Raw genomic sequence first — 43898 nt, 5'->3', positions numbered from 1 at the left:
TGCGACTAGGCTCCTTCGTCGCCAAGTCTCGCTGCCTCTCCCATCAAGGGAGAGGCATGGCAGCACGCCAGAGGACAAGCGCTAGCCGGGTGTCCTCTCGAACTTCACCGCATCGTCGGCAAAGCGTACCCAGGGCTGGGCGCTCACCGTCCAGAAATGCAGCTTCGGCTCGAGCCCGCTGACATCGTCGAGCGTCCCCGCCTTGACGAAATGCAGCCCCTGCTGGCTAGGCAGATCGGACAGGATCGGCGATCCGCAATGGCCGCAGAAGCGCCGCCACACCGGATTGCCGCTTTGGCCGCGGTCCTCATAGGTTTTCAGTTCGCCGGTGATGCTGATCTGCTCGTCGCGGACGCCGATCAGCACCGACATCGCGGTCCCTGCCTGTTTCTGGCAATTGCGGCAATGGCACACCGCCGCCATCAGCGGCTCGCCCTCGATCACGTAGCGTACCGCACCGCACAGGCACCCGCCGGTTTTTGTCATGTTCATCCCCCCCGCTCCTTGCATGGCCGTTTGCCATGTCCGTTGACATTGTTGCCCGATATCTCGGCGCTGCGGAACATGTTATCCTCGATCTCCGGGCAGTCATCGACTCATGCCTGCCCTTTGCAGGGGGTAAACAGATGACATCGAGAGGATCACGCAGCGCGGCAGTTCTGGCTCTGGCCGCTATGGTGCTCGCACCCATGCCCGCGCGGGCAGCCCCGCCAGAGGACGTTGCCGATCTGGTCGGCGCACGCGGCGCCGGGGGCGAAACCCAGCTCGAACAGCGCGGCTATACCTTTGTCGACGTGACCAAGGGCGACGAGCGCGCCTATGCCAACTGGTGGAATGGGGCGCGCAAGCGATGCATCACCGTCGTCACCCATGACGGGCGTTACGAACGGATCGACAAGGCCTCGCCCAGCGACTGCAAGCAGAAATCGGGGGACAATGGCACTGCTGTCGCGGTCGCTGTCGGCGCGGCGGCGCTGATCGGCGCGCTCGCGCTCGCGCACAAGTCGCACCATCACGACAGCGGCGAACATGGCGGCAACGCGCAGCAGGAAGCCGCCTATGATCGCGGGTATCGCGATGGTCTCTACAACTATCCGTACCACAATTACGACCGATCGGACCATTACAGCCAGGGCTATCAGGTCGGCGTGCAGCAGCGCGAATATGATGGCAGCTATCGTCCCGGCCAAGGCGGCGGCGGTGGATATCGCGAGGACGTCTACGTTCAGGATCTGATCGGCCAGGCGCGCAGCTATTCGGAGAGCGAGCTGCCCCGGCGCGGCTTCACGCTGATCGAGACCTATACCACCAATGGCGACGGCCGGTTCACCACCTATTGGCGCCAGGTGTCGAAACAGTGCATCTCGGTCAACACGCGCAACGCCAGGGTCTATGACATTACCAGCCTGCGCAACAAGCAATGCCGTAACTGATCGCGGTCATGCTGCGGCAGCGACCGCTTCGAATTCCTGCCGTAGCAGCCTTGTGCTGTCCTCCAGCATCAGGCTCTCCACCATCGCGGCGACCATCGGCGCGCGCGATTGCACGCTGACGGTGGCGGTGCACAGCGCGCCGCCCTGATCGCCGGGCGCCAGCACCAGCAGGCATCGGCCTTCTGCCGACAGCCCCCTGGGCTTGGCATCGCGCACCGCGCTCCAGCGGCCATCGGCGGCGCGCGTCCAGACATCGCGCTGGGTGAGATCGAGCCATGAGCCGATGACTGCGCGGATCATCGCGGGGGCATCGACCGGCACCTGGCGGGTGATCGCGACATGGATTTCATCGGACGAGCGATTCTCCACCGTGACCGCGATCTCGCGCGATCCCTGCGCCTGCATCATCGCGGTCAGGAAGTCCGCGTCGGTCCAGCGCGCGACCACCGCCTCGACAGGTGCGGCAAAGACATGATTTTCCTCGCGTTTCAGCATGTCCGACCCTCTTTCCGCGATGATTGCGCTTCTGCCCCGATACACTAGGCTGGCGGGTGATGTTGACAAGCTATCTTGCCACGGTGCTGCTGATCGAACTGACGCCGGGGCCCAACATGGCCTATCTCGCGGCGCTGACGCTGGGCCATGGACGGCGCGCCGGGCTGGCGGCGGTCGCGGGGGTGGCGCTGGGGCTGGCGCTGATCGGCGTCGCCGCTGCGACGGGTTTTGCTGCGCTGGTGGCGGCGAGCCCTGTGCTGTGGAATGCGTTGCGCTGGGCGGGCACCGTCTATCTGTTCTATCTCGCCTGGGAGACCTGGCGCGACGAGACCGAAACGTCGCCCGCCGGCATTGCCGGGGGACCGTCCGGCCAGCACCGCTTCTTCCTGCGCGGGCTGTTGACCAACGTCCTCAATCCCAAGGCGGCGCTGTTCTATGTCGCGATCCTGCCGCGCTTCCTGCCCGAGAAGAACGCGAGCCTGCACGATGGCCTGGTGCTCACGGGCATCAGCGTCACCGTGGCGACAGCGGTGCACCTCGCCATCGTGCTGCTCGCCGCGACGCTGCACCCGCTGCTGAGTCAGCCGGCGCGGTTGCGCGGGACGCGCCGGGTGCTCGCGATCGGGCTGGCGGGTATCGCCTTGTGGTTCCTGCGGACCAGCGCGCTGCCTGCCGGCTGAAGGGAACCATCGCAGCCAGCCTCCGTAATCCTTCCAGATATTTACGGAGGCGAACCATGATCCGACACGGCGAAGAAGTCGAGATGTCTAGCGAAGAGGCAAGCGCAGGGCAGAAGCGCCATATCGTCCGCTATGTGCTGATGATCTCGCTGGCGCTGATCGTCATTGCCTTTGCGATCATCGTGTTCACCGGATCGGCCAATGCCCCCGACAATCCCGCGCCCGATCCGCAGGAATCGGTCTCCGATCCGGTCGAGGCACCCGAGGGCCAGGCGCCGCTGCCCAACCCTAATCCTTAAGCCGCCACGGCAGACGAACGCGCGAGCGCCGCTTCGGTCTCGTCCATCAAGGTGGCGATGATCTCGGCGGCGCTTTCCTCGCGCGTGACCATGCCGACCGACTGACCGGCCATCAGCGATCCGTTCTCGACATCGCCGTCGATCACCGCGCGGCGCAGCGCGCCTGCCCAGAAATGCTCGATCTGCAACTGTGCCTCGGCCATATCGATGCCGCCGGCGTCGAGCAGCGCGGCGACCTCGCGCTGCTTGGCGGTGAATTCCTCGGTGCCCTTGTTCTTGAGCGCGCGCACCGGGATTACTGGCAGGCGCGGGTCGACCTGGACGCTGGCCACCGCATCGCGGGCGTTGCCGCGCAGGAACGCCTTCTTGAACGCCGGGTGGGCGATCGATTCATGCGCGCAGACGAAACGCGTGCCGAGCTGCACGCCCGCCGCGCCCATTTCGAGATAGGCCGCGATCGCGCTGCCGCGGCCGATGCCGCCCGCAACGAAGACCGGAACCTCGTGCGCGACTTCAGGCAGGATTTCCTGCGCGAGCACGCTGGTCGCCACCGGGCCGATATGGCCGCCTGCCTCCATCCCCTCGATCACCAGCGCATCGACGCCCGATCGGATGAACTTCTTCGCCAGCGTCAGCGCGGGCGCGAAGCACACGACCTTGGCCCCCATCTCCTTGATCGCCTCAATGCTGCCCTTGGGCGGCAACCCGCCCGCCAGCACGACATGGCCCACGTGATGCTTCGCGCAGACCGCGATGAGCTCCATCAGCTGCGGGTGCATGGTGATGAGGTTGACGCCGAACGGCCTGGTCGCGAGCGCCCTGGTCGCGGCGATCTCGGCATCGAGCAGTTCGGGCGTCATTGCCCCGCAGGCGATCACGCCGAAGCCGCCCGCATTCGAGATGGCGGAGACGAGATTGCGCTCCGACACCCAGCTCATCGCTCCGCAAAGGATCGCGGTCTTGCTGCCCAGAAAGGCGGTGCCGCGCGCCATAGCAGCAGAGGTGAGCGGGTGGTTCATGCTCACGCCTCTACCGCGTCCAGCCCGTACGCCGTGTGCAGCACACGCACCGCGAGTTCGGTATAGTCCTCCTCGATCAGCACGCTGACCTTGATCTCGCTGGTCGAGATCGCCTGGATGTTAACGCCGCGATCGGCGAGCGCCTTGAACATGGTCGAGGCGACGCCTGCATGGCTCTTCATGCCCACGCCGACCACCGAAATCTTGGCGACATTGGTATCGGGGATGATGCGGTTGAAGCCGATGGTCTCCTTCGCGGCTTCGAGCAGGTCGAGCGAGCGCGCGAGGTCGGCGGCGGGAACGGTGAAGGTCACGTCGGTCTCGCCCTTGTCGCGGCCGACATTCTGGATGATCATGTCGACATTGATCGCGGCTTCGGCGAGCGGGCCGAAGATGTTCGCCACCGCGCCCGGCTTGTCGGGCACGCGGGTCAGCGTGATCTTCGCCTCGTTCTTGTCGTGCGCGATGCCGGTAATCAGCTGGCGTTCCATGTCCATTCCTTCCAGTTCTTCGTCGCTGACGATCATCGTTCCGGGGATCGTGTCCGCCGCGGGGGCATCGTCGTCGATGAACGAGGAGAGCACCTGCACGCGCACGCCTTCCTTCATCGCCAGACCGACCGATCGGGTCTGCAGCACCTTGGCCCCGACGCTCGCCAGTTCGAGCATTTCCTCGTACGTCACGTTGGTGAGCTTGCGCGCCTTGGCGACGATGCGCGGGTCGGTGGTGTAGACGCCGTCGACATCGGTATAGATGTCGCAGCGGTCGGCCTTGACCGCGGCTGCCACTGCCACCGCCGAGGTGTCCGATCCGCCGCGGCCCAAGGTGGTGACGCGGCCATCCTCGCTCATGCCCTGGAAACCGGGGATGACGGCGATCACGCCCTTCTGCATCTCGGCGATCAGCGCCTCGGCATCGATCTCCTCGATGCGCGCCTTGGCGTGCGCCTCGACCGTGCGGATCGGCAGCTGCCAGCCCAGCCAGCTGCGCGCATTGGCGCCCAGCGCCTGCAGCGCGATGGCGAGCAGCCCGCTGGTCACCTGCTCGCCGCTGGCGACGACCACGTCATATTCCGCCGGATCGTAGAGCGGGTTCGCCTCGCGGCAGAAATTGACGAGCCGGTCGGTCTCGCCCGCCATCGCGGAGACGACCACCGCGACCTCGTGCCCGGCATCCTGCTGGCGCTTGACGATGCGCGCGACCCTGCGGATGCGCTCAGTCCCGGCCATCGATGTGCCGCCGAATTTCATGACGATCCGTGCCATTGCCCGTTCGTGCTTTCCCTTATGCGAAGTTCGCCCCTATAACCGGGCGCTGCCATAGAGAGGCCCCATCATGAACGCAAGCACCGGAACCGTCGAAACGCGTAGCGGCACGATCGACCCCAAAGAGGCCGCGCATTTCGGCAGGCTCGCAGCCGAATGGTGGGATCCCCGCGGCGAATCGGCGATGCTGCACAAGCTCAACCCCGTGCGCCTGACCTATATCCGCGCGGCGATCGACCGGCATTGGCCCGAGGCAGGCGCGGCGCGCAAGCCGCTGGCGGGGCGTAGCGCGATCGATGTCGGCTGCGGCGCTGGGCTGCTGGCAGAACCGCTGGCGCGGCTCGGCGCGCGCGTCACCGGGCTCGATGCGGCGGCGGAAAATGTCGCGGCGGCAGGGGCGCATGCGCAAGCCATGGGTCTCGCGATCGACTATCGCAATGTCGATGTCGAGACGCTGGCGGGCGAGACGTTCGATCTGGTCACCTCGATGGAGGTGATCGAGCATGTCACCGATCCCGCCGCGTTCGTCGCCGCGCTCGAACGCGCGCTCGCGCCGGGCGGACTGATGTTACTCTCCACCCCCAACCGCACGCCGATCTCGCGGCTGATGCTGGTCGAGGCGGCGGAGCGGCTGGGCCAGGTACCGCGCGGCACGCACGACTGGCACAAATTCCTGACCCCGGACGAGCTCACCAACCTGCTGAACGATGCGGGCCTCACCGTGATCGACACGCGCGGAATCGCCTGGGACCCGCTCAAGGGCCTGCACCTCAGCGACACTCTGGCGCTCAATTACCTGATGACGGTGGTGCGGGGTTAGGCGGCTCTGACGCTCTGATAGGCAGGGCGATAGCGCGGCTCGGGAACGGGAAGCCCATCGGCCTCCAGGCTTTCGACAAAGGCTTCGATGGCCATGGCAATTTCTGCCGCCGCCTTTTCGGGCGTCGCGCCATGCGCGCTGCAATGTTTCAGATCGGGAACATCCGCGATCCAGCTTTCGTCCTCAGCCGACCAGAACAGGTTGATATGGTAATGCGGCGTCATGCCTTGTCATCCAACTGGAGCCCGTGGGCCTCGATAATAACCAGAAATTGCCGCACCTGATAGGGCTTGGCCGATTTGCCATCGGGCTGGGCATTGATCCGGTCCCCAATGCGCTGGTGCTTGTAGATATGGTGACTGCCTCTGACGCGATCCAGCACGAAACCATAAGCCATGAGCAGCCTCTCGAATTCGGCGAAGCTGAGCGCGCTGCCGCGCAGCAATTTCTCCTGCAGCTTGCCGATACGCGTCATGCAGCCCCCGCCTATTCGTCAAACCCGCCTTCCATATAGTCCTCGCGGGCGAGATCGCTGAACTTGGTATATTCGCTTTCGAAGCGCAGCTGGACATTGCCGGTCGAACCATGGCGCTGCTTGGCGACGACGACGGTCGCCTTGCCCTGAACCTTCAGATGGCGCTCCTCCCAGATGCGGTATTTCTCGACCTCTTCGGGGGTGCTGTTGTCGTCGGGCACGGTCGGCTGGAGCGCCTGATTGTAATATTCGTCGCGATAGATGAAGAGCACGATATCCGCGTCCTGCTCGATCGAGCCGGATTCACGAAGGTCGGAGAGCTGCGGCCGCTTGTCCTCGCGGCTCTCGACCGCACGGCTGAGCTGCGACAGCGCCATCACCGGCACCTGCAGCTCCTTGGCGAGCGTCTTGAGGCCGCGGCTGATCTCCGAAATCTCGTTGACGCGGCCCTCGTTGCGCCCCGTGCCCTGGAGCAGCTGGAGATAGTCGACCACGATGAAGCCGATATCGTGCTTGCGCTTCAACCGGCGCGCGCGGGCGCGCAGCGCGGCGATGGTCAGGCCCGGCGTATCGTCGATGAACAGCGGCAGATCCTCGAGCTCCTGCGAGGCGGCGACCAGCCGCTGGAACTCGTTGCGCGCGATCTGCCCCATGCGCAGCTTTTCCGAGCTGATCCGCGATTGTTCGGCCAGGATACGCGTGGCGAGCTGGTCCGCCGACATTTCGAGGCTGAAGAACGCAGTCTTCGCGCCGACATTCTTGTCGTCCGCCACCCCCGCCGCCTTGTCGAGCCGCCAGCGCGCGGCGGCGTTGAACGCGATATTGGTCGCGAGCGAGGTCTTGCCCATGCCGGGGCGTCCAGCGAGGATGAGCAGGTCCGACGGGTGCAGACCGCCGATCTTGGCGTTGAGATCGGTCAGGCCCGTGGTGACGCCCGAGACATGGCCGCCGCTGTTCAGCGCCTTCTCGACCATCGACAGTGCGGTGCGCGTCGCGACGTTGAACTGCACCGCGCCGCTGGTATCGCCCTCGCCCTGCGCGACATTGTAGAGCGCGGCTTCGGCAAGCTCGATCTGGCCCAGCGGATCGACCGCCTCGCTGGTATCCATCGCCTTTTCGACCAGCGAGCGCCCGACCTGGATCAGCTCGCGCAGCAGCGCGAGATTGTAGATCTGCTCGGCAAAGTCGCGCGCGCCGATCAGCCCGCCGGCATCGCCGGTCAGCCGCGCGAGATAGCGCATGCCGCCCAGTTCGCCGAGGCCCGGATCATTCTCGAAGAACGGCTTGAGCGTCACCGGGGTGACAGTCACGTTCTTGTCGATCAGCTTCATGATCTGCGTGTAGAGCCGCTGGTGGACGCTCTCGAAGAAATGCTCCGCCTTGAGCCGCGCGCCGACCTCTTCCGCAATGCGGTTGTCGATCAGCAGCGCGCCGAGGAATGCGGCCTCGGCCTCGATATTGCGCGGCAGCCGCGCTTCGGCGGTCTCGCGCGCACTCGGCGCGGCAATCTGGGGCGGCAGCGCCGGCGGCGGTGCGGCTTGGAGCAGGATATCTTCGGGCATCCGACCATAATCGCCGCAGCCGCTGTGGCGCGCAAGCCGCCTGTGCCAATAATCGTGTGGACAAGGCCGGGGACAGCAGGCCGCCCGGGTTTTTCCGCTTGCCCCGATGCACGGCATAGGGAAAGACGGAACGATCATGTCCAACCCGCGCATCATCCATGTCGAGCTCGACGAGCAGACGATTCTGTGGCGCAATGCGGATATCGAGCAGGAACGGCGCATCGCCATTTTCGACCTGATCGAGGACAATTATTTCAAGCCGTTAAAGGCCTATCCCGACGGCTATGCCGGCCCCTTCCGGCTGCATCTGGCGGTGTTCGAAGGCCGGCTGGCGATCACCATCTCGCGCGAGGATGGCAGCCATCTGGAAACGCTGGTGCTGGCGCTGGGCCGCTTCCGCCGCCCGATCCGCGAATATTTCGCGATCTGCGACAGCTATTACCAGGCGATCCGCAAGGCGACGGCACAGGAGATCGAGACGATCGACATGGCGCGGCGCGGGGTCCACAACGATGCGGCCGAGCTGCTGGTCGAGCGGTTGCAGGATAAGATCGAGATCGATTTTCCCACCGCGCGCCGCCTGTTCACGCTGATCTGCGTGCTGCATATCAAGGGCTGAGCAGAGCGACATGCGCCCATCGACCCTGAAACGCTGGACCATCGGCCTTGTCCTGCTCGCGCTGCTGCTGGCGGTGCTCGGCGGGCTGATCTGGGGCGGAATCACCGGCTGGGCGCCCTCGCGCAAGGATTATCCGGTGCAGGGCCTCTATGTCAGCTCAGCCGATGGCGACCTGGCCTGGCCGACACTGGCGACCATGGGTGCGGACTTTGCCTATGTGCGCGCCAGTGCAGGCGGGGCCCTGCGCGATCCGCGCTTTGCCGCGAACATCAAGGGCGCGCGGGCAGCGGGCATGCGCTATGGCGCGGTGCACGAGTTCAGCCTGTGCGCGAACGAAGCCGCCCAGGCGCAGCAGTTCATCACCACCGTGCCGCGCGACCCCGACATGCTGCCGCCGGTGGTCAGCCTGGAGCTGGACGAAAAGTGCAAGACGCGGCCCGACCGCGCGATGCTGCTCGGCGAGCTCAACACCTTCCTCAACCAGATCGAGAATCACAGCGGCAAGCCCGCGCTGCTGCGGATCGGCCGCGATTTCGAGGATGCCTATCAGGTGAGCGAAGGGCTGGCGCGCACGGTCTGGCTGATCGGCGATTTCGTGCCGCCCGATTATGCCGCCAAGCGCTGGGTCATGTGGCAGTCGAGCAGCTTCTACCGGATCAATGGCGCGCCCGACGGCGTGCGCTGGAATGTGGTGCGGCCATGAGTGACGATGCGAGCAGAGCCGAATTGCTGGAGGCGGCCCGCGAGGCGGCGCTGACCGCCTATGCTCCCTATTCGGGCTTTCATGTCGGCGCCGCCTTCCGCTTTGCCGATGGCACGATCGTGACCGGCAGCAATTTCGAGAATGCGAGCTATGGCCTCGCCATCTGCGCCGAGACCAGCGCGGCCATCGCCGCCAATCTGCAAGGCCGCCGCGCAGGGCTGGTCGAGGTCGCGATCATGGGCGGACCGCTGGCGCCCGATGGCCAGCTCGCCCCCGGTCCGCATCCCGTCACCCCCTGCGGTCGCTGCCGCCAGGTGATGAACGAGCTGGCGCAACTGGGCGGCACCGATCCGATCGTCTATTCGGGCCATGCCTCCGGCGCGATCGAGCACCGGCTTTCGGTGCTCTTGCCAGCGGCGTTCGGCCCGGCCAATCTGGAATAGAACCACACCACCACCGCTCAGCCAGCGTGGGCGCGGGGCCTTCGACAGGCTCAGGCTGAGCGGGCCAGGAGAATAGCCGAATGTCCATCCTTTCCGACAAATGGATCCGCTCCCAGGCGCAGGAAAACGGCATGATCGAGCCGTTCGTGGAAGCGCAGCGGCGCGATGGCTGCATTTCCTACGGCCTGTCCTCCTATGGCTATGACGCGCGGGTGGCCGACGAGTTCAAGATCTTCACCAACGTCAATTCCTCGGTGGTCGATCCCAAGGCGTTCGATCCCGACAGCTTTGTCGATCGCAAGACCGATGTCTGCATCATCCCGCCCAACTCGTTCGCGCTGGCACGCACGGTCGAATATTTCCGCGTGCCGCGCGACGTGCTGGTGATCTGCCTCGGCAAATCGACCTATGCGCGCTGCGGCATCATCGTGAATGTCACCCCGCTCGAGCCGGGCTGGGAAGGCCATGTCACGCTCGAATTCAGCAACACCACGCCGCTGCCCGCCAAGATCTACGCCAATGAGGGCGCGTGCCAGTTCCTGTTCCTCAAGGGCAACGAGCCGTGCGAGACGAGCTATGCCGACCGTGCGGGCAAATACATGGGCCAGCGCGGCGTGACATTGCCCCGGCTTTGACCGATACCCCGCAATTATAACATCACATCAGGAGAGAGCCTCATGTCCGCACGGGATTCGCGCGAGTTCGATGTCATCGTCTATGGTGCCAGCGGCTTTACCGGGCGTCTGGTCGCCGAATATCTGCAGAACAGCTACGGCCAGGGCGGCGATGCGCCCAAATGGGCGGTCGCGGCGCGCTCTGCCGACAAGATGGCCGCTGTGCTCGCCGAGATGGGCCTGCCCGCCGACACCCCGATCGTCGTTGCCAATGCCGACGAGCCCGAGACCATCGACGCCATGGCGAAGCGGACCAAGGTCGTGCTGACCACGGTCGGCCCGTACCAGCTCTATGGCGAGCCGCTGGTCGCCGCCTGCGCGGCCCATGGCACCGATTATGTTGACCTGTGCGGCGAACCGGCCTGGATGCGCCAGATGATCGACAAGTACGACACGGCCGCGAAGGAAAGCGGCGCACGCATCGTGTTCTCGACCGGCTTCGATTCGATCCCGTTCGATCTGGGCGTGCTGATGCTGCAGAAGGAATGCGTCGCCCGCTTCGGCAAGCCCGCGCCGCGCATCAAGGGCCGCGTGCGGGCGATGCAGGGCACCTTCTCGGGCGGCACCGCCGCCTCGCTCAAGGCGACCATGGCCGCGGTCGGGCGCAATCCCGAACTGCTCGGCTATCTCACCAACCCGTTCAGCCTGGCGGGCGGGTTCGAAGGCCCGGCCCAGCCCAAGGGCAACAAGCCCGAGCATGACGAGAAGCTCGGCAGCTGGGCCGCGCCGTTCATCATGGCGCCGATCAACACCAAGAACGTCCACCGCACCAACGCGCTGCTCGGCCACCCCTATGGCCAGGATTTCGTCTATGACGAGATGATGCTGACCGGCCCCGGCGAGAAGGGCGAGGCGATCGCCAAGCATATTGCCAGCACCGACATGATGGGCGGCGAAGGCGGCCCCAAGCCCGGCGAAGGCCCCAGCAAGGAAGAGCGCGAGAACGGCTTTTACGACATCTTGTTCGTCGCCGAGATGCCCGATGGCCAGGTGCAGCTCTATGGCGTCAAGGGCGACAAGGACCCCGGCTATGGCTCGACATCCAAGATGATCGCCGAAAGCGCGCTCAGCCTGATCGAGGACGTGCCCGAGGGTCCCGGCGGCATCACCACCCCCGGCGCGGTGCTGGGCGAGCATCTGGTCAAGCGGCTGGTCGCAAAGGCAGGGCTGAGCTTCGCGGCGGAGTGACCCTGCTGCCCCCGCAGTCCCGCCAGCGGAGCGATGTTGCGCGGTTGCGACACACCAAGGGAATTGCTGCGCTTGCGAACACACGCCCATTGCACTTTGTGCGAATTGGCGCATATAGCAGCCGCACGGGGCAACGCACGATCACGACAAGAGAAGAAGCGGAAGCATCATGCTGAAGGCCTTGCTGCGCAGAAAGCCCAAACCGGCAGCGCCCATCGATACCGCCACCCTGCCCGATGGCCAGCGCGTCTATGCGATCGGTGATATTCATGGTCGGCGCGACCTGCTCGACCAGCTGCTCGACAAGATCGTGATGGATGACCGCATGCGCGGGCCAGCCGATACGCATATCGTGTTCCTCGGCGACCTGATGGATCGCGGCCCGGACAGCGCGGGGGTGATCGATCGCGCGATCGAACTGTCCGAAACACTGGGCGACAACGTCCATTTCCTGATGGGCAATCACGAGGAGGTCTATCTTTCCGCCGCCGATGGCGACGAGAAGCTGGTGCGCTTCTTCTGCAAGATCGGCGGGCGCGAGACGATCCTGAGCTATGACATCAGCCCGCAGGAATATAACGAGCTGAGCATGGAAGAGCTGACCGAGCGGCTCACCACGCTGCTGCCCAGGCGGCACCTCGATTTCGTGCGCGGATTCAAGGACCGGATCGTGATGGGCGACTATGCCTTTGTCCATGCCGGCATCCGCCCCGGCAAGTCGATTGAGGAGCAGCGCCCGAAGGATCTGCGCTGGATCCGCGAGGATTTCATCATGGATGACACCCCGCACGACAAGCTGATCGTGCACGGCCACACCATCACCGACGATGTCGAGGAATGCTCCAACCGCATCGGCATCGATACCGGGGCCTATATGAGCGGCACGCTGACCGCTTTGTGCCTCGAAGGCCGCGAGCGCTGGTATCTCAAGACCGGCGGCTGACGCGCACCCAAAGCCTTGCACTGGCAGGGGAATTGCGCCAGCTTCAGCGCATGCTCAAAATCGCAACCCTGGTCGCCGCGCTTTCCCTTTCCGTCACCCCCGCGCTTGCCGCGCCCGAGGCCGATGCCGCGCGGCTGCGCGCGGATGTCGAGAAGCTGGTGAGCTTCGGCACGCGCCACACCCTGTCCTCGCCCGACCATCCCACACGCGGCATCGGCGCGGCCCGGCGCTGGGCCGCGGCGGAATTCGCGAAGATCGGCAAGGCGTGCGGCGGCTGCATCACGGTCGAGCAGATCGACCGGCGCTTTACCGGTCCGCGCGCGCCCAATGGCGTGAATGTCGTCAACGTGCTGGGGGTGCAGGCGGGCACGGGCAATCCCGATGACGTGATCATCATCTCCGCGCATATCGACAGTCGCGTCTCCGATGTCGCCGATTTCACCAGCGACGCGCCGGGCGCCAACGACGACGGCTCGGGCGTCGCGCTGGTGCTCGAGGCCGCAAGAACCCTGAGCAAGGAAAAGTTCGCGCCGACGATCATCTATGCGGTGCTCTCGGGCGAGGAACAGGGGCTGTGGGGCGGCCGGCTGATCGCCGAAACGGCACGCGCACGGGGCTGGCAGGTGCGCGCATTGCTCAACAACGATATCGTCGGCAACACCGAGGGCCAGGACGGTCGGCGCGTGACCGACCGGGTGCGCGTGTTCAGCGAGGGTATCCGGGCATCGGAATCGCTGACCGAGGCGATGGCGCGGCGCGGCAGCGGGGCCGAGGATGACGGCCCCTCGCGCGCCATCATGCGCGCCGCGCAGCGCGTCGGCAAGGCGCGCAGCGATCTGGGGCTCGAGGTGTTCGGCGTGCGTCGGCCGGACCGCTTCTCGCGCGGCGGCGACCATCTGCCTGCGCTCGAACTGGGCTATCCCGCGATCCGCTTCACCGTAGGGGTCGAGAATTACGACCACCAGCACCAGGACATTCGCGAGGAAAATGGCCGCAAGTTCGGCGACACCGTCGACGAGATGGATTTCCCCTATCTCGCCCGCGTCACCGCGCTCAACATCGCGGTCATTCGCGAACTCGCCAGCGCTCCGCCAGCGCCTGCCAGCGCGGTGCTGGGCGGGGCGCTGAGCAGCGACACCCAGGTCAGCTGGCCCGAGGTGCCGGGGGCTGCGCGCTACAAGGTCTATTGGCGCAGGGCCGATGCGCGCGACTGGGAACAGTCGCAGGAAACCACCGACACCAAGCTGACGCTGCCCGGCATAATCGTCGACGATCATTTCGCCGGCGGCCGGCGTGGCAGCAATTGCCGAAAATGGTGCCGAAAGCGCGGTGACCTTTGCGGGGCTACCCCCCCGCCAATAAGAATGCTATGTCCAAGACACAGCTTTCTGGTTAGGGACGAGCCATGAACGACTGTTCTTCCTGCATCGTGCGCAATCGCGCGATCTGTTCAAGCCTGACACCCGACGAGCTGTCGCTCCTGGGCAAGATGGGGCGCCGCCAGAAGGTCAAGGCCGGGCACACGCTGCTCTGGGAAGGCGATGACGCGCCCGTGGTCGCCAATGTTCTCGAAGGCGTGCTCAAGCTGGTCGTCGCCGCCTCGGACGGGCGCGAGCAGATTGTCGGGATCGTGTTTCCGTCCGACTTCATCGGCCGCCCGTTCGGCAAGGAAAGCCCGTATAGCGTCACCGCGATGACCGATGCCGAGGTGTGCATCTTCAACCGCAACGCCTTCGACGATTTCGCCAGCGAGCATCCCGACCTGCAGCAGAAGCTGCTCCGCCGCACGCTCGACGAACTCGACCGCGCGCGCCACTGGATGATGCTGCTCGGCCGCAAGTCGGCGACCGAAAAGGTCGCCTCGTTCCTGCTCGAAATGTCCGATCGCCTGTCGGGCCAGGGCTGCAACGCCGATGGATCGCTCAATGGATTCGAGCTTCCCTTCGGGCGTCAGCAGATTGCCGACATTCTGGGCCTGACCATCGAGACCACCAGCCGCCAGCTCACCCGGATGAAGAGCGACGGGCTGCTCGCCCTGCCATCGCGACGCGAGATCGTGATCCGAAACCGCGCCGCGATGGAAGAGATGGCGGGCTGATCCACCCGCCCCCCCGCGTCAGAAGCGGAAGCCGATTCCGGCGCTGATCACCCAGGGATCGAGCTCGTGCCGGGTGCGCAGCACCTCGACGCCATTGGCGCGCCAGCTTGCGAGCGGCCGCAGGAAATAGCGCTTCACGTCCGCCGAGACGAACAGCCCCTTGTCGTTGACCGGGATGTCGATGCCGGCCTGCAGCGCTGCGCCGACGGTATCGTTGATCTTCTGGCTGGTGGCGCCGAGCGCCCGTGTCGTCGCGCCCGGCTTTTCGTTGATGAAGATGAAATAGCTGGGGCCCGCGCCGATATAGGGACGGATGCCCCCCGGCTTGCCGAAATGATATTTCAGCGTGACCGTGGCGGGAACGATCTTGGCGTTCGAGACCAGCCCGGCCCCGGCGAGCGCGCCGCGCCCGTCGACATCATGCTCGGTCACCCCGGCAATGGTTTCGACCGACAGCGAATCGGCGAGGAAATATTCGATCGCGACCGTCGGCACGAAATTGTCGTTCGCCTTGGTCTGGGTTCCGGCGGGCAGGCCGATGCGGTCGACCTTGACGTCCTTGATCTTGCCATCGGGCGCGACCAGCGTGCCCAGAACCTTGAAATGCACTTCGCCCGCCTGTGCCATCGCCTGGCCGGGAAGAGCCAGCGCAGCTGCCGTGAGAGCCAGCGGGATAATCTTGGTGTTCATGTTGATCACTCCTCCTTGAGTGACCGCTTCCCTGCACCCGCACTCGGTTCGTCGCATTGATGCGGCGCAAAAATTTCTTTGACCCGGATCAATGTCTTGGCCCGCCACTCGGGGCAAACCCCTGCGGAGGAAGCGCGGATTCTGGTGTGAAGCCGCGTGCACGGGGACAAGCGTTATGGATGGTTTGGTTTTGAAGGCCGGGGGCTGGCTGGGCCTCGCCCTGCTGGCACTGGCAATGGCGGTAATGGCCGTCGACACGCCCTATGCGGTGCACATGACGATCATGATGATCGCCGCTCTGCTGGCACTCTGGTTCACCATGAGCCGCGCCGATTATGGCGCGATCGCGCGGGGGATCCTGAAGTCTCCCGCCGACCAGGGGCAGTATGATGACGATCCGGTGCGCTGGGGCGTCATCGCGACCCTGTTCTGGGGCACGGCGGGGCTCGCCGCCGGACTGTTCATCGCACTGCAGCTCGCCTTCCCGGTGCTCAACTTCAACCTCGAGTTCACGACCTTCGGGCGCCTGCGGCCGCTGCACACCTCGGCGGTGATCTTCGCGTTCGGGGGCAATGCGCTGATCGCGACCAGCTTCTACGTCGTGCAGCGCACCTGCCGCGCGCGCCTGGCCTTCCCCAGCCTCGCCCGCTTCGTCTTCTGGGGCTATCAGCTGTTCATCGTGCTCGCCGCCACGGGCTACCTCATGGGCGTGACCGAGGCGAAGGAATATGCCGAGCCCGAATGGTATGTCGATCTGTGGCTGACCATCGTCTGGCTCGCCTATCTGGCGGTGTTCGTCGGCACGATCGTCAAGCGGCGCGAACCGCATATCTATGTCGCCAACTGGTTCTATCTAAGCTTCATCATCACCATCGCGATGCTGCACGTGGTGAACAACCTGTCGCTGCCCGCCACCATCTTCGGTTCGAAGAGCTATGCCGCGTTCGCGGGCGTGCAGGATGCGCTGACCCAGTGGTGGTACGGCCATAACGCCGTCGGCTTCTTCCTGACCGCCGGCTTCCTGGCGATGATGTATTACTTCGTGCCCAAGCAGGCCGAGCGCCCGGTCTACAGCTATCGGCTGTCGATCATCCACTTCTGGTCGCTGATCTTCCTCTATATCTGGGCGGGTCCGCACCACCTCCACTATACCGCGCTGCCCGACTGGGCGCAGACCCTGGGCATGGTCTTCTCGATCATGCTGTGGATGCCGAGCTGGGGCGGCATGATCAACGGCCTGATGACGCTCAACGGCGCATGGGACAAGATCCGCACCGATCCCATCATCCGCATGATGGTCATGGCGCTCGCCTTCTACGGCATGAGCACCTTCGAAGGCCCGATGATGTCGATCAAGTCGGTCAACAGCCTGTCGCATTATACCGACTGGACCATCGGCCACGTGCATAGCGGCGCGCTCGGCTGGAACGGCATGATCACCTTTGCCTGCATGTACTATCTGGTTCCGCGGCTCTGGGGTCGCCAGCGGCTCTATTCGCTGCGGATGGTCAACTGGCACTTCTGGCTCGCGAGCGCCGGCATCGTCTTCTACGCCGCGTCGATGTGGGTCGCGGGCATCATGCAGGGCCTGATGTGGCGCGAATACGGCGCCGACGGATATCTGGTCTACAGCTTCGTCGAAACCGTCGCCGCGATGCACCCGATGTACCTGATGCGCGCCTTTGGCGGCCTGCTCTACCTCAGCGGCTTCATCATCATGATCGTCAACGTCTGGGCGACGCTGGCCGGCAAGGTCCGCGACGAGAAGCCGATGACCGAAACGCCGCACAATCCCGCCGCCGACCGTCCGCTGGTCGCTGTGCCCGCCGAATAAGGAGCCAAGATCATGGCCGAACCCATTGCCGAACCGCGCTTCAGCCACAAGAAGCTGGAACGCAACATCACCCTGCTGGGTCTGAGCGCGCTTGCCGCCGTCGTCGTCGGCGGGATCGTGGAGATCGCCCCGCTCTTCTGGATCGACAACACGATCGAGAAGGTCGAGGGGATGCGCCCCTATACCCCGCTCGAGCTCTCAGGGCGCAACATCTACATGCGCGAGGGCTGCTATACCTGCCACAGCCAGATGATCCGCCCGTTCCGCGACGAGGTCGAGCGCTATGGCCATTACAGCCTGGCGGCCGAGAGCATGTACGATCACCCGTTCCAATGGGGGTCGAAGCGCACCGGGCCCGACCTGGCGCGCGTCGGCAAGCGCTATTCGGACGAATGGCACCGCGCGCATCTCGCCGATCCGCGCAGCGTGGTGCCTGAATCGATCATGCCGCCTTATGCCTTCCTGGCCGAGCGCGATCTCGACGCGGGCGACATGAGCGACGATCTGACCGCCTTGTCGCGCGTCGGCGTGCCGTACAGCAAGGCCGCGATCGCCGCCGCCAATGCCGACCTGAAGGCGCAGGCCGACCCCAATGCCGAGGGCGCCGCCGAACTGCAGGCGCGCTATCCCAAGGCGCAGGTGCGCGATTTCGACGGCGATCCTTCGCGGATCACCGAAATGGATGCGCTGATCGCCTATCTGCAGATGCTGGGCACGCTGGTCGATGTCGAAAAGGCCGCGCCGCAGGATCAGGGCGATGCGCCCGTCGCCGCCAAGGTCGCCGCTGCCGCTCCGAAGGGAGCCAATCCATGACCTATGACGATCTGCGCCACTTCGCCGACAGCTGGGGCCTGCTCGCCATGACCGTGCTGTTCGTCGGCCTGATCGCCTGGCCCTTCCGCAAGGGCGCGCGCCAGCACCATCACGACGCCGCCAACATGATCTTCAGGGAAGACGACAATGTCTGACAAGAGCCGCATCGACGAACCCACCGGCACCGCCACCGTCGGCCATGAATGGGACGGGATCGAGGAGCTGAACACCCCGCTGCCGCGCTGGTGGCTGTGGACCTTCTACGCGACCATCGCCTGGGCGGCGGTCTATGTCGTGCTGTTCCCGGCCTGGCCGATGGTCAACAGCGCCACGCGCGGCGTGCTCGAATGGTCGAGCCGGGGCGATCTCGAGGCCGAGCTGGCGGCGCAGGACGCCCGGCGCGCGCCGTTCGCCAAGGCGATCGCCGCCACGCCGATCACCGACCTGCCGCGCAAGCACGAGCTGATGGAAGCCGCGATCCAGGGCGGCAGCGCCGCGTTCAAGGTGCATTGCGTGCAATGCCATGGCGCGGGCGGCGCGGGCGTGGTCGGCGCCTATCCCAGCCTCACCGATGACGACTGGCTCTGGGGCGGCGACCTCGCCGCGATCGAGACGACGCTGACCCATGGCATCCGCAACCCCGATCATGACGAAACGCGGCTCAACATGATGCCCGCCTTCGGCAAGGACGGCATTCTCGATGCCGCCGCGATCAACGATCTGGTCAGCCATGTCCGCGTCATCAGCCGCCAGGAAAAGCCCAGCGCCTCCTCGGCGCGCGGCGCGGCCTTGTTCGAGGCCAATTGCGTCGCCTGTCATGGTCCCGCGGGTCAGGGCATCCGCGAACTGGGCGGCCCCAAGCTGACCGACGCCGTCTGGCTCTATGGTGGCAGTCGCGAGGCGATCGCCAGGACCATCTATGCGCCGCGCAATGGCGTGATGCCGCGCTGGAACGACAAGCTCGACGCGGTGACCATCAAGATGCTCAGCGCTTATGTCCATTCTTTGGGCGGCGGAGAGGACGCTCCCGCTCCTGTCCTCACCGCTCAGCCCAAAGGGGAGGCCGATAATGGCTAACCCCGACGCCCTTGCGGGTGCCGAAGGCCCGCTCTACGTCGCACGCAAGGGCGTCTATCCCAAAAAGGTGGACGGCACGTTCCGTCGCCTGAAATGGGTGATCATGGCCGTGACCCTGGCCATCTATTACGGCACGCCGTGGATCCGCTGGGATCGCGGCCCCTATGCCCCCGACCAGGCGGTGCTGGTCGATCTGGCCAACCGGCGCTTCTACATGTTCCAGATCGAGATCTGGCCGCACGAATTCTATTATGTCGCGGGCCTGCTGATCATGGCCGGCATCGGGCTGTTCCTGGTGACCAGCGCGGTGGGCCGGGCCTGGTGCGGCTATGCCTGCCCGCAGACGGTGTGGACCGACCTGTTCCAGCATGTCGACCGGCTGATCGACGGCGACCGCAACGCGCAGATCCGCCTCGCCAACGGCCCCTGGACCGCCGAAAAAATCGGTAAGCGCGCGCTCAAATACGGCCTGTATCTCGCCATCGCCTTCTGGACCGGCGGTGCGTGGATCATGTATTTCGCCGATGCGCCCACGCTCACCCGCGAATTCTGGACCGGCGAGGCCGCCTCGGTCGCCTATGCCACCGTCGGCGTGCTCACCGCGACGACCTTCGTGCTCGGCGGCTTCATGCGCGAACAGGTGTGCATCTACATGTGCCCCTGGCCGCGCATCCAGACCGCGATGATGGATGAAAAGTCGCTGCTGGTGACCTACAAGGACTGGCGCGGCGAACCACGCGGCAGCCTCAAGACCGCACTCGCGCATCCCGGCAGCGTCGGCGACTGCGTCGACTGCAACCAGTGCGTCGCGGTCTGCCCGACCGGCATCGACATCCGCACAGGGCCGCAGATCGGCTGCATCACCTGCGCCTTGTGCATCGATGCCTGCGACAAGGTGATGGCGCAGGTCGGTCGCCCGCGCGGGCTGATCGACTATTGCGCGCTCGACGATGTCGCGGTGGAGCGCGCGGGCGGCACCGCTCAGCCGGTGTTGAAGACGCTGCTGCGCCCGCGGCTGATGATCTATTTCGGCATCTGGTGCGCGATCGGCCTTGCGATGCTGTTCACGCTTGGCCAGCGCACCCGGCTCGACCTGGCCGTGCAGCACGAGCGCAGCCCGCTCTATGTCCAGCTGTCCGACGGCATGATCCGCAACAACTACACGCTCAAGCTGCGCAACATGGAAGCGCGGCCGCGCAAGGTGGCGATCACCGTCAGCGGCCTGCCCGGCGCGCAGCTCTGGACCGAGACCGGATCGCGCGAAAAGGCCAGCCAGCGGGTCGAGATGACCATCTCGCCCGACAGCGTCACCCGCGTCCGCCTGTTCGTCGCTGCGCCTGCGCAAGGCCCGGCGCGGCAGGACTTCACGATCGCGACTCAAGGCCGGGACGGCGACCCGCGCGGCGATAGCGACACCATCCAGTTCGACCGTCCGGAGGCCCAGTAATGACCACGCGCACCGCCCCTCGCCCGTTCACTGGCTGGCACATGACCGGGATCCTGGTCGGCTTTTTCGTGATCGTGATGACGGTCAACTTCGCCATGGCCCGGTTCGCGCTGTCGAGCTTCGGCGGCACGGTGGTCGACAACAGTTATGTCGCCAGCCAGCATTATAACGAGCTGCTCGCCAAGGCCGAGGCGCAGGACCGGCTCGGCTGGCAGCCCTCGGTCTGGCTCGACCGCACCCGCCATGTTCGCGTGACGCTGGCGCATCAGGACGCGAAGCTGCCGATCGAAAGCGCCAAGGCGATGATCCACCACCCGCTCGGCCGTCTGCCGTCGCAGGCGCTGGTGATGGTCGGCGACGGCCAGGGCGGGATGATCTCGACCAGGATGCTGCCCCAGGGTCGCTGGCGGATCGAGCTGGCCGTGACGCATGGCGGCGACGAGGCACGCTATCGGAGGGACCTCAAGTGAACGTGATGACCCGTCTCGCGCCCGAAACGGCGCTGATCGAACGCGACTTTGCCGTGCCCGATATCCGCTGCGCGGGCTGCATTTCCAAGCTCGAACAGGGGCTGGTGCGCGATGCCCGGATCCGGAGCGCGCGCGTCAACTTCACCGAGAAGCGCGTGCACCTGGCGCACACCGCCGATGCCGAGATGCCCGACCTGCTCGGCGCGTTTACCTCGCTCGGCTTCGAGGCGCATCCGATCGGCGAGGGGCCGAAGGACGTCGATGGCGAAGCGGCGACGAGCAAGGAACTGGTGCGCGCGGTCGCGGTCAGCGGCTTCGCGATGATGAACATCATGCTGCTGTCGGTTTCGGTCTGGTCGGGCGCGACCGGGGTGACGCGCGACCTGTTCCACTGGCTCTCGGCGCTGATCGCCTTGCCGACCATCGCCTATGCCGGGCGGCCCTTCTTCCGCTCGGCCTGGCGCGCGCTGAAACATGGCCACACCAATATGGACGTGCCGATCAGCATCGGCGTGACGCTCGCCACCGCGCTCAGCCTGTACGAGACCGCGACGCATGGCGCGCATGCCTATTTCGACAGCGCGGTGATGCTGCTGTTCTTCCTGCTGTGCGGGCGCTGGCTCGACAGCGTGATGCGCGACCGCGCGCGCGGCGGCGTCACCGCGCTGCTGCGTAACATGGGCACCGGCGCGATGGTCGTCGGCGCCGATGGCAGCAGCCACTGGACCGATGCGACCGCGCTGCAGCCCGGCATGGTAATGCTGGTCGCCGCAGGCGAGCGGCTCGCTGCCGATGGCGTGATCGTGCAGGGCAGTACCCGGATCGACCTGTCGCTGCTCACCGGCGAAAGCGCACCGCAGGATGCGGCGCTCGACGATCTGGTGCATGCAGGCACGCTCAACATCGAAGCCCCGGTGCGCGTGCGCGTCACCGCGGCGGGCACCGATACCGCGATCGCCGATATCGCGCGGCTGATGGGCGAGGCCTCACAGGGCAAGTCGCGCTATGTCCGCATCGCCGACCGCGCCGCGCGGCTCTATGCCCCGGCGGTGCACGGCTTGGCGATCACCGCCTTTGCCGGGTGGATGGTCGCGGGCGCAGGCTGGCACGAGGCGCTGCTGATCGCGGTCGCGGTGCTGATCATCACCTGCCCCTGCGCGCTCGGCCTCGCCGTGCCCGCGGCGCAGATCGTGGCAGCAGGCGCGCTGATGAAGCGCGGGGTGCTGATCAAGGACGGTTCGGCGCTCGAGCGCATGGCGGAGATCGACCGCGCGCTGATCGACAAGACCGGAACGCTCACGCTCGGCCGCCCGGTCGCGAGCAACCTGGGCGAAATCGCCGCAAACTATCGCCCCGTGCTGCTGGCGCTGGCACAGATGAGCCGTCATCCGCTCAGCGCGGCGCTCACCCGCGACCTCACCGCGCAGGGCGTGCACGCCGCCGCGATCGACGAGGTTCAGGAAACGCCGGGCTTCGGGGTCGCCGCGCTGTGGCAGGGGCGGCCGGTCACGCTCGGCAGGCCGCAAGGGGCCGATGCGGGCAGCGAACTTGCCAGCGAACTCAGCATCGATGGCCAGTCGGTGGCGCTGGTGCGCTTCGCCGACGCGCTCCGCCCCGATGCGGTTCAGGCGATCGCTGCACTCAGGGCGGAGGGCGTCGATTCGATGATCCTGTCGGGCGATCGCACCGCCGCGGTCGCACCGGTCGCGCGCACGCTGGGCCTCACCGCGATGACCGGGCTCAGCCCGCAGGACAAGCTCGCCGCCATCGCGCGGAGCAGCGGCGCAGGCCACAAGGTGCTGATGATCGGCGACGGCCTCAACGATGGCCCCGCGCTCGCCGCCGGCCACGCCTCGATGGCGCCCGGATCGGCCAGCGATGTCGGCAAGAACGCCTCGGACTGCATCTTCATGGGCGACCGGCTGATGCCCGTGGTCGATACCATCCGCATGGCCCGCCGCACCCAGGCCATCGTCCGGCAGAATTTCGCGCTGGCGATCGGATACAATGTCATCGCGGTTCCGCTCGCCTTTGCCGGGCTGGTCACGCCGCTGGTTGCCGCGATCGCCATGTCGGGATCGTCGCTGATCGTCGTGGGTAACGCGCTGCGTCTCAAGGGAGCCCTGAAATGAACGGCCTATTGCTGCTGATCCCGATCGCGCTGTCGCTCGGCCTGTTGGGTCTCGGCGCCTTCTTCTGGTCGATCAAGGGGGGACAGTTCGACGATCTCGATGGCGCCGCATTGCGCATCCTGGTCGAGGACGAGAGTGACGCGCGGAGCCTGCTGCCATGACCGGGCTGCGTCGGCGGGGCGGGCTGCCCCTGTTCTGCGCGATCATGGTGGCGCTGGCGATGGTCAACGCGCCGCTCGCACGGGCGCAAGGCCGGGTGCTGACGATGGAAAACTGCAATGGCGGGACCACCATCGTCGTGATCCCGGACAAGGACGACGGGCTGCCGAAAAGGGACAGCGACAGCGACTGCGCCAAGGCACCGCCGCACCAACCTCCGCAAGAAGCCCGGACCGCATTGCTAAGCGGCACCGGCGCAAACGGGGACGGCCGCAAACCGACCGTCCCCGCGCTGGATTCCGATCAGGCCAGGGTGCCGCTGCCCATCGCGCCGCTCTGCGCTCCCGTGGAATTGTAGCCGCCTGCCCCGAACAGGATATCGCGGACGTGCATCGGTGAGACGCCTGCGGAGTCCGCATCGACCGAGACGAAGATGCCGCCCTGCGTCATCCGCTCCTCATAGAAACGCGCCTCGTCCTCGTCGACGCCATGGCTGGTGAGCACGCCGAGCAGACCGCCTGCGGCAGCCCCGACGACCGTCCCGGTGATCGCCGCGCCGCCGATGGCCGCCTCGGCAATGGCACCGGCGGCAACGAACGGACCGACGCCGGGAATAGCGAGAGCAGCAATACCAAACAGCGCGCCCAGGCCTGCGCCTGCAGCGGCGGTGCCCAGAACGTCACGCGTCGTTTCTTCGCCCGCGCCATCGGTCGCAAGCGGCTTGCCACTGTCTGATCGCGCCACGATCGAGATGGAGCTATCCGGCACGCCCGCCGCGCGGAGTTGTTCAACCGCCTGCCCGGCCTGGCGTTCATCGTCGAAAATTGCGGATACAAAACTGTTATGCATGGGGTTTCTCCTGTGACACCCGGCCCGACAGGAAGCATACGACGCGATGCAGTGGTCCGTTCCCCCTCGCCATGCGCCTCGGAGCGCGCCAGGCTTACCCTCGATTCGGGGCCATTTTCCGGTAATCGGCGGTTTTGTGCCATTCTGACGCACCTGGCCTGCAAATTTTACAACTGCAGAGATAGCCGCCCGCAAGTTAACCCAAATCTGAAGATGTTAACCATTTCGCTTTGCCGCGAACGTCTGCGAGCTATGATTTGAAACCGCCTGCCTCGGGCGGGGATCCAAAGACAATGTTCTGAAAAAACGTCCTTTTGTCCGGCGCTGGTGACCTTTCCCGCACCCGGGCCATCCTCAACCACGCGTCCGGTACATCGCCGTACCGCAAGCGATTGCTACCGTTTTACCCCCCCTGAAATGGGGGAAACAGGTGGCAGCGCTGTGACAACACCTGCGCGCGTTAACCTTTGCTTGAAGGGCCTGGCTCTACCGGGTGTCACCCCAGAATGGGGGAATAGGGCGCATTAGAATCTCCGTTCGCAATCGTTTGTCACGGTGCGCGGAAGAGGAACAGTTGGAGCACAGGACCATGGACCTTAAGAGAGCGACATTGACCGGATCCGGCGTGATTTTCACCACCGTAGCGGCCGCCGCGCTCTATGTCGGCATGACGATGAGCACGATCAGCGTTGGCGGCCCCGTGGTCGCCGACAACCAGCAGGCGTCCGATCTGGTCGCCGACATCCTGCCTCCCCCGGTCTATATCCTCGAATCCTATCTCACGGCGCGCCTCGCCATGGTCGAACCGCGCGAGATGCGGCGCCATGCCGAGCGGCTCGAGAAGTTGCAGGGCGAATATGAGACCCGCCAGGCGCACTGGCGCCAATCGACCCTGCCCGATCCGCTCAAGGCCCAGCTGAACAAGGTCGATACTCCCGCGAAACAGTTCTTTTCCGAGGTCGAGGATCGGTTCCTGCCCAGCCTGAAGCGCGGCGACATGGCAGCGGCATCGGCGAGTATCGAAATTCTGGGCCGGGCCTATGCCGCGCATCGTCGCGAGATCGACGCGCTGGTCGAGCAGACGTCGGCCTATCAGACCGAAACGCGCGAGGCCGGCGAGGCGCAGGCCAGCTTTGCCCATTGGAGCATGGCGCTGGCCGGGCTGATCCTGGCGCTGGTGCTCGCAGGCGCGAATGTGCTGCTGTCGCGCTACGCCATCACCCCGCTCAAGTCGGTCGCCGACGCGATGCGCCGCATGGCTGGCGGCGATCTCGACGCACGCGCCGAGGTGGACAAGCCGGTCGAGGAAATCGGCGACATGATCGCCGCGATCGAGGTGTTCCGCGAGGCCTCCCGATCACGCCTCGCCGCCGAGCAGAAACAGGCATTCATCGTGCGCGAACTGACCGGCGGGCTCGACGCGCTCGCTGCCAAGCAACTGACCCATCGCATCGATGCGCGCTTCCCCGATGAGTATGAAGCGCTGCGAACCAGCTTCAACCAGACCATGGCCGAATTGAGCGAGGTGCTGAGCCACACCGTCGCCTCGGCCGGCCATGTGCTCAACGGCGCGTCCGAAATCCGTTCGGCGTCGAACGATCTGGCCCAGCGCACCGAGCAACAGGCCGCCAATCTGGAGGAAAGCGCCGCCGCGATGCGCGAAGTGACCGAACTGGTCCACCAGACCGCGCGCAACGCCACCGATGTGGGGCGCGAGATTTCCGAAGCGCATGCCAGTGCTGCCGATGGCGGCAAAGTGGTCGCGCGTGCGGTCACCGCGATGGACAGCATCCAGAAATCGGCGAGCCAGATCACAAGCATCATCGACGTGATCGACGGGATCGCCTTCCAGACCAATCTGCTTGCGCTCAATGCCGGGGTCGAGGCGGCACGCGCGGGGGAAGCGGGCAAGGGCTTTGCCGTGGTCGCCAACGAGGTGCGCGCGCTCGCCCAGCGCTCCGCCGACGCCGCGCGCGATATCAAGCAACTCATCACCGCCTCGCACCAGTCGGTGGCCGAGGGCGTGGCGCTGGTCGACGAAACCGGTTCCGTCCTCCTCCAGATCGGCGAACGCGTCGCCGCGATCAATGCGCGCATCGCCGAGATCGCCGAGTCGGCGCAGGGACAGGCGGTGCGGCTGCAGCAGGTTAATCTGGCGGTCGGCGACATGGACAAGATGACCCAGCAGAATGCCGCAATGGTCGAGGAATCGAACGCCGCCGCGCGCAGCCTGGCCGACGAAGCCAACGAGCTCGCCACGCTGGTCGAAGCCTTCGAGACCGGGCAGCGCCGAGCATCGGCCCCTGCGACCCGCCAGCGACCTGCCGTAAGGATGCCGGTTCTCGCGGGCAATCTCGCGCTCCAGCTGGACGAGGGTGAATGGTCGCAATTCTGATCCTGCCAGAGCAATGCTAGCCAGCGCCTATCCGTCGATGCTCGACACTATTCATTGTTACTCAAGCATAATTTGGCATTAACCTTAAATTCAGTGCTTTGCGCGAACCTGTTGCTCATTCGCTATTCCAGACGGCCTTGTGAGAAGGTCGAAGCCCATTTCGCGTTGCCCGATGGATCGGGAACCGGGGCATCTGGCTGGCGCGGGGGGCAAGACAGATGCAGATCGGCAAGGCCACGCTGGCAGGCACCGGCGTCATATTCGCAACCGTCGCGGCCACCGCGCTGTTCGTGGGGGCGGCGATGGCCACGATCAGCGTGGGCGGGCCGATCGCCGACGACAACCAGCAGGCCTCGGATCTCGTCGCCGATATCCTGCCCCCGCCGGTCTATATCCTCGAATCCTATCTCGAGGCGCGGCTCGCGCTGGCCGAGCCCGCGCGGATCGATCATCATGCCGCGCGGCTGAACAAGCTGCACGACGAGTTCGACGCACGGCAGAAGCACTGGGCCGCCTCCACGCTGCCCGATGACCTGAAGGCGCAGGTGCGCAAGGTCGATGCCCCCGCGCGCCGCTTCTATGCCGAGCTCGAGCAGCGCTTCCTGCCCAGCCTCAAGCGCGGCGACGAGGCGGAAGCCCGGCAGAGCGCCGCAAGGCTCGCTGCGGCCTATGCCGATCACCGGCGCCAGATCGACCGGCTGGTCGAGCAGACCGCCGCCTATCAGGCCGAAACCCGGCAAACCGGCGACGGCTATGTCAGCATGGCCTTCGTCGCCATGGCCGTGGCGGGGCTCATCCTGCTGCTGGTGCTGGCGGGGGCCAACCTGCTGCTGCGCCGGCATCTCGTCGACCCGCTGAAGGCGGTGTCCGGGGTGATGTGGCGCATGGCCGAGGGCGATCTCAAGGCCGAAGCCAGGCTCGACAAGCCGATGGACGAGATCGCCGACATGATGCGCGCGATCGAGGTCTTCCGCAAATCCTCGCAGGCCTGCCTCGCCGCCGATGTCCAGGCGGGCGTCGTGCGCGAGCTGACCATGGGGCTCGAGGCGCTGGCCAGCCGCAACCTCGCCTATCGCATCACCGCAAGCTTCCCGCCCGAATTCGAACCGCTGCGGGTCAGCTTCAACAGCGCCACCGAAACCCTTTGCGCGGTGGTCGCCCGCACCGCCGCCTCGGCCGGCAATGTACTCAACGGCTCTGCCGAAATCCGCTCGGCCTCGGGCGATCTGGCGCAGCGCACCGAGCAGCAGGCCGCCAATATCGAGGAGAGCGCTGCAGCGATGCGCGAGGTCACCGGCATGGTCCAGCAGACCGCGAGAAATGCGCTCGATGTCGGCCAGCAGGTCTCCGACGCGCATGGCAGCGCGACCGAGGGCGGCATCGTCGTCACCCGCGCGGTCGAGGCGATGGGGCATATCCAGAAGTCCGCCAACGAGATCACCAGCATCATCGATGTCATCGATGGCATCGCCTTCCAGACCAACCTGCTCGCGCTCAATGCCGGGGTCGAGGCCGCGCGCGCGGGCGAATCGGGCAAGGGCTTTGCGGTCGTCGCGAACGAGGTCCGCGCGCTGGCGCAGCGCTCCGCCGATGCCGCCAGCGACATCAAGGCGCTGATCGGCGCATCGCACGCATCGGTGGCCGAAGGCGTGGCGCTGGTCGACGAAACCGGCACCGTGCTGACCCGCATCGGCGAGCGCGTTGCCGCGATCAACGACCGCATCGCCGAGATCGCCGAGTCCGCCCAGGCCCAGGCGCTGCGCCTGCAGCACGTCAACCAGGCGGTCGGCGACATGGACAAGATGACGCAGCAGAATGCGGCGATGGTCGAACAATCCAACGCCGCCGCACGCAGCCTGGCCGACGAGGCGAACGACCTCGCCCGCCTGGTCGAGGGATTCGACACCGGCCACCGCGCAAGCCAGCCCGCCCCGCGTGCACCCCACGCAAAACCACGCCTTGCGCCGATAGCGGGCAATCTGGCGTTGCAAACCGATCCCGGCGAGGAGAACTGGTCCAGCTTCTGACGGGTAAGGCGCAGCCGCGCCGGTCTTTCGAGCAACTTTGACCTCCATCAATGTTGCCTCGCATGAACCGGCATAATCTGCGGGCATGTGGACATATCACCCCGATCTGCTCAGCCGCCCCGTGCCGCGCTATACGAGCTATCCCACCGCGGCCGATTTCGGCGAGGATGTGGGGGCTGGCGACTATATGCGCGCGCTCGATGCGGTGGAATCGGGGGCCCCTCTCTCGCTCTATGTCCACATACCCTATTGCGAGCAGATCTGCTGGTATTGCGGCTGCAACACCGGTGCGGCCAACCGCAAGCACCGGCTGACCGATTATCTCACCGCGCTGCGTGCCGAGATCGCTCTGGTCGCCAAGAGGCTGGGCGGGCGCGGACGCGTCCAGCATATCGCCTTTGGCGGGGGCAGTCCCAATGCCATCGCGCCGGTCGAGTTCGTCCGGCTGCTCGATCGGATCATGACGGTGTTCGACTGCTCGCACCCCGAGGTGTCGATCGAGATCGATCCGCGCAATTTCACGTCCGAATGGGCGCTGGTGCTCGCCTCCTCGCGCGTCAGCCGGGTGAGCATGGGGGTGCAGACCTTCGCGCCGCACATCCAGGCGGCGATCGGCCGCATCCAGCCGCTCGACCATATTGAGACCGCGATGACCTCGCTTCGCATGCGCGGCATCGACGCGATCAATTTCGACCTGATGTACGGTCTGCCCGGCCAGCATCTCGACGATCTCGATGCGACGCTGCAGCAGACCATCCGCCTCGCCCCCAGCCGCATCGCGCTGTTCGGCTATGCGCACCTGCCCGACATGATCCCGCGGCAGAAGCGGATCGATGTGCGCGATCTGCCCGATGATCGCGAGCGGTTCGAGCAGGCGGCCTATGGCTATCTCTCGCTCACCCAGGCCGGCTATGTGCCTGTCGGATTCGACCACTTCGCGCTGCCCGGCGATCCGCTAGCCGCCGCGGCGCGCGAAGGCCGGGTGAATCGCAACTTCCAGGGCTTCACGCACGACGGTGCGTCGACGCTGCTCGGCTTCGGCGCCAGCGCGATCAGCATCTTCCCCGATCTGATCGTGCAGAATGAGAAGAATGCCGGCCCCTATCGCAAGCTGGTGAGCGAGGGTCGCCTGACGCCCACGCGCGGCGTCGCGCTCAATCGCGACGACATCCGCCGCGCCGACATCATCAACGCGCTGCTCTGCCGGGGCCGCGCGACGCTCGATTCCGAGTTCCTCCCTACTGCCCGCGCCGTATTGACCGAGTTCGAGCGGCGCGGGCTTCTTTTCTGGGAGGACCAGACGCTCGTGCTGGCCGAGGGGTCGGAGCCCTATGCGCGCGTGATCGCCGCGCAGTTCGATGGCTTTCGCGGCAGCATTCATCCGCACAGCGGACCCCAGCGCTTGCATTCCGCCGCGCCAGCCTGTTGAGCTTTAACCCTTGAGGCAGCGCGCCCGCGAATCAGCGGGGACCGGCGGCAGAAGGGGGAATGGCCATGGCGGAATCGGAAGCGGCATCGAACTATGCGGGCGTGTTCGGCAACCGCATCGGCTTCGGCCAGCGCCCCGCCCTGCTGCTGATCGATTTCGTCCAGGCCTATTTCGAACCCGATTGTCCGCTGTTCGCGGGCGTCGAGGAGGCGCTGGCGAGCGCGATCCGGGTGCGAGACGCTGCGCGCGCGGCGGGCATCCCGATCATCTATACCAATGTCGTCTATCACCCCAGCATGGTCGATGGCGGCCGCTTCAAGCAGAAGACGCCGTTGCTCGAGGTGTTCAAGGCCGGATCGCCGATGGGGGCCTGGCCGCAGGGGCTGGAGCCGAGCGCAGACGAGCTGGTGATCTCCAAGCAATATCCCAGCGCCTTTTTCGGCACCTCGCTCGCCGCGACGCTCACCGCCATGGGAGTGGATACCGTGCTGCTCACCGGGCTCTCCACCAGCGGCTGCGTGCGCGCGACCTGTGTCGACACGTCGAGCCACGGCTTCATCCCGATCGTCATCGCCGATGCGTGCGGTGACCGCCACCAGGCCCCGCACGAGGCGAACCTGTTCGACATGGACGCCAAATATGCCGATGTCGTGCGCGAGACCGAGGCGCTCGACTATCTCGCCGGGCTGTAGGGCTGAGCTGAGCTTCACCTGCCAAACCCGTCCCGTCACCCCCGCGAAAGCGGGGGTCCCGCTTGCAAGGTCCAGAAAGAAGCGGGATTCCTGCCTTCGCGGGAATGACGAAGTAACAGGGCTGGATCAGATCGCCCCGGCCGCCTTCAGATTGTCGATCGTCTGCTGGTCCATGCCGAGCAGCTTGCCGTAAACCTCGTCATTATGCTCGCCGATGCTCTGCGGCGCGAGGCTGCGGATGCTGCTCGGCGTATCGGACAGCTTGGGGAAGCTGTTCTGCATCGCGAACCGGCCCCAGCGCGGGCTGTCGACCTCGACCAGCGCGTCGCGCGCCTTGAAATGCTCGTCCTCCAGCATGTCCGCCGCGCCATAGATCTTGCCGGCAGGAACGCTGTATTCGATCATCAGCGCCTCGACCTCGGCGACGGTGAGCGTCCTCGTCCAGGCCTCGATCAGGTCGTCGAGCTCCTTCTGGTGCTGGCCGCGCGCGACGTGCGAGGAATAGCGCGGATCGGTGGCGAGCTCGGGCCGCCCCATCGCCTGGCACAGCCGCGCGAACACCGCGTCCTGATTGGCGCCGATCAGATACTCGCCATCGCGGCACTGGTACACATTGCTCGGCGCGATGCCTTCGAGGATCGATCCGGTCCGCCGGCGGATATGGCCGCTCACCATGTACTCGGGCACCAGGCTTTCCATCACCTGCAGCACCGCCTCGTACAGCGCGCTGTCGACCACCTGGCCCTTGCCGGTCCGCTCGCGCGCGTGGAGCGCAGCGAGCGCGCCCATGCAGCCATAGGTCGCCGCCAGGCTGTCGCCGATCGACACGCCCATGCGGCTGGGCGGACGGTCGGGATCGCCGACGATCGCGCGCCATCCGCCCATCGCCTCGCCGATGCCGCCAAAGCCCGCGCGGCTCGAATAGGGCCCGGTCTGGCCATAGCCCGAGACGCGCACGATGATCAGGCGTGGGTTGATCGCGTGCAGCGCATCGGGCCCCAGCCCCCATTTCTCGATCGTGCCGGGTTTGAAATTCTCGATCAGGATATCGGCATGCGCGGCAAGCTTGCGCACGATCTCCTGCCCTTCGGCGATGCGCAGATTGGCGCTGACCGACTTCTTGTTGCGGGCGACGACCTCCCACCACAATTTGTGTTCGCCATGGCCCCAGTTGCGCATGGGGTCGCCGCCGCCTTTTCCGTCGACAGCCGGGGGTTCGACCTTGATCACCTCAGCGCCCATGTCGCCGAGCAGCTGGCCGCAGAACGGGCCTGCGATCAACTGCCCCAGTTCGACGACACGAATGCCCGCCAATGCCCCCCGGTTGTCCTGGTTCATCTCATCCTTCCCTTATTCTGCAGCAATGGCGTAATTGGCCCAGCGCGGCTGGATCGGCGCGGGCAGCCCGGTTTCGGCCTCGCAGTTCGCGCGCAGAGTCTCGATGCCCGGACCGTAATCGAACAGCGGCAGTTCGCCGCGACCCGAGCGCATCTCCGCGCGCAGCGCCTCGGTGGCGGCCGTATCGACCACGCCATCGGCATCGGCAACGACGCCATAGGCCTTGGCCCCGGTCGGCGTCACCAGACCCTGGCGGATTTCCTTGCCCACCAGCTCGGGATCGCGCTCGAGCGGGTCGCCCCAACCGCCGCCGCCCCAGGTGATGAAGTGGAGGACATCGCCCGCTTCGATGGCGACGTCCTCCACCTTGTTGCCGACGATGGTTTGCGACCCGTCGGGCTTTTCCAGGATCTTGCGCGCGCGGGCCCCCGGCTTGCCGCCATTGACGCCCCAGGGCGGCACGAACCAGCGATCGTCATGAATGGCAATGACGCCAGGCTCGAGAAAGCGATAGGTCATCACGATGCCGTTGCCGCCGCGATGCAGCCCCGCGCCGCCTGAGTCCGCGACGGTCTCGTAGCGTTCGATGACGAGCGGGAAATAGCGCTCCAGAAACTCGTTGGGCACGTTGGTGAAGCCCGGCCAGAGCGAATGGCCGTCGGGGCCATCGCCCATCGGACGGCCCGGAATGCCGCCAAAGCCGATCTGGAACAGCTGGAACCAGTCGCCCTTGCGGTCGGTGCCCGCATAGAACAGGTGCGGGCTGGACGAGAAACCGGCGGCGTTGAGGAATTCGGGCGTCTTCTGGCCGAGCAGTCCGCCCAATATGTCGAAGATGCGGCCCAAGGCATGGGTGCGGCCCGACAGCGCGGCGGGATAGCGCGGCTTGAGCAGCGATCCTTCGGGAATGCGCACCTCGATCAGGTCGTAGAAGCCATCATTGAACAGGATCTGCGGGTCGAAGACCATGATCATGTAGATGCCGAAGAACATCTTGAACATGTTCTCGTTGAGCAGGAAGTTGATCGAGGCCTGGCTCTGCGGGTCGGTGCCGTCGAAGTCGAGGATGACGGTATCGCCCTCGCGCCACATCGTGCATTTCAGCTTGTACGGGCCATAGCCCATGCCGTCGTCGCAGATATAATCCTCGAAGCTCACCGGCTCCTCGCTGATCGCCTGAGCGAGCAATGTCTTCATCGCGCGGTGGTTGCGCGCGAGCAGTTCCTGCGTCGCCGAGACATAGGTGTCGACGCCGAAACGCTCGCTCATCTCGATCACGCGGCGCGCGGCGACACGGCACGAGGCGATCAGCGCATTGAGGTCCGCCGCGCACCAGGCGGGCGTGCGGCTCTGGTGCAGCACCAGCTTGACCAGATCCTCGTTATAGACGCCCTTCTTCCAGATCTTGACCGGCGGAATACGCACGCCTTCCTGGAAGATGTTGGTCGCATCGATCGGCATCGACCCTGGGACCTTGCCGCCGATATCGCTCTGATGACCGAACATCGCGGTATAGGCGAGCAGGCGACCGTCCTTGAACACGGGCAGCAGCACCAGCCAGTCGTTGCAATGGCTGATCGCGCCGCCGACCGAATAGGGGTCCGACAGGAAGATCATGTCGCCGTCCTCGAGCGTGCCGTCATAGCCCTGCAGGAAACCGCCGATAAAGCTGCCGAACTGGCCAACGATCATCCGGCCCTCGTGGTCGGCGATCAGCGGAAAGGCATCGCCCTGTTCGCGGATGCCGGGCGACATGGCCGTGCGCACCAGCGTCGCGTCCATCTCGATGCGCGCATTGCGCAGGGCGTTCTCGATGATGTCGAGCGTGACCGGATCGATCGCCTGCTTCTCGAACGGGGTATTGTTGGTCTGAATGATGGTAGCGGGCATGGTTTCAGTTCCCCGTCTTCAGCGTGATCAGGATGTTGCCAACGGCATCGACGGTGCCGGTGCAGTCCGCCTCGATCAGCGTGGTGGAATCCATTTCGATGACGATGGCAGGTCCGGGGATCATGTCCCCGGCGAGCAGCTTCGAGCGGTCGTAGATGATCGCGGGCACCATCTTGCCGTCCATCCACAGCTCGTGATCGCGCAGCTTCGCCGCCGATGGATCGCCATTGCCTTGCGGGAGCTTCGCGGCGGGCAGGTCGAGTGCCTTGCCCATCGCCACCGCGCGCAGGTTCACGATTTCGTGCTCCGAGTCCATGTTGAAGGTGAACAACCGGTGGTGCTCCTCGTCGAAGCGCCCGGTCAGCCATTCGATGCCATGGGTGTGCAGGTCGTCGCGGGTGACCGACATCGGCACCTCGAACGCCTGACCGGCATAGCGGACATCGACCTCGAAGGTGATGGTGACATCGTCCTGGGCCACGCCTTCGGCGACCAGCTCGTCGCCGATCTGCGCCGCCATCTCGTCGAGAATGCCGCCCAGTTCCTCGAGCGTGGTCCGCGATGCCAACCGCGAGAAGCTGCGCGCGGTCTCGGTGCGCATCCGCGTCGTCGCATCGCCGAGCGCGCACAGCACGCCGGGCGAGACCGGCGAGATCGCGGGCCAGCTGCCCATCAGCCGGGCGACCGCGTTCACATGCAGCGGCCCTGCCCCACCAAAGCCCATCAGCGCGAAATCGCGCGGGTCATAGCCCTGCTGCACCGAGATCATGCGAAGCGCGCCGAACATGTTCTCGTTGACGATGTCGATGATGCCGCGCGCGGCGGCATAGAGATCGATCCCCAGCGCATCGGCGATGGTCTGCACCGCCTTTTTCGCGCCCTCGCGGTCGAGCTTGAAGGTACCGCCGAGCAACGCCTCGGGAAGATAGCCCAGCACGACATTGCCGTCGGTCACCGTCGGCAGCTCCCCGCCCTTGCCATAGGCGACCGGCCCCGGCACCGCGCCCGCCGATTGCGGGCCGACACGCAGCGCGCCGGTGAGTTCGGGCACATAGGCGATCGATCCGCCGCCCGCGCCCACGGTCTTGACGTCCAGCGCCGAGGCGCGGACCGACAGGTGCCCCACCTCGGTGGTGCGCACGCGGCGCGCCTCCAGATTCTCGATCAGCGCCACATCGGTCGACGTGCCGCCGACGTCCAGCGTCAGGATGTTCCGGATCCCGGCGTTCTTGCCCACCCAGATCGCGCCGGTGACGCCACCCGCAGGCCCCGACATCAGCAGCGAGACGGGATGCTCTTCGGACTTTTCGGAGGACATGAGGCCACCGTCCGAGCGGAGCAGCGCAAGCTTGCCCGCCATGCCCGCATCGCGCAGCCGGCTGCGCAAGTTGCGGACATAGCGGCCCACGACCGGGCGCACCGCCGCGTTGGCGACGGTGGTCAGCGTGCGCTCGTATTCCTGCATTTCGGGCAGCACGACATGGCTGAGCGAGATCGGCACGTCGGGCAGGATTTCCGCCGCGAGTTCCGCCACGCGCCTTTCGTGCGCGCCGTTCAGATAGGCATTCATCAGGCTGACGGTCAGCGCCTCGATCCCCTGGCCCTTGAGCTTTTCCAGCGCGGCGCGGATATCGGCATCGTCGACGGCCCGCATTTCCTCGCCCTGCGCCGACATGCGGCCCTTGATCTCGACCGTGTCCTCCAGCGCCGCAAGCGGGGTAGGCTTGGGCCAGACGATCCAGCCGGCGAGACCACCGGGCACGAAGCTGCGCGCGATCTGCATCACCTGGCGATAGCCTTCGGTGACGATCAGGCCGACGCGCGCCCCCTTGCCCTCCAGCACCGCATTGGTCGCGACCGTCGTGCCATGGAGGAAGATTTCGACATCCGCCGGCGTGATCCCGGCATTGGCACAGATCGCCTGCACCCCGGTAAGAATGCCTTCGGAACTGTCATGCGGCGTCGAGGGGGTCTTGTGCCGCCAGAAGGCGCCCGATTGTTCGTCGAACAGCAGCAGATCGGTAAATGTGCCGCCGACATCGACACCCAGCCTGTAACTCATTCATTCACCCCTTCGCTTGCCGGCCCTGTCGCCGACACGATTGATGTATGGCCCAGCCTCAGGCCGCCGCGCGGGCGACCAGAGAGGGCAGCTCCCGACCGAGAATCCCGGCCATCCAGCGATTGGCCGCGATGGCGGCATCCAAATCCATGCCATGCGCGATGCCTGACCGCTCTGCGAGATAGATCAGCTCTTCGGTCGCTATATTTCCGGTGGCGCGCGGCGCGAACGGGCATCCACCAAGCCCCCCCAGGCTGGCATCGAGCACGCGCACGCCCGCTGCCATCGCCGCCCAGGCATTGGCTATCCCGGTGCCGCGCGTGTTGTGAAAGTGCGCGCGCAGCGGGATGTCCGCAGGCACGAATTCGCTCAGCCGCCCGAACAGGTCCGTCACCTGCGCGGGCACGCCGACGCCAATCGTGTCGGCCAGCGCGATCTCGGACGGCCCCGCGTCGAGCACCGCCCGGGCGATATCGACGACCCGATGCGCCGGCACGTCGCCCTCGAACGGGCAGCCAAAGGCGGCCGAGATGGTGACCTGCGCGATCAGGCCGTTCTCCCGGGCAAAGCGGATCATCTCGCTCGCTTCGGCGATGCCCTCGGCCACGGTCTGCCCCTGGTTCTTCTGCCCGAAGGTATCGCTGGCAACGATGACGCAGCCGATCTCGTCGACGCCGCGCCGGCCGCCCTCCTTCGTCGCCAGCGCGCGCAGCACGCCGCGCTTGTTCAGCGTCAGGCCGATATAGGAGACATCCTTGCGGTCGGGCAGCCCGGCGATCACGGCTTCGGCATCGGCCATCTGCGGCACGCGCTGCGGGTGGACGAAGCTCGCCACCTCGAGCCGCCGCGCACCGGCGTCGATCATCCGCCCGATCATCTCCAGCTTGTCGGCGGTGGAGACGATGTCCGGTTCGTTCTGCAGGCCGTCGCGCGGGCCGACCTCGACAATCTGGATGCTGCTCATGCCCATGTTTGTATACATTTAGTTCTGACGCGTCCAGCGGGGGAGAAAATGGGGTTCAGTCATTGGCCTGGCGCTGCTCCTTGTGGCGTTTGGCGGTGCTGCTGAACACATGGAAGGCGCGGCGGATATGACTCGTCATCACCGCGCGTGCCCAGAGCGAATCGCGCGCGGTAAACGCGGCGATCAGCTCGCGATGCTCGCGCGCCGATTGCAGCAGCTCGTCGGTCTTGTATTGCGCGGCGGTGCGGCGGACCACCGGCTGCTCGACCAGCATCGGCAGCATGGCGCTGAGCCGCGGCGAGCGCGCGGCCTCCAGAATGACCTCGTGGAAGCGGCGGTTTTGCGCCAGAAACGCCGTGACATCGGGAGGGGTCGAGCGCACGGCCGCGTCGAGAAGGTCGGAGATCCGGCCCAGTTCCTCGATCTGGCGATTGGAGATGTTGCGTGCGGCACGGCTGGCGGCATGGCCCTCGAGCATTCCGCGCAGCACGAACATCTCGTCGATATCGTCGGCCGACCAGTCCGCCACGAACAGCCGCTTCGAATCGCTGCGTACGATCAGCAGCTCGTTCTCGAGCCGCCGCACCGCCTCGCGCACCGGGGTCCGTGACACGCCGGAGATGCGCGCGAGCTGCTCCTCGGTCAGCTGCTGGCCCGGCTCGGCGCGGCCCGAGAGCACGAACTGGCGGATCTTGTCATAGGCAATATCCGATGCCCGCGGCGATGCTGCCTTTTCCATGCGCTTCCATCCCGTCCCAGTACTGCGCACCGCTCCAGCGTCCCCTGGCGGTGCACACCAATTTGCGCCGATCTTGCGCCAACCCATTTTCGCTATTGACGATAGACATTTGTATACAATACCGTCAAGCCATGGATCGCGGTCGAACCTACCGACGCAGACGGTCCCGAAAGGTGGGGTAGCGCATGGCAGATGATCGCCGGATCAAGGTGATAGTACCCATTCCGATGGACGAGGCGGGCGTCGCCGCCCGCGCCGCACAACTTCCGTCCGATTTCGTCCGCCCCGGATTCGCACCCGAATTCGTCGCCGTGCCGTGGGGCGCAGCGCTGGGTGACAGCTATCATGACATGCTGCTGATGGACTGGACAGTGTTCCAGACCGGCATCACCGCCGAAGACGAAGGCTATGCCGGAGTGCTGATCGACACGGTCAGCGATTCGGGGCTGCGCGCGCTGCGGTCGCGCCTGTCGATCCCGGTGATCGGCCCGGGCGAGGCCGCCTTTGCCGCCGCGATGATGCTCGGCAAGAAGTTCACGGTGCTCACCATGTGGCCCGAATGGTTCCCGCTCTACCAGAAGACGCTGACCGAATATGGCTTCTGGGACCGTGTCGCCTCGCTGCGGTCGATCGACACCCGGCCCGACGTCACCGAACTGCTCGCGGGCAAGGAAGAGGTGATCTTCGACAAGCTGAAGGCCGAGGCGACGCGCGCGATGGAGGAAGACGGCGCGGACGTGATCGTGCTCGGCTCGACCACCATGCACCAGTCGGCGGCGTTCCTGGCGGCGAACCTTCCGATCCCGGTGATCAATCCTGGCCAGGTGGCGTGGAAATTCCTCGAAGGGCTGATCGAATGCGGCCTTACCCACAGCAAGAAGGCGTTTCCGATGCCGGAAGTGCCGAAGGATGCAGACGTTAGAAAGGGTTGGTTCTGATGATAGACTGGTCACCCGGCGGTGCGGGTCAGGCCCCGCTGCCTTATCCGTTCTATATCGACATCGTCACCAAGCGCTATTTCGATGGCGTCGACAACAAGAACATGGACCAGGTGCTCAACTGCTTCGCGCCCGATGCGCGGCTGACCGAGGTCACATCGAACACGGTGCATGACGGGCGCGAGGCGATCCGCGCGATGTTCGTCAAGCTGTTCGCCGATTTCGAGCAGATCTGGCACGGCAATTTCGTCCATGTCGCCGACCCGCAATCGAACGCGGTCTGCTCGCAGTTCACCGTGCTCATCACGCCCAATGGCGGCGAGCAGCTGCGCTATGAAAACTGCAACCGCTTCTACCTCAAGGACCGGCTGTTCCAGGAGGTGTTCGTCTACATGAGCGGCGACAACCTGCTCAAGGAAGGGGATCTCTGATGCAATATGCCCCGACACTGCACCGCGACGCGCTGATCGAATTCGCGACGCAGAGCTATTTCGCCAGCGTGGACCGCAAGGACATGGCCGCGACGCTCGCCTGCTTCCACGATGAGGCGCTCTTCACCGTCCAGACCAGCTTCACCACCCATGCCGGCAAGGCCGCAATCGAGCGGATGTTCACCGATTTCTTCGGCGCTTGGGACAAGATCGTCCACCGCGACTTCACCTGCACGGTCGATGAGACCAATGGCCGGATCGCTGCGAGCTTCGTCGCCGAGCTGACCGCCAGCGATGGCAGCGTGACCACCTTGAACAACACCAATTTCTGGCGCCTGCGCGACGGCAAGTTCCAGGAAGTCTATGTCTATATGAGCGGGGCCAATGTGCTGGTCTGAAGGCCGCACCCACAACAACACCCGCCAGAAAAAGCATAACGGGTTCGGGGGAACCTAAGCACCTCAGGGAGTTCACAGCATGCGCCTTACCAGTCTGTTTGCCGCAGCATCGGCCACCGTTCTCGCCAGCGCGCTGGCGACCCCTGCCTTCGCGCAGGACAATGCCCAGGCAGAGCCCGCCGATGATGTCATCATCGTCACCGCCCGCCGCCAGAACGAAAGCCTGGCCGAGGTCCCGGCATCGGTGACCGTGCTCACCGCCGATGCGATCCAGAAGACCGGGGTCGAGACCGCCGACCAGTTCGTGCAGCTGACGCCCGGCGTCACCATCGTCACCGGCACGGCCGAGGCGGGCGACACGCAGATCAACATCCGCGGCATCAACGGAGCGCGCGACGCGGAAAGCTCGGTCGCGCTGGTGGTCGACGGCATCCTCAAGACCAATACCGCGCAGCTCAACCAGAACCAGGGGACGCTGCGCCAGATCGAAATCCTGAAAGGCCCTCAGGGCGCGCTCTATGGCCGCAATGCGGCGGCGGGCGCGATCGTCATCCAGACGATGAAGCCCGGCGACCGGCTCGAGGCAGGCATCGAACTCAGCGCCGCCGAGCAGCAGACCTATCGCGGCAATGCCTTCATCTCGGTTCCGCTGGGCGAGAATGCCGGGTTCCTGGTCTCGGGCAGCTATCTCAAGACCGATGGCTTCTACCGCAATGCGTTCCTCAACAATTCCAAGACCATCGACGATCAGGAAATCTGGTCGGTCGACGGGCGCTTCGTGGCCAGGCTGGGCGAGCGCACCGAGATCGATGCCAAGGCGCGCTATGCCGACCTGACCGGCGCGTCGATCAACTTCAACGCCGCCTTCCACCTGCCCAATTTCGCCGCGGCCAATCCCGCCTTTTTCGAGGATGTCGACGACCATCCGTTCAATTTCTATTCGAACATCCGCCCGACCAACGATCAGACCACGTTCGACGCGTCGATCAAGCTCGAGCACGAGTTCGATTTCGCCAAGCTGACCCTGTGGGGCCTGTACAGCGATGTCGACCAGTCGCTGACCGCCGACGGCACCTCGGCCGACTTTGCCCGCTTCACCTTCCCCGGCGCGACCCCGGCTTCGGTCGCGGCCTCGAACGCCTGTTTCCGCAGCACCGCGCAGCTCACCGGCTTCCCGGTCAACCAGCCCGGCTTTATCGGCGCGACGCCGGTACCGTTCATCTTCGCGCCCGCCACCGGATCGACTTTCGGCCCGTACAGCCCGACGACCTGCGACGGCACGCAATACCAGATCCGCAGCCAGGAGGATTTCAGCGGCGAAATCCGCCTGTCCTCGACCGGCGACGGCCCGTTCAACTGGCAGCTGGGCGCCTATTATCTCAATATCAGCCGCGATGTCGGCGTCAGCCTGGGCGCGGACCTGGGCCAGGGCATCATTCGGCAATTGTATAACGCTCCGAACACGACCAACCCGACCACCCAGCTCTATTTCGACAGCTTCAGCACCGATGTGTACGCAGCCTTCGGGTCGGCCGAGTATAACTGGAACGACCGCGTGAATATCGGCCTGGCGCTGCGCTATGACGTCGAGGATCGCAGCGTTCGCAACCGCGTGCCGCTGGTCACCGATCCGTTCACCGGCGGGCCGATCAACCCCGGCCAGACCGCAGGTGCCATCCCCGACAAGTCCGACAGCTACAAGCAGCTTCAGCCCAAGCTGACCTTCCGCTGGTCGGTGGCGGACAATTTCAACGTCTATGCCAACTGGGGGATCGGCTTCAAGGCGGGCGGCTTCAACAATTCGGGCTCGGCGGCGATCGTCCGCCAGTCGTTCAACCAGTTCATCGGATCGCAGGTCACGATCAACGACGATTACCGCAAGGAACGCTCCAGCGCGTTCGAGGGCGGCTTCAAGGGATCGGCGTTCGACGGCAAGCTGACCTTCGACCTCGCGGGCTATTATACCGACGTCAAGGACATGCAGTTCTTCGAATTCTTCGTCGGCGGCTTCGGCCTGCTGCGCGTGGTGTCGAACATCGACAAGGTCGAGCTCTATGGTGCGGAGCTGAACCTCAATGCCGAAGTGACGCCCGGCTGGACGATCTTCGGCGCGTTCAACGTCACCGAGAGCGAGATCAAGCGCAACCGTTCGCGTCCGCAGACGGTGGGCAACAAGTCGCCCTCGACCGCCGATTACACGATCAACCTCGGCACCCAGATCGTCGCGCCGATCGCCAAGAGCTTCGATCTGGTGGCCCGCGCCGATTATCGCATCACCGGCCCGACCTGGTTCCACACGCTGCAGAACAACACCGTGCCGACGATCTTCAGCGGCCTGTTGCCGGGCTCTGCGTTGGCGCTGCCTGCCTTTGTCGGCGACGCCAATTATGCGGTGACGCGGCGCGATGCCTTTGGCGTGCTCGACGTCCGGGCGGGGCTGGAAGGCGAGCAGTGGCGCGTGACATTGTTCGCGGACAATGTGCTCAACCGCCGCTATCTCAACGAAGTCATCACCGCAGCCGAGTTCGGCGGTTCGTTCATCTCGCCGGGCGGCCTGCGCCGGATCGGCGTCGAGGTCGGCTACAAGTTCTGATGCTGAAACTTGGCCCCACCCGCGATCGAGCGCGGGTGGTCGTCAGGCCTTGAGATAGACCCAGCCTGCCCAGAGCCAGCCAATAATCAGCAGCGTGCCGCCGATCGGCGTCACCGCCCCCAGCCAGCGCGGCGCGCCCAGCGCCATCGCATAGAGCGTCAACGCAAAGATCGCCGCGCCGACCAGCAGCGCGATCGCAGCGCCGCGTGCCTGGCCCATGATCGCGAGTGCCGCGACCGCGTGCACCAGCTGATACATGCCGCCGGTGCGGAGCCATTCGGCCTGCTGCTCGCCCGCCGCCGCATGCGCGCCGAACGCGCCCGCCGCCACCGCGAGCGCGGCCGATACGGCTGCCAGAACCCCGATCATCATCGCATCGCTCCCCTGTCCACTGGCCCGAGCAGCGCGGCAATGCGCTCGGCCGCCGGTTGCCAGGCGAGTCCGCTCTGCCCCAGCCAGCCATCGTCATAATAGCTGGTATGATAGCGATCGCCGCCGTCGCACAGCAACGTCACCACGCTGCCGCTGGTGCCGCTCGCCGCCATTTCCTCGATCAGCGCCGCGCAGGCGATCAGGTTGGTGCCGGTCGATCCGCCGACCCGCCGCCCCAGCCGGTCGGACAGCGCGCGCATCGCCCCGATGCTGTCGCCATCCTCGACCGCGATCATCCGGTCGATCACGCCGGGAATGAAGCTTGGCTCCACCCGGGGGCGCCCGATCCCCTCGATGCGGCTCGCGCAGCCTTCGGGCAACGAGGTCGTGCTGCGGTCCTGATAGTGGCGGTGGAACACCGAATGGACGGGATCTGCGACGCACAGCCGCGTCGCATAGCGCTGATAGCGCAGATACCGCCCGATCGTCGCTGAGGTGCCGCCAGTGCCCGCGCCGCAGACGATCCATTCGGGCTCGGGATATTCCTCCTCGGCCATCTGCGCGAAGATACTCTCGGCGATATTGTTGTTGCCGCGCCAGTCGGTCGCGCGCTCGGCATAGGTGAACTGGTCAAGATAATGGCCGCCGGTTTCCGCTGCCAACCTTTGGGCGACATCGTAGACCGTGCGCGGATCATCGACCTTGTGGATCTCGCCGCCCTGGAAGCGGATCGCGTCGAGCTTGGCGGGCGCGGTGGTCGCGGGCACGACCGCAATGAAGCGCAGCCCCAGCATGCGCGCGAAATAGGCCTCACTCACCGCCGTCGAGCCCGACGACGCCTCGATCACGCAGGTCTCGGGGCCGATCCATTCGTTGCACAGCGCGTACAGGAACAGCGATCGCGCCAGCCGGTGCTTGAGGCTGCCGGTCGGGTGCGAGCTTTCGTCCTTCAGGTACAACGTGATGCCGGGGAAGCGCGGCAGGTCGAGTCGGATCAGATGCGTGTCGGCCGAGCGATTATAGTCCGCCTCGATCCGCCGGATCGCCTCGTCGAGCCAGCCGCGCGGGCACAGCTCGCTCATCCTTGCGCATCCACCAGCCCGTGGCGCACCAGCATCGCGCGCGGATCGGGGTCGCGGCCACGGAAGGCGCGGAAGCTCTCCGCCGCAGGCCGGGTCGCACCACGCGCCAGCACCTCGGCGCGGAAGCGGTCACCGGTCGCGCGGTCGAGCAGCCCGGCCTCGACGAACGCCATGAAACCGTCGGCGGCGAGCAGTTCGGCCCAGAGATAGCTGTAATAGCCCGAGGCATAGCCGCCCGCGAAGATATGCGAAAAGGCGTGGGGGAAGCGGTGCCATTCGGGTGGGCGGATCACCGCGACCTCGTCGCGCACCGCCTCGATCACCTCGACGGGGTCGCTGCCCATGGTGCCCAGGTGCAGCA

General features: G+C 65.7%; 45 protein-coding genes and 1 pseudogene. 29 read left to right on the top strand and 17 right to left on the bottom strand.

What is annotated here, in order from left to right:
* Positions 1 to 81 precede the first annotated feature (81 nt).
* A complete protein-coding gene (locus DM995_RS15005; RefSeq protein WP_232824419.1) occupies positions 82 to 492 on the bottom strand; it encodes a GFA family protein in 411 nt (136 codons plus the stop codon).
* Between the two features lie 197 nt (positions 493 to 689).
* Between DM995_RS15005 and DM995_RS15000 the strand changes: the two genes are divergently transcribed.
* Positions 690 to 1433, top strand: coding sequence for a hypothetical protein (locus DM995_RS15000; protein ID WP_198669381.1), 744 nt, complete (start codon positions 690 to 692; stop codon positions 1431 to 1433).
* A gap of 6 nt (positions 1434 to 1439) precedes the next feature.
* Here the strand turns inward: DM995_RS15000 and DM995_RS14995 are convergent, their stop codons facing one another.
* Complete coding sequence (locus DM995_RS14995; RefSeq protein WP_023838392.1) at positions 1440 to 1928, bottom strand: DUF2505 domain-containing protein; 489 nt, start codon at positions 1926 to 1928, stop codon at positions 1440 to 1442.
* Between the two features lie 59 nt (positions 1929 to 1987).
* Here DM995_RS14995 and DM995_RS14990 point away from each other — a divergent pair, with 59 nt between their 5' ends.
* Both DM995_RS14990 and DM995_RS14985 read left to right on the top strand, forming a co-directional pair.
* Complete coding sequence (locus tag DM995_RS14990; RefSeq protein WP_116969928.1) at positions 1988 to 2608, top strand: LysE family translocator; 621 nt, start codon at positions 1988 to 1990, stop codon at positions 2606 to 2608.
* Between the two features lie 56 nt (positions 2609 to 2664).
* Positions 2665 to 2907: a hypothetical protein gene (locus tag DM995_RS14985; protein WP_023838394.1), complete on the top strand. Its 243-nt coding sequence runs from the start codon at positions 2665 to 2667 to the stop codon at positions 2905 to 2907.
* Here the strand turns inward: DM995_RS14985 and DM995_RS14980 are convergent.
* Both DM995_RS14980 and DM995_RS14975 read right to left on the bottom strand, forming a co-directional pair.
* Positions 2904 to 3926, bottom strand: a complete 1023-nt coding sequence (locus DM995_RS14980) for an NAD(P)H-dependent flavin oxidoreductase (RefSeq protein ID WP_031318226.1) — start codon at positions 3924 to 3926, stop codon at positions 2904 to 2906. The genes DM995_RS14985 and DM995_RS14980 overlap by 4 nt on opposite strands.
* A 2-nt stretch (positions 3927 to 3928) precedes the next feature.
* Entirely contained in the window at positions 3929 to 5191 is a 1263-nt protein-coding gene (locus DM995_RS14975; protein WP_023838396.1) for an aspartate kinase, read from the bottom strand.
* A gap of 70 nt (positions 5192 to 5261) precedes the next feature.
* Here DM995_RS14975 and ubiG point away from each other — a divergent pair, with 70 nt between their 5' ends.
* The gene (ubiG, locus tag DM995_RS14970) at positions 5262 to 6011 is read left to right on the top strand and encodes a bifunctional 2-polyprenyl-6-hydroxyphenol methylase/3-demethylubiquinol 3-O-methyltransferase UbiG (RefSeq protein ID WP_116969927.1); all 750 of its coding nucleotides are present in this window, start codon (positions 5262 to 5264) and stop codon (positions 6009 to 6011) included.
* On the opposite strand, the gene DM995_RS14965 is transcribed toward ubiG, so the two are convergent.
* From DM995_RS14965 to DM995_RS14955, 3 genes are read right to left on the bottom strand one after another with little or no spacing between them, the layout of a single operon-like run.
* Positions 6008 to 6235, bottom strand: coding sequence for a type II toxin-antitoxin system HicB family antitoxin (locus DM995_RS14965; RefSeq protein WP_116969926.1), 228 nt, complete (start codon positions 6233 to 6235; stop codon positions 6008 to 6010). The two genes, ubiG and DM995_RS14965, sit on opposite strands and share 4 nt — an antisense overlap.
* Positions 6232 to 6486 carry a type II toxin-antitoxin system HicA family toxin gene (locus tag DM995_RS14960; RefSeq protein ID WP_116969925.1) on the bottom strand — a complete coding sequence of 85 codons (255 nt, stop codon included), beginning with the start codon at positions 6484 to 6486 and terminating at the stop codon, positions 6232 to 6234. The genes DM995_RS14965 and DM995_RS14960 overlap by 4 nt, the downstream gene beginning before the upstream one ends.
* An 11-nt stretch (positions 6487 to 6497) precedes the next feature.
* Positions 6498 to 8048, bottom strand: coding sequence for a replicative DNA helicase (locus DM995_RS14955; RefSeq protein ID WP_116969924.1), 1551 nt, complete (start codon positions 8046 to 8048; stop codon positions 6498 to 6500).
* A gap of 136 nt (positions 8049 to 8184) precedes the next feature.
* Here DM995_RS14955 and DM995_RS14950 point away from each other — a divergent pair, with 136 nt between their 5' ends.
* From DM995_RS14950 to DM995_RS14915, 8 genes and pseudogenes are all read left to right on the top strand, one after another.
* Positions 8185 to 8667, top strand: coding sequence for a UPF0262 family protein (locus tag DM995_RS14950; RefSeq protein ID WP_023838401.1), 483 nt, complete (start codon positions 8185 to 8187; stop codon positions 8665 to 8667).
* Between the two features lie 10 nt (positions 8668 to 8677).
* Positions 8678 to 9370: a glycoside hydrolase family 25 protein gene (locus DM995_RS14945; RefSeq protein ID WP_023838402.1), complete on the top strand. Its 693-nt coding sequence runs from the start codon at positions 8678 to 8680 to the stop codon at positions 9368 to 9370.
* A complete protein-coding gene (locus DM995_RS14940) occupies positions 9367 to 9813 on the top strand; it encodes a cytidine deaminase (RefSeq protein ID WP_116969923.1) in 447 nt (148 codons plus the stop codon). Before DM995_RS14945 ends, DM995_RS14940 begins: the two co-directional genes overlap by 4 nt.
* An 80-nt stretch (positions 9814 to 9893) precedes the next feature.
* Positions 9894 to 10448: a dCTP deaminase gene (gene dcd / locus DM995_RS14935; RefSeq protein WP_116969922.1), complete on the top strand. Its 555-nt coding sequence runs from the start codon at positions 9894 to 9896 to the stop codon at positions 10446 to 10448.
* Positions 10449 to 10490: 42 nt separating this feature from the next.
* Complete coding sequence (locus DM995_RS14930; protein WP_116969921.1) at positions 10491 to 11675, top strand: saccharopine dehydrogenase family protein; 1185 nt, start codon at positions 10491 to 10493, stop codon at positions 11673 to 11675.
* A 169-nt stretch (positions 11676 to 11844) separates the two neighbouring features.
* Positions 11845 to 12618 carry a metallophosphoesterase family protein gene (locus DM995_RS14925; RefSeq protein ID WP_116969920.1) on the top strand — a complete coding sequence of 258 codons (774 nt, stop codon included), beginning with the start codon at positions 11845 to 11847 and terminating at the stop codon, positions 12616 to 12618.
* A 50-nt stretch (positions 12619 to 12668) separates the two neighbouring features.
* Positions 12669 to 13980: pseudogene (locus tag DM995_RS14920) on the top strand (M20/M25/M40 family metallo-hydrolase).
* Positions 13981 to 14023: 43 nt separating this feature from the next.
* Entirely contained in the window at positions 14024 to 14716 is a 693-nt protein-coding gene (locus DM995_RS14915) for a Crp/Fnr family transcriptional regulator (RefSeq protein WP_023838408.1), read from the top strand.
* 18 nt (positions 14717 to 14734) lie between these two features.
* Here DM995_RS14915 and DM995_RS14910 read toward each other — a convergent pair whose 3' ends face one another.
* Positions 14735 to 15406: an OmpW/AlkL family protein gene (locus tag DM995_RS14910; RefSeq protein WP_023838409.1), complete on the bottom strand. Its 672-nt coding sequence runs from the start codon at positions 15404 to 15406 to the stop codon at positions 14735 to 14737.
* 175 nt (positions 15407 to 15581) lie between these two features.
* Here DM995_RS14910 and ccoN point away from each other — a divergent pair, with 175 nt between their 5' ends.
* Genes ccoN through DM995_RS14865 form a run of 9 tightly spaced genes read left to right on the top strand, consistent with a single transcriptional unit; the run spans position 15582 to position 23696 of the window.
* Positions 15582 to 17240 (top strand): cytochrome-c oxidase, cbb3-type subunit I, encoded by a 1659-nt coding sequence (gene ccoN, locus DM995_RS14905; protein WP_023838410.1) that lies wholly within the window; start codon positions 15582 to 15584, stop codon positions 17238 to 17240.
* A gap of 12 nt (positions 17241 to 17252) precedes the next feature.
* Positions 17253 to 18053, top strand: coding sequence for a cytochrome-c oxidase, cbb3-type subunit II (gene ccoO / locus DM995_RS14900; protein ID WP_023838411.1), 801 nt, complete (start codon positions 17253 to 17255; stop codon positions 18051 to 18053).
* Positions 18050 to 18208 carry a cbb3-type cytochrome c oxidase subunit 3 gene (locus tag DM995_RS14895; RefSeq protein WP_116969918.1) on the top strand — a complete coding sequence of 53 codons (159 nt, stop codon included), beginning with the start codon at positions 18050 to 18052 and terminating at the stop codon, positions 18206 to 18208. Before ccoO ends, DM995_RS14895 begins: the two co-directional genes overlap by 4 nt.
* A complete protein-coding gene (ccoP, locus tag DM995_RS14890) occupies positions 18201 to 19130 on the top strand; it encodes a cytochrome-c oxidase, cbb3-type subunit III (RefSeq protein ID WP_116969917.1) in 930 nt (309 codons plus the stop codon). Before DM995_RS14895 ends, ccoP begins: the two co-directional genes overlap by 8 nt.
* Positions 19123 to 20577: a cytochrome c oxidase accessory protein CcoG gene (gene ccoG, locus DM995_RS14885; RefSeq protein WP_116969916.1), complete on the top strand. Its 1455-nt coding sequence runs from the start codon at positions 19123 to 19125 to the stop codon at positions 20575 to 20577. The genes ccoP and ccoG overlap by 8 nt, the downstream gene beginning before the upstream one ends.
* Positions 20577 to 21047 (top strand): FixH family protein, encoded by a 471-nt coding sequence (locus DM995_RS14880; RefSeq protein WP_116969915.1) that lies wholly within the window; start codon positions 20577 to 20579, stop codon positions 21045 to 21047. The genes ccoG and DM995_RS14880 overlap by 1 nt, the downstream gene beginning before the upstream one ends.
* A 5-nt stretch (positions 21048 to 21052) precedes the next feature.
* The gene (locus DM995_RS14875; RefSeq protein ID WP_116970499.1) at positions 21053 to 23179 is read left to right on the top strand and encodes a heavy metal translocating P-type ATPase; all 2127 of its coding nucleotides are present in this window, start codon (positions 21053 to 21055) and stop codon (positions 23177 to 23179) included.
* On the top strand, positions 23176 to 23340 hold the full coding sequence (gene ccoS, locus DM995_RS14870; RefSeq protein ID WP_023838417.1) for a cbb3-type cytochrome oxidase assembly protein CcoS: 165 nt from the start codon (positions 23176 to 23178) through the stop codon (positions 23338 to 23340). Before DM995_RS14875 ends, ccoS begins: the two co-directional genes overlap by 4 nt.
* Positions 23337 to 23696, top strand: coding sequence for a hypothetical protein (locus DM995_RS14865; RefSeq protein ID WP_116969914.1), 360 nt, complete (start codon positions 23337 to 23339; stop codon positions 23694 to 23696). Before ccoS ends, DM995_RS14865 begins: the two co-directional genes overlap by 4 nt.
* Here the strand turns inward: DM995_RS14865 and DM995_RS14860 are convergent.
* Positions 23642 to 24187, bottom strand: coding sequence for a hypothetical protein (locus DM995_RS14860; protein WP_023838419.1), 546 nt, complete (start codon positions 24185 to 24187; stop codon positions 23642 to 23644). The two genes, DM995_RS14865 and DM995_RS14860, sit on opposite strands and share 55 nt — an antisense overlap.
* Positions 24188 to 24776: 589 nt before the next feature.
* Here DM995_RS14860 and DM995_RS14855 point away from each other — a divergent pair.
* The 4 genes from DM995_RS14855 to DM995_RS14840 all read left to right on the top strand — a co-directional run bounded on the left by DM995_RS14855 (position 24777) and on the right by DM995_RS14840 (position 30730).
* On the top strand, positions 24777 to 26582 hold the full coding sequence (locus DM995_RS14855) for a methyl-accepting chemotaxis protein (RefSeq protein WP_116969913.1): 1806 nt from the start codon (positions 24777 to 24779) through the stop codon (positions 26580 to 26582).
* A 218-nt stretch (positions 26583 to 26800) separates the two neighbouring features.
* Complete coding sequence (locus tag DM995_RS14850; RefSeq protein ID WP_116969912.1) at positions 26801 to 28609, top strand: methyl-accepting chemotaxis protein; 1809 nt, start codon at positions 26801 to 26803, stop codon at positions 28607 to 28609.
* Between the two features lie 85 nt (positions 28610 to 28694).
* The gene (gene hemN / locus DM995_RS14845; RefSeq protein WP_116969911.1) at positions 28695 to 30038 is read left to right on the top strand and encodes an oxygen-independent coproporphyrinogen III oxidase; all 1344 of its coding nucleotides are present in this window, start codon (positions 28695 to 28697) and stop codon (positions 30036 to 30038) included.
* A gap of 65 nt (positions 30039 to 30103) precedes the next feature.
* The gene (locus DM995_RS14840; RefSeq protein ID WP_023838423.1) at positions 30104 to 30730 is read left to right on the top strand and encodes an isochorismatase family protein; all 627 of its coding nucleotides are present in this window, start codon (positions 30104 to 30106) and stop codon (positions 30728 to 30730) included.
* Between the two features lie 126 nt (positions 30731 to 30856).
* Here DM995_RS14840 and DM995_RS14835 read toward each other — a convergent pair whose 3' ends face one another.
* From DM995_RS14835 to DM995_RS14815, 5 genes are read right to left on the bottom strand one after another with little or no spacing between them, the layout of a single operon-like run.
* Entirely contained in the window at positions 30857 to 32068 is a 1212-nt protein-coding gene (locus tag DM995_RS14835; protein WP_116969910.1) for a CaiB/BaiF CoA transferase family protein, read from the bottom strand.
* A gap of 12 nt (positions 32069 to 32080) precedes the next feature.
* On the bottom strand, positions 32081 to 33958 hold the full coding sequence (locus tag DM995_RS14830) for a hydantoinase B/oxoprolinase family protein (protein ID WP_116969909.1): 1878 nt from the start codon (positions 33956 to 33958) through the stop codon (positions 32081 to 32083).
* Between the two features lie 4 nt (positions 33959 to 33962).
* Entirely contained in the window at positions 33963 to 36020 is a 2058-nt protein-coding gene (locus DM995_RS14825) for a hydantoinase/oxoprolinase family protein (protein WP_116969908.1), read from the bottom strand.
* 58 nt (positions 36021 to 36078) lie between these two features.
* The gene (locus tag DM995_RS14820) at positions 36079 to 36984 is read right to left on the bottom strand and encodes a hydroxymethylglutaryl-CoA lyase (protein WP_116970498.1); all 906 of its coding nucleotides are present in this window, start codon (positions 36982 to 36984) and stop codon (positions 36079 to 36081) included.
* A gap of 55 nt (positions 36985 to 37039) precedes the next feature.
* Positions 37040 to 37723, bottom strand: a complete 684-nt coding sequence (locus DM995_RS14815) for a GntR family transcriptional regulator (protein WP_023838428.1) — start codon at positions 37721 to 37723, stop codon at positions 37040 to 37042.
* A 185-nt stretch (positions 37724 to 37908) separates the two neighbouring features.
* On the opposite strand from DM995_RS14815, the gene DM995_RS14810 reads away from it, so the two are divergent.
* The 4 genes from DM995_RS14810 (at position 37909) to DM995_RS14795 (ending at position 42083) form a co-directional block, all read left to right on the top strand.
* Positions 37909 to 38661 (top strand): aspartate/glutamate racemase family protein, encoded by a 753-nt coding sequence (locus DM995_RS14810; protein WP_116969907.1) that lies wholly within the window; start codon positions 37909 to 37911, stop codon positions 38659 to 38661.
* Positions 38661 to 39092, top strand: a complete 432-nt coding sequence (locus DM995_RS14805) for a nuclear transport factor 2 family protein (protein ID WP_116969906.1) — start codon at positions 38661 to 38663, stop codon at positions 39090 to 39092. The genes DM995_RS14810 and DM995_RS14805 overlap by 1 nt, the downstream gene beginning before the upstream one ends.
* On the top strand, positions 39092 to 39490 hold the full coding sequence (locus DM995_RS14800) for a nuclear transport factor 2 family protein (protein WP_116969905.1): 399 nt from the start codon (positions 39092 to 39094) through the stop codon (positions 39488 to 39490). The genes DM995_RS14805 and DM995_RS14800 overlap by 1 nt, the downstream gene beginning before the upstream one ends.
* A gap of 79 nt (positions 39491 to 39569) precedes the next feature.
* Positions 39570 to 42083, top strand: coding sequence for a TonB-dependent receptor (locus tag DM995_RS14795; protein ID WP_232824418.1), 2514 nt, complete (start codon positions 39570 to 39572; stop codon positions 42081 to 42083).
* 42 nt (positions 42084 to 42125) lie between these two features.
* On the opposite strand, the gene DM995_RS14790 is transcribed toward DM995_RS14795, so the two are convergent.
* The 3 genes from DM995_RS14790 to DM995_RS14780 form a co-directional block, all read right to left on the bottom strand.
* Positions 42126 to 42452 (bottom strand): DUF423 domain-containing protein, encoded by a 327-nt coding sequence (locus DM995_RS14790; protein ID WP_116970496.1) that lies wholly within the window; start codon positions 42450 to 42452, stop codon positions 42126 to 42128.
* The gene (locus DM995_RS14785; protein WP_116969904.1) at positions 42452 to 43537 is read right to left on the bottom strand and encodes a PLP-dependent cysteine synthase family protein; all 1086 of its coding nucleotides are present in this window, start codon (positions 43535 to 43537) and stop codon (positions 42452 to 42454) included. The genes DM995_RS14790 and DM995_RS14785 overlap by 1 nt, the downstream gene beginning before the upstream one ends.
* On the bottom strand, positions 43534 to 43898 hold a 365-nt coding region (locus DM995_RS14780), incomplete at its 5' end, for a M3 family metallopeptidase (RefSeq protein WP_232824417.1). The genes DM995_RS14780 and DM995_RS14785, both read right to left, overlap by 4 nt.

The sequence above is a fragment of the Blastomonas sp. UPD001 genome, from assembly GCF_003426715.1.
Lineage (GTDB): Bacteria > Pseudomonadota > Alphaproteobacteria > Sphingomonadales > Sphingomonadaceae > Blastomonas.
This window is presented reverse-complemented; position numbering and strand designations above follow the sequence as displayed.

Excerpts from the sequence above, each read along its gene's own strand:
- DM995_RS15005 (WP_232824419.1), bottom strand. The coding sequence starts at position 492 with ATGAACATGACAAAAACCGGCGGGTGCCTGTGCGGTGCGGTACGCTAC.
- DM995_RS15000 (WP_198669381.1), top strand. The coding sequence starts at position 690 with ATGCCCGCGCGGGCAGCCCCGCCAGAGGACGTTGCCGATCTGGTCGGC.
- DM995_RS14995 (WP_023838392.1), bottom strand. The coding sequence starts at position 1,928 with ATGCTGAAACGCGAGGAAAATCATGTCTTTGCCGCACCTGTCGAGGCG.
- DM995_RS14990 (WP_116969928.1), top strand. The coding sequence starts at position 1,988 with ATGTTGACAAGCTATCTTGCCACGGTGCTGCTGATCGAACTGACGCCG.
- DM995_RS14985 (WP_023838394.1), top strand. The coding sequence starts at position 2,665 with ATGATCCGACACGGCGAAGAAGTCGAGATGTCTAGCGAAGAGGCAAGC.
- DM995_RS14980 (WP_031318226.1), bottom strand. The coding sequence starts at position 3,926 with ATGAACCACCCGCTCACCTCTGCTGCTATGGCGCGCGGCACCGCCTTT.
- DM995_RS14975 (WP_023838396.1), bottom strand. The coding sequence starts at position 5,191 with ATGGCACGGATCGTCATGAAATTCGGCGGCACATCGATGGCCGGGACT.
- ubiG (WP_116969927.1), top strand. The coding sequence starts at position 5,262 with ATGAACGCAAGCACCGGAACCGTCGAAACGCGTAGCGGCACGATCGAC.
- DM995_RS14965 (WP_116969926.1), bottom strand. The coding sequence starts at position 6,235 with ATGACGCCGCATTACCATATCAACCTGTTCTGGTCGGCTGAGGACGAA.
- DM995_RS14960 (WP_116969925.1), bottom strand. The coding sequence starts at position 6,486 with ATGACGCGTATCGGCAAGCTGCAGGAGAAATTGCTGCGCGGCAGCGCG.
- DM995_RS14955 (WP_116969924.1), bottom strand. The coding sequence starts at position 8,048 with ATGCCCGAAGATATCCTGCTCCAAGCCGCACCGCCGCCGGCGCTGCCG.
- DM995_RS14950 (WP_023838401.1), top strand. The coding sequence starts at position 8,185 with ATGTCCAACCCGCGCATCATCCATGTCGAGCTCGACGAGCAGACGATT.
- DM995_RS14945 (WP_023838402.1), top strand. The coding sequence starts at position 8,678 with ATGCGCCCATCGACCCTGAAACGCTGGACCATCGGCCTTGTCCTGCTC.
- DM995_RS14940 (WP_116969923.1), top strand. The coding sequence starts at position 9,367 with ATGAGTGACGATGCGAGCAGAGCCGAATTGCTGGAGGCGGCCCGCGAG.
- dcd (WP_116969922.1), top strand. The coding sequence starts at position 9,894 with ATGTCCATCCTTTCCGACAAATGGATCCGCTCCCAGGCGCAGGAAAAC.
- DM995_RS14930 (WP_116969921.1), top strand. The coding sequence starts at position 10,491 with ATGTCCGCACGGGATTCGCGCGAGTTCGATGTCATCGTCTATGGTGCC.
- DM995_RS14925 (WP_116969920.1), top strand. The coding sequence starts at position 11,845 with ATGCTGAAGGCCTTGCTGCGCAGAAAGCCCAAACCGGCAGCGCCCATC.
- DM995_RS14915 (WP_023838408.1), top strand. The coding sequence starts at position 14,024 with ATGAACGACTGTTCTTCCTGCATCGTGCGCAATCGCGCGATCTGTTCA.
- DM995_RS14910 (WP_023838409.1), bottom strand. The coding sequence starts at position 15,406 with ATGAACACCAAGATTATCCCGCTGGCTCTCACGGCAGCTGCGCTGGCT.
- ccoN (WP_023838410.1), top strand. The coding sequence starts at position 15,582 with ATGGATGGTTTGGTTTTGAAGGCCGGGGGCTGGCTGGGCCTCGCCCTG.
- ccoO (WP_023838411.1), top strand. The coding sequence starts at position 17,253 with ATGGCCGAACCCATTGCCGAACCGCGCTTCAGCCACAAGAAGCTGGAA.
- DM995_RS14895 (WP_116969918.1), top strand. The coding sequence starts at position 18,050 with ATGACCTATGACGATCTGCGCCACTTCGCCGACAGCTGGGGCCTGCTC.
- ccoP (WP_116969917.1), top strand. The coding sequence starts at position 18,201 with ATGTCTGACAAGAGCCGCATCGACGAACCCACCGGCACCGCCACCGTC.
- ccoG (WP_116969916.1), top strand. The coding sequence starts at position 19,123 with ATGGCTAACCCCGACGCCCTTGCGGGTGCCGAAGGCCCGCTCTACGTC.
- DM995_RS14880 (WP_116969915.1), top strand. The coding sequence starts at position 20,577 with ATGACCACGCGCACCGCCCCTCGCCCGTTCACTGGCTGGCACATGACC.
- DM995_RS14875 (WP_116970499.1), top strand. The coding sequence starts at position 21,053 with ATGACCCGTCTCGCGCCCGAAACGGCGCTGATCGAACGCGACTTTGCC.
- ccoS (WP_023838417.1), top strand. The coding sequence starts at position 23,176 with ATGAACGGCCTATTGCTGCTGATCCCGATCGCGCTGTCGCTCGGCCTG.
- DM995_RS14865 (WP_116969914.1), top strand. The coding sequence starts at position 23,337 with ATGACCGGGCTGCGTCGGCGGGGCGGGCTGCCCCTGTTCTGCGCGATC.
- DM995_RS14860 (WP_023838419.1), bottom strand. The coding sequence starts at position 24,187 with ATGCATAACAGTTTTGTATCCGCAATTTTCGACGATGAACGCCAGGCC.
- DM995_RS14855 (WP_116969913.1), top strand. The coding sequence starts at position 24,777 with ATGGACCTTAAGAGAGCGACATTGACCGGATCCGGCGTGATTTTCACC.
- DM995_RS14850 (WP_116969912.1), top strand. The coding sequence starts at position 26,801 with ATGCAGATCGGCAAGGCCACGCTGGCAGGCACCGGCGTCATATTCGCA.
- hemN (WP_116969911.1), top strand. The coding sequence starts at position 28,695 with ATGTGGACATATCACCCCGATCTGCTCAGCCGCCCCGTGCCGCGCTAT.
- DM995_RS14840 (WP_023838423.1), top strand. The coding sequence starts at position 30,104 with ATGGCGGAATCGGAAGCGGCATCGAACTATGCGGGCGTGTTCGGCAAC.
- DM995_RS14835 (WP_116969910.1), bottom strand. The coding sequence starts at position 32,068 with ATGAACCAGGACAACCGGGGGGCATTGGCGGGCATTCGTGTCGTCGAA.
- DM995_RS14830 (WP_116969909.1), bottom strand. The coding sequence starts at position 33,958 with ATGCCCGCTACCATCATTCAGACCAACAATACCCCGTTCGAGAAGCAG.
- DM995_RS14825 (WP_116969908.1), bottom strand. The coding sequence starts at position 36,020 with ATGAGTTACAGGCTGGGTGTCGATGTCGGCGGCACATTTACCGATCTG.
- DM995_RS14820 (WP_116970498.1), bottom strand. The coding sequence starts at position 36,984 with ATGAGCAGCATCCAGATTGTCGAGGTCGGCCCGCGCGACGGCCTGCAG.
- DM995_RS14815 (WP_023838428.1), bottom strand. The coding sequence starts at position 37,723 with ATGGAAAAGGCAGCATCGCCGCGGGCATCGGATATTGCCTATGACAAG.
- DM995_RS14810 (WP_116969907.1), top strand. The coding sequence starts at position 37,909 with ATGGCAGATGATCGCCGGATCAAGGTGATAGTACCCATTCCGATGGAC.
- DM995_RS14805 (WP_116969906.1), top strand. The coding sequence starts at position 38,661 with ATGATAGACTGGTCACCCGGCGGTGCGGGTCAGGCCCCGCTGCCTTAT.
- DM995_RS14800 (WP_116969905.1), top strand. The coding sequence starts at position 39,092 with ATGCAATATGCCCCGACACTGCACCGCGACGCGCTGATCGAATTCGCG.
- DM995_RS14795 (WP_232824418.1), top strand. The coding sequence starts at position 39,570 with ATGCGCCTTACCAGTCTGTTTGCCGCAGCATCGGCCACCGTTCTCGCC.
- DM995_RS14790 (WP_116970496.1), bottom strand. The coding sequence starts at position 42,452 with ATGATCGGGGTTCTGGCAGCCGTATCGGCCGCGCTCGCGGTGGCGGCG.
- DM995_RS14785 (WP_116969904.1), bottom strand. The coding sequence starts at position 43,537 with ATGAGCGAGCTGTGCCCGCGCGGCTGGCTCGACGAGGCGATCCGGCGG.